Here is a 55547-nt window from a genome sequence, read left to right on the forward strand (position 1 = left end):
CCTCGTTGGCGATCAGCCGGATCGAGTCGTTCAGCGGCAGGCCGGATTTGATCGAGCGCACGATGACATCGAGCGCGTTGGGGAATTCGTCGAGGAACTTGTTCTGGCGACGCTTGATCAGGAAGCCGAGGATCCAGCGCGGCAGCCCGAGCCCGGCCACAACAGGCACCCCGAGCACCACCATGGTAGGGGCGCCGGCCAGAAACGCGACGGACATCAGCACAAAGCCGAAAATGGCGCTGAACATGTAGAAACGGCCGGGCGTGATCGAGAGGCCGGCCTGCGTCAGTCGCGATTTCAGCGTCAGTTTCTTCTTGGCGTTTTCCTGCTGCCGCTTCTCGAGATCCTTCAGGTTGTCCTGCATCGACTTGCGACGCTTCGACATTTCCTGGACGCGGTCGCGTGCGGCCTTGACGTTCTGCTTGTCGAGTTCGGCCGATGCCACCCGGCTAACGCGGCTTGCCGCCTTCTTCTCGGTTTCCATCCGTGAGAAGAGCAGGCCGTAACACACCGCGCCGGCCGAAATGGCCACGAGCAGCACGATACCCAGCACGATCGGATCGAAACCGAACATAATCTTAATCCTTCGACTTCTCTTCCATCTCGTCGAGCGCCGCGGCGAGCCGCTTTTCTTCGTTGTAGTAGCGGGCGCGGTCCCAGAAATTCGGCTTGCCGATACCGGTCGATTTATGTCGGCCGATGATCTTCCCGGCCGCGTCTTCGCCCTCGATCTCGTAGCGCATCAGATCCTGGGTGATGATCACGTCGCCTTCCATGCCCATCACTTCGGTGATGTGCGTGATGCGGCGCGAGCCGTCGCGAAGGCGCGCGGCCTGCACGACGATGTCGATCGAGCCGGAAATGATTTCTCGCACCGTCTTCGCCGGCAGGCTGAAGCCGCCCATGGCGATCATCGATTCGATACGGCTCAGGCATTCGCGCGGCGAGTTGGAGTGGATCGTGCCCATCGAGCCGTCGTGGCCGGTGTTCATCGCCTGCAGAAGGTCGAAGACCTCGGGTCCGCGCACTTCGCCAACGATGATGCGTTCGGGGCGCATACGCAGGCAGTTCTTGACGAGATCGCGCATGGTGATCTCGCCTTCGCCTTCGATGTTCGGCGGGCGGGTTTCCAGACGCACCACGTGCGGCTGCTGCAGCTGCAGTTCGGCCGTGTCCTCGCAGGTGATGACGCGCTCATCGCGGTCGATGTAGTTGGTGAGGCAGTTGAGCAACGTCGTCTTGCCCGAGCCGGTGCCGCCGGAGATGACGATGTTGCAGCGGACACGGCCGATGATCTGCAGCAGCGTCGCGCCCTCGGGCGTGATCGCCCCGAAGCGCACCAGCTGGTCGAGCGTCAGCTTGTCCTTCTTGAACTTACGAATGGTGAGCGCCGGACCGTCGATGGCAAGCGGCGGCGCGATGACGTTGACGCGCGAGCCGTCGGGCAGGCGGGCGTCGCAGATCGGGCTCGATTCGTCGACGCGTCGGCCGACCTGGCTGACGATGCGCTGGCAGATCGAGAGCAGCTGCGCGTTGTCGCGGAAGCGCACTTCCGATTCCAGCGTCTTGCCGCCGACTTCGATGAAGGTCTTGCCGGAGCCGTTGACCATGATGTCGGCGATGTCGTCGCGCGCCAGAAGCGGTTCCAGCGGGCCGTAGCCGAGAACGTCGTTGCAGATGTCGTCGAGCAGCTCTTCCTGCTCGGAGATCGACATCGCGAAGTTCTTGATCGTGATGATATCGTTGACGATATCACGAATTTCCTCGCGCGCGCTCTCGCCATCGAGCTTGGCGAGCTGCGACAGGTCGATCGTGTCGATCAGCGCCGAGAAGACCTGCGCCTTGGTATCGTAATATTCGTCGGTGCGGGCAGGGCGCTTGCGCTGCGGCGTCTGCATCGGCGGCGGCGCCACCTGCTGGCGCGTCTGCTCGCGCTGCGGCTCGACGAAGACGGCCGGCGCCGTCGACGGGGAAGGCGCAGCAACAGGCGGCGGTGGCGCGATCGTGCCGCCCGCCTTGCCAGATCCTTCGTTTCCGCGTTTTCCGAACATGCCTTATTCCACTCCTGGTGGGCTACTTGCGCTTCAGCAGGCTGAGAAGACTGCTCTTCTTCGCCTTCTTGACGGCGATGCGCCCGGTAACGATGTGCGACAGCTGCGAGAAGGTCTCGGCCGTGGGCGATTTCGGGTCCATCTCCGAGATCATCCGGCCGCTATTGGCGGCCGTTCCGAACAGGTTGCTGTCGAACGGGATGATGGCGACCGGTTCGCATTCCAGCGGCTCGCAGAAATCCGACGGGCTGATCTCGGGACGCTTCGGCATGCCCACCTGGTTGAGAACGAGGTGCGGCGCCTTGTCGTTCGGCCGCATCTTGCGCAGCGCGTCGATCAGGTTCTTCGTGTTGCGCAGATTGGCGAGATCGGGAGACGCGCAGATGACGACTTCGTCGGCGGCTGACAGCACCGAGCGCGTCCACTCGGACCATGCATGCGGCACGTCGAGAACGGTCACCGGCGCGCTGCGCTGCAGCACGTCCATAACAGGCTGGAAGGCGTGTCCGTCGAAATCATAGGCGCGATCGAGGATTGACGGCGCCGCCAGCAGCGAAAGATGCTCGGAGCACTTCGTCAGCAGGCGGTCGAGGAACATCTCGTCCAGGCGCTCCGGCGCATAGACCGCTTCGGCGATCCCTTGCGTCGGATCCTGATCGAAATCGATGTTCGCGGTTCCGTAGGGCAGGTCGAGATCGGCGAGAATGGTTTCGGTCGAAAACAGCCGCGAAATACCGAAGGCGCAATTATGCGCGATGGTCGAGGCGCCGACGCCACCCTTGGCGCCGATGAAGGCAATGCTGCGCCCCAGCGGCTCGGCATCGGGATCGACGAAGATCGTCGCCATCGCTGTCATGATGTCGGGCATTGCCACCGGCTGCACGATATATTCGGAAATGCCGTTGCGGATGAGGTCGCGGTAGAGCGCGATGTCGTTGTGATAGCCGACGATGATGACCTTGGTCGACGGGTCGCAGACGGCCGCAAGCGGTGCCAGCTCGTTGAGGAGGTTGGCGCTGCTGGCGCGCGTCTCGAGAATGATCAGGTTCGGCGTCGGCGCGCTTGCAAACATGTTGGCCGCGGCCGCGATGCCGCCGCTGGTGATGCGCAGGCTCACTTTCGACAGGCGGCGATCGTTACCGCAGCGCTCCATCACCCGCTGCAGTTCCTCGCTCTCGCAGAAGGCGTGCACCGAGATGCGCGGCAGCGGGCGCATGTTTTCCAGCTCGCCCATGCGCATGGCATCTTCGGCCTGCTGGAGGTCGGCGGCGTTCGTGATGTCGTATTCAACCGTGCTCATCGTCAATCCTGGTCTGATCAGAAGCCGCCGGCGGAGCTGCCGCCGACTTCTTCGATCGTGGATGTGCGTTCGCGATATTCCTTGATGGCGGCGTTGCGGCGCGTTGCGTCGATCGGCGTCATGCCACGTGGCGCGACGAGATCTTCTGGATTGGCGATCTGTGCCGCGAGGTTGTTTTGCGTCGCGCAGCCGAAATTGTAGTAATTCTGGTTGCTGAAGTCGTTGATCATGTCCTTCGGCCACTGGCCGCACTGCGAGGTCATCGCCGTGGTGCCGACGAAGGTGAGGCGGATCGGCGCCGCGTCCTTGGCGTCGAGCGTCACATAGGAGCTGTTGACGATCTTCGAGCTCGCGATGCCGCGTGCGGAGAGTTCGGCGCGCACCTGGCCGCGCAGCTGGCGTGCGGCGTTAGAGTTCGGCGATCCCTCTGGGGTCAAGAGGTAGACCGGGCCGGTGGCGCGCGAGCCGTAGTTCTGCGCAAAGCCGCGGATCATGTCGCGCTGTGCGGTGTTGAGCCGACGGTCGGTCGAGGCAACCGGAATATCGACCGATTGCTCGGCTTCCGTCACCACGATCGGATGACGCTGGCGGTAATCGTCAGGGATACCGCCCGTCGTCAGGTCGTCGCGCGAGGCGCAGCCCGAAAGCAGGGCGGTGGCGATCGCGGCGGCCGCGATGAGCGGTGTCGAAAAGCCGCGGTGGCGGGCGCTGGTCTTGATCTTGGCCATCGGCGTTTCTCTGTATTGTGCCATTGCTGATCCCGCTTCGCTCATTTGTAGATGAACCCGATTGAACCGTGGAACTGGGCGTCTGCGACCGGCGCCTTGCCGCCGTAGACCTTGTTGACGCGGTTCATGAAGAATGCCGCGCCGTCGTTCTCCGGGCTGAAATTGTCGTCGGGACGGTTCAGCTGATTGCGGGCGACGGGACGCACGAGATAGGGCGTCGCGATGATGACGAGCTCGGTCTCTTCGCGCTGAACCGTGCGCTGGCGAAACAGCGTGCCCAGCAACGGGATCTTGTTGGCGCCTGGCGTTCCGTTCGATGTCTGTGCGACGTTGTCGCGGATGAGGCCCGCCAGCGCGATCGAGCCGCCGGACGGAAGTTCGACGGATGTCTCGGCCGAACGGCGCTGGTAGGTCGGCGCCGAACCGCTGACTGAAGGTGCCGGTTCCGACACGTTGGTCTTGATCTCCAGGCTGATGCGGCCCGAAGAAAGCACAACAGGCTTGAAGGCAAGACTGATACCGTAATTGTAGGGGGTGACGGTGACGTTGCCGTCGTTGTCGGTCGTCGAATAGAGAACCTGGCCGCCGGAGTTGAACGTTGCCGCCTGGCCGGAAATGGCCGTCAGCGTCGGCTCGGCGAGCGTCTTCACGACCTTTGCCTGTTCCAGCGCGCTCAGATAGGTCGAGATGTCGTATTTGCCGATCGAGCTCTTGAACAATGCAGCCAGGCCACCACCGAGCGTCGCGGTTGCGGCGCTGGAATTGGGCGCTCCAAGCTGAGCGACGCTAAGGCCACCGGAATTGGAAACCAGATTGTCGAAACCGATCTGCTTCAGGATCTCGCGGCGAACTTCGGCGATGGTCACCTTCAGCGTGACCTGGTCCTCACCTTCGATCTGCAGCAGGTTGATCACCTGCGACTGCTGGCGGTTTTCCGCGAAAAGCGCCACCGAGCCGTCGCCGCCACCCTGGCTGCTGGCCGTTTCCGTGCGCGTCGTCGCCTCGCCGCCCTTGAGGAAGACGCCGGCCAGATCGGCCGCCTGGGCTGCGTCCTGCGGCGTGCGAACCGTGCCCGTCAGCACGATGTTGTCGGAGACGATCTCGACGTTGATGTTGGAATCGGGAATGAAGCGGCGCAGGTTGTTCTGCAATCCGCTGACGTCGCGTTCGATGGCGATGTCGAGGCTGACGATCTGCTGACCATCAGCGCCGAAGATGAAGATGTTGGTCTGCCCGACCGTCTTGCCGAACAGGTAGATGCGCCGCGAGGAGCGCGTCACCGCGTCGGCCATGCTGGGATCGGAAACGAGGATGTCGTGCGCATCGACGGGAAGGTCGATGACGATAGCCTTTTTCAGGCCGAGCTTGAGGGCGCGATGAGCGCCCGGGCCCGTCTGAGTGATGTTCACCATGCCGTCGGCGGCGGCCTCAGCCGCGCTGACGCCGACGATCGGATCGAGGAAGCCAGGCGCAATGCCGGTAAAGCCGACCGTCAGCGACAGGCAGCCTGCCATCAGATGTTTCATGTGCCGTGTTGAGTTGCCCATATCCGTTTCCTCTACTCGGCTTTCGAAGGCGCACTGTCTGTGACGATGGCGCCTGACTTGATGACCTGAACGATGGAGCTGCCGTTGTCGCCGCTGAGCAGGTAGTCGGCGGCCTTGGTGTCCGGCTCGCGGGCATCGGCAACCGAGCGCAGCGCCAGCGACAGGCGGTCGGCCATCTGCTGGGCAACCGCCAGAACCTTGGTCTGGTCAGGCGTCAGCTCCAGCGTCGCGGTCGTGCCGACCACAGCCTTCGAACCATCGTCCTTTTCCTGAACCTGCTGGTCGATCGCCAGCACGCGCACGTTGTTGAGCACGGTCTCGGTCAGATACTTGTCGCCGCTCTTTTCCTTGCGCACCATGATGAGGTCGACGCGATCGTTCGGCAGGATGAAGCCGCCGGCGCCGGTTGCGACCGAGATTTCGGTGGCGACCGCGCGTTTGCCCGAAGGCAGCAGGGACGACATGATGCGACTGTTGGAATCGGCGATTTTTTCGGCCCGGATCGGCTCGCCCTCGAAGATCGGCATTCGCACGACGGCGCCCTGCAGGTCCTTGATTGCGTCGGGCTTGTCGGTTTCGGTGATGAAGCCCTGAACGACCCCGCCTGTCGGCCACGCCATCCAGTGCGCAGACTTGTCATCGAGCCGCGCGCCGACGGGCAGATTGGCGCCCGATACCAGCACGTTGACGGTCGGTTCCTTCTCGACCACCTGCTGCACCTGGGTCACGACCGATCCGCGGCCGGCAAGGCTCATCGCCAGAACGCCGGCCAGACCGGCGGCGACGACAGCCACTCCAAGGATCAATATGCGGGCGGGTTTCATCAGGCGTTCCCCAAGGAATCGAAATATTCGTTCCGGAGAATTGGCTCCAATTGGTGTAATTATAGTTAACGAAAGACTTCGATCTTAGGTTAACGAGCGCTTAAGCGCCTTTATTTCAGGCCCTGCAGCGCGGTCATGAACAGCGGCGAAGACGGAAATGCCAGAAAACCGCCGATCGCGATGGCGATACCGTAAGGGATCTTCTTGGCCATAAGGATCGAGTTCGGAACCGGAAGGCCGATCGCCAGGATGGTGTCTGCCTGCGTGCGGATCATCATAATGACCAACGTCAGGAGGCCGCCAAAAATACCGACATAGCCAAGAAACTCGACGATAGCAGGGTTAAGGCCGAACCAGAGTGCTGTAGCCGTCAGAAGCTTGGCGTCGCCGCCACCCATAGTGTTGGTGGCGAAAAGGATGAAGCAGACGACAAACACGGCAAGCGCGCCGGCGGCATGATTGCCGACCTGGGCAAGGGGCATGCCTGTCAAAAGCGCGATGACGAAGAAAGACGCGATGAGGATGACGGAGACCCTGTTCGGGATCGTCATCGTGAACAGATCGGAAAATGCCGCGATTGCGAGGCACAGCGGGAATATCACAAAGACGGAAGCTGCGATCATTCTGCTATCGATCCTTAAGACAAAAGGCTCACCGCGTTTTCGCGTGAGCCTATGTTTAGCGCCAGACCCGTTAAGGTCTGGCGTATATCGTGTCGCCGACTGCGATATCAGGTCGGGGTCTTGGACGAGATCGTGTTCGACAGGTTGTTGAACATGATGTTCAGTTTGCTGCCCAGCGCGGTCGCGCCGGTGATGAGCGCTACGGAAATGAGCGCTGCGATCAGGCCGTATTCAATTGCGGTCGCGCCGGATTCGTCCTTCAGAAAACGGCTTACAAGCTTGGTCATGATAACTCCTAACTCCAGTTGATGTTCAGCACGTCCGCCAACTGTTCGCCGTTGATCGGATGAGCACAACCTAACGTACCGCTCTTTCGATCGGCTTAAAAAAATGGGTTACCAATGTGTAAAGAAGAAGCAGTCGGCGGCTATGGTAAGTAACTGCCTCAGTAGATCTATAGAAATTTAAATATCATGTGGAAGCTACTGCTGAATAAGGGATTTCTGATGCGGCAGGGTGCGATGCCGTTACCTCATCCGCCATCGTGAGAGCCGCCTGTCTCATTACGCTACTGCTCCTGGCGCGTTAACGTCTCATTATGAACGGGCCGGTTGCGATATTAAGGTTTCGTGCACCATTTTTTTCTATGCTCCCGGTAAGTTAGCGTCGTGATCGTGAGAGAATCCAGATGTCATCGAGCGGCATAAGGCTAGTCCTTGCCAGTGTTCTTGCGGCCGCCGCGGCTTGCACAACTGTCTGCGCCCCGGCCTTCGCCCAACAGCAGCAGATGCTCAGGGTCTATATGGACCAGGCGCGCGTATTGAAGCTCGATCGTCCCGTCAGCAAGGTCATCGTCGGCAATGCCAAGGTGGCGGATGCGACGGTTGCCGACGCCAAGACCATCGTGCTGACAGGCCGCAGCTTCGGCAGCACCAATCTCGTCCTGCTCGATGCCGACGGCAATGCCATCCTCGATCAGAGCATTCTCGTATCCATCGACGAAGCAAACACGGTGCGCGTCTTCCGCCAGACGGAGCGCACGGTTTTATCCTGCACGCCGAACTGCGAGCAGCACAGCGACACGACGGCCGCCGCGGGTGCAGCCGCTGGCGCGACAGGCCCATAATCGAGCCCCTTTTACTTGTTGTTAAATTTCTGAACCGGCTTGAAACGGAAAATCAACGTTCGGCACCTTAAAATGCATGATCGAAGCTGTGTCGGATACAGGCCATGACGGAATTGGATCAAACAGCGGAACGGACGGATCGGCGCCAATGCAGGCGACGGTGGTCCATTGCCGCTTTCAGGCGCTCGCGTGATGGAGCCGCCGCGATCGAATTCGCCCTTCTTGCCATTCCTTATTTCATGGTTGTCTTCGCGATCATCGAGACATTCATCGCCTTTGCCGGCGAGGAGCTCGTCTCCAACGCAGTCGATACGCTGGGCCGCAAGATCCGCACGGGCCAGATCACCGCAACCAATACCGACCGCACCGCCTTCCGCACTGCCTTCTGCAAGGAAATCTCGATCCTGATCACCTGCTCGGCGACGGAGGCGGCGACTCCAAGCAAGCTGTTCGTCGATGTCCAGAAGTTTGCGACCTTCGCGGCCATCCCGACGACCATCCCGAAGAAATCGACCGCCAACTTTTCTGATCTCGACACCTCGGCGCTGCAATACGCGCCAGGCGGCGCTGGCACCATCAACATGGTCCGGGCCTATTACAAGTGGCAGGTCATCGGCGACCTCATCCGCCCCTACATCTCTAACGTCCGGCCATCCGACGGCTCCTCGGCCTACTTCCTGATTGTCGCGACCGCCGCGTTCCAGAACGAGCAGTACCCGTGATGAGGATCCGCAGCGCAATCGCCAAGCTACAGGCCCTCTCCCGCCGCCTTGCCGGTGACCGCGACGGTATGGGTGCGATCGAGTTCGCCATCCTCTTTCCGATCCTCGTCATGCTCTATGTCGGCGCCTTCGAGATCACCATCGGCCTCAGCGTCAGCAAGCGCGCCTCGCGCGCAGCCGCGACCGTGGCGGATGTCGTCACCCAGCAGCAGACGGTCACGAAATCCTGGCTCGCGGACATGCCCAATGCCGCAGCCGCAATCTTCGTGCCGTACAATGCCGGAACCACGCTGAGCCTGAAGATAACGGGCATCCAGATCGACGCCGCCGCCAACCCGACCGTCAAGTGGTCCTGGGCGCAGGACAATAGCCGCCCCTACGCGGTCAATGCCGCCGTGACCGTGCCGACCGATCTCAAGAAGGCCAACAGCTTCCTCGTCCGCTCGGAACTCTCCATACCCTACAAGCTGTTCCTCTTCGCGCCCAACCTCATGCCGAACAACAGCACTATCACCATCAGCCGCACCTATTACTACCGGCAGCGCCAGGGCGACAACGTGCTTTGCAGCGACTGCTGAGCGGCACGCGCCGCTCCCGCATTTGCCATCCTCCCGTCTCCGTTATAAGGCTTGTGACCCGGCGGCCGGCAATCCGGCGCGCCAGCTTTTCAGTGTCGGGTGATACATGCCGCGTGCCTTTCTATTCGTGATGGATTCCTTCGGCGTTGGTGGCGCGCCTGATGCGGCCGCCTATGGCGACGAGGGGGCGGATACGCTCGGCCATATTGCCGAATTCTGTGCCGCCGGCTTGGGCGACCGCGAGGGTTTGCGGTCGGGACCGCTGAAGCTGCCGAACCTCTCTGCGCTCGGCCTCCTGCACCTCGCCAAGGCCGCATCCGGCAAGATTCCCGTGGGCATGCCGATGGCCGAGAAGGTCTATGCCAGCTTCGGCTCGGCCAACGAAGTCTCGCGCGGCAAGGACACGCCATCAGGCCATTGGGAGATCGCTGGCACGCCCGTCAATTTCGACTGGGGCTATTTCCCGACCGAGGGCGACGCCTTCGCACCCGAATTCGTGGAAGCCTTGTGCCGCGCCGCCGAGGTGCCTGGTATCCTCGGCAATTGCCACGCGTCCGGCACCGACATCATCGCCCGCTATGGCGAGGAACACATCCGCACCGGCAAGCCGATCTGCTACACCTCGACGGACTCAGTCTTCCAGGTCGCCGCCCACGAGAAGCATTTCGGCCTCGAGCGGCTGATGACCTTCTGCGCCATCGCCCGCGCCCTTCTCGACCGTGAAAACATCGGCCGCGTCATCGCCCGCCCCTTCGTAGGCGAAACCAAGGCGAGCTTCGAGCGCACCGGCAATCGCCGAGATTTCTCCGTGCCGCCGCCCGAGCCGACGCTGCTCGACAGGTTGGTGAAGGAAGGCCGCACCGTCCATGCCGTCGGCAAGGTCGGCGATATCTTCGCCCACCAGGGCGTCTCGCGGGTCGTCAAGGCCAACGGAAACGCGGCGCTGATGGATGCGACGCTGGACGCCATGGATGTGGCCGAGGATGGCGATCTCGTTTTCACCAATTTCGTCGATTTCGACATGCTCTACGGCCACCGCCGCGACGTGCCGGGCTATGCCGCGGCGCTTGAGGCCTTCGACGCGCGCCTGTCGGAAGTCGGCGGCAAGCTGAAGCCCGGCGATCTCGTCATCATCACCGCTGATCACGGCTGCGACCCGACCTGGCGCGGCACCGACCATACCCGCGAGCGGGTTCCCATCATCGCCTACGGCCCCGGCCATCGCCCGCGCAATCTCGGCATCCGTTCGAGCTACGCCGATATCGGCGAGACCATCGCCCAACATCTGCGCATCCCCGCCGGCCCGCACGGGAGGAGTTTTCTGTGACGTCACATCTGAAGAAGGTCGAGCTGCACTGTCATCTGGAGGGTGCCGCGCCCCCGGCGCTCACTTTGGCGCAGGCCCGCAAGTACAACATCGACATCAGCGCCTATCTGAAGGACAGCGCGTATGTCTGGCATGATTTCGCAAGCTTCCTCGAGTGCTACGACAAGATCTCCGAGGTCTACAAGACCGACGAGGACTACGCACTGCTCACCGAAACCTATCTGGCCGAACTTGCCGCGATCGGCACGATCTACAGCGAGCTCATCGTCTCGCCCGATCACGGCAAGCGCATCGGCCTCGGCGCCGACGCCTATATCGCAGGCGTGTGCGAGGGCATCCGCCGCGCCAAGGCGGCATCGGGTATTGAAGCGAGGCTGATCGTCACCGGCGAGCGCCACTTCGGCCCCGAGAGCGTCATCGGCGCCGCCGAATACGCCGTAAGTGCCCGTAACCAGCTCATCACGGGCTTCAACCTCGCGGGCGAGGAGCGCATGGGCCGCGTGGCGGATTATGCGCGCGCCTTCGATATCGCCCGCGACGCCGGCCTCGGCCTCACCATCCACGCCGGCGAAGTCTGCGGCGCCTTCAGCGTCACCGATGCGCTGGATGCGGTTCGCCCGGCCCGCATCGGCCATGGCGTGCGCGCCATCGAAGACGCGGATCTCGTCAAGCGGCTGGCCGATCTGGGCACCGTGCTGGAGGTCTGCCCGGGCTCGAACATCGCGCTCAAGGTCTTCCCGGATTTCCAGTCGCACCCGCTGCGAGCGCTGAAGGATGAAGGCGTGCGCGTCACCATCAGCTCCGACGATCCGCCCTTCTTCCACACCTCGCTCGAGCGGGAATACGAGCTCGCTTCCTCGGTCTTCGGCTTCAGCGACGCCGAGATCGACGCGATCACCCGCACCGGCATCGAGGCCGCCTTCGTCGACGAGGCCACGCGTAGAGAGCTTCTGGCCAGGCTCTGATCCGTCCCGATCCGGGCCAGATTGGGGATCATAGGGGCAATTTGCCGTCCGCTCTTGCGGCGGAGGCAAAATCCGTGGAAGAAACATGCTATAAGAACAGCCAAAGAAAGGGCTCGGCCATGAACGGCGTAACGGTCATCGATCATCCGCTCGTGCAGCACAAACTCACCATCATGCGGCGCAAGGAGACGTCGACGGGCAGCTTCCGCCGCCTGTTGCGCGAAATCTCCACGCTCCTGTGTTACGAGGTGACGCGCGATCTCGAGCTGACGATGGCAACCATCGAAACGCCGATGCAGGAGATGCAGTCGCCGATCCTCGAAGGCAAGAAGCTGGTCTTCGTGTCGATCCTGCGCGCCGGCAACGGCCTGCTCGAAGGCATGCTGGAGCTGGTGCCCTCCGCGCGCGTCTCGCATATCGGCATGTATCGCGATCACGACACGCTGCAGCCGGTTGAATACTACTTCAAGGCGCCCGAAGCGCTCGACGAACGCCTGATGATCGTGGTCGATCCAATGCTCGCGACCGGCAACTCCTCGATCGCCGCCATTCACAAGCTGAAGGAACGCGGCGCGACCAACATCCGCTTCCTCTGCCTGCTTGCCGCTCCCGAGGGCATCAAGAACTTCCAGGAAGCTCATCCCGACGTGAAGATCTACACGGCGTCGATCGACAGCCATCTCAACGAGAAGGGCTATATCATGCCCGGTCTCGGCGATGCCGGCGACCGCATGTACGGCACGAAGTAATTAACGAGCCGTTTACCATTTGAAATGTTACATGGGGCCTGGACTATGTTTCCAGGCCTTATCTCCTTCCGCCGTTAGCAACTTTTCAGCAATTGTGGCTTAGCTGCTAAAGATACGGCCGCGCATGATGCACGGTTTATACAGGAAGGATTTCTGTTTCCATGCTCTTGCGTACAGTCATATTCGCAAGCATCGCCGCGGTGCTTGCCACACAGGTTCCTTCCTTCATCGGAAGCACGCCTACGCGCCCGGAAGGCCCGATCTCCGCCAATTTCGTCTCCGGCGCGATCGATCCCACCCCCACGACCGCAATCTCAGGCAATGGCACCAGCATGCGCCTGCAGGCCGATCAACAGGGCCACTACACCGGCGATTTCCGCATCAACGGCAAGTCGGTCTCCGGCCTGATCGACACCGGCGCCACCTATGTCGCGCTGAACGAGACAATGGCCCGCCGCCTCGGCTATACCGCCAACCAGCTCGATTTCCGCTATTCGGTCAATACCGCCAACGGCCAGACCAAGGCCGCGCATGTCATGCTCGACCGCGTCGAGATCGGCGGCATCCGCGTGCGCGATGTCGAGGCTTTCGTCTTGAAGGACGAAGCCCTGTCCTCGACGCTCGTCGGCATGAGCTTCCTGAAGAAGCTCGCCTCCTATGCGGTGGCCGACGGCTCGCTCAGCATGAAGCAGTAGTCAGAAGCGCGATGAAATGACCGGTGGCAGCGCGGGCGCGCTGTCGCTGATCGTGTAGTTCGCCTGAAACGCCGCAGCCGCTATTTCCGCCGCGTCATCGTTCGCCGCGTGCACAAAGGCGATCGGTTCGCCGCGCTCGACGCGCGTGCCGAGCGGCAGGATATCGCTGAACCCCACCCGATGGTCGATCCTGTCATCGGGGTGTCGCCGCCCGCCGCCGAGATCGATCAGGCTCATCCCGATATCCCTGCTGTTGCAGGCCGCAAGCCAGCCGCTTTGCGTGGACACGACAGGGCGAATGGCTGGGGCAGCCGGCAGATAGCTGTCGGGCTTCTCCAGAAGGTCCGACGGCCCGCCCAGCATATGCGCCATGCGCGCGAATATCTCCGCCGCCTTACCAGATGACAGCGCTTCGGCCGCCCGCGCCTCGCCATCCTCCCGCGAGGATGCGACACCTGACTGGACGAGCATCTCGGCCGCGAAGGCGAGAACCACGGTCTCCAGCCTCGTGCCGCTCTTCGCGCCCGCGAGGAACGCGATCGCGTTGCGGATCTCCAGCGCGTTGCCCACCGCATCCGCCAGCGGCTGGTTCATGTCGGTGATGACGGCCGATGTCTTCAGCCCGGCGCCATTCGCAACCTCGACCAGCGACCGCGCCAGCTGCTCGGCCTCCTCGGACGAGGCCATGAAGGCGCCGTTGCCGACCTTCACGTCGAGCACCAGCGTCTGCAGCCCGGCGGCCAGCTTCTTGGACAGGATAGAGGCGGTGATCAGCGGAATGGAATCGACGGTCGCCGTCACGTCGCGCACCGCGTAGAGCTTGCCGTCTGCCGGTGCCAGCGCCGCCGTCTGGCCGATGATGGCGCAGCCCGCCTCGCGCACCACCTTGCGAAACAGCGCGGCGTCGGGCGTAACCGTATAGCCTGGTATGGATTCCAGCTTGTCGAGCGTCCCACCGGTATGGCCGAGCCCGCGCCCCGAGATCATCGGCACTGCCAGCCCACAGGCCGCGGCGATCGGCGCCAGCATCAGCGAGACATTGTCGCCAACGCCGCCGGTCGAATGCTTGTCGGCGATCGGCCGGTCGAGATCGCTCCAGTCGAGCATGTCGCCGGAGCGCGCCATCGCCATGGTCAGCGAAACGGTCTCCTCGCGACGCATTCCCTTGAACCATACGGCCATGGCAAAGGCGCCGATCTGCCCCTCGGAGAGCTTGCCCGCCGCAAGCGATGCGATGAACGCCTGGATATCGTCATCGGACAGCACCGCGCCGTCGCGCTTGCGGCGAATGATCTCCTGCGGGATCATCTCAATAGCTCGCGGCGGTCGCCGGTGCCGATTGCGTGCCTGAGAGAACCGCGAGGATATCATCGAGCACGCCCGAAGCGCCGAAGCGGAAGGTCGATGGCATCGGCCAGTCGGGCGCCATGATCGTCTCGGCGAGGCTCAGATAGAGTGCCGCATCGGCCACCGAGGCAATGCCGCCCGCCGGCTTGAAGCCGACCTTGCGACCGCTCTGGCGAATGGCCCGCAGCATGATGTCGGCGGCCTCTAGCGTCGCGTTGACGGAAACCTTGCCGGTCGAGGTCTTGATGAAGTCGGCGCCCGCCTCGATCGCCAGTTCCGAGGCACGGCGGATCATTGCCGCATCCTTGATCTCGCCGGTCTCGAGGATGACTTTCAGCAGCACCGCGTCACCGCATTCGGCGCGCACGGCGGCCACCATGTCGGTGACGGCCCGGCCGCTACCGGCGATGAACTTGCGATAGGGAATGACGAGATCGATCTCGTCGGCGCCGTCGGCGATTGCCTCGCGCGTTTCAGCCGCCACGTCAGCGACCTCCATATCGCCGGAGGGGAAGTTGACGACGGTGGCGATCTTGATCGGATGCCCGCTGCCGAGGATCGAGCGCGCATGCGACACGAAGCGCGGCCAGATGCAGATCGCGGCGCTATTGCCGTAGGGCGTCTGCGCGCGTGCGCACAGGGCCTCGATCTGCGCTTCCGTGCAGTCGTCCTTGAGGTTGGTGAGATCAAGCAACGACAGCGCCACGGCCGCCGTTTCCTTCAGCGAGTGATTGCTCATGCGTCATTTCCTCCAGCCGCGATCATCTCTTTCAGGATGGCGGCAAGACGGGCACCGCCGATGGGCGCCATCTCCTTGGTTTCGTCGTGGCTCAGTTCCGAACCGGTCATTCCGGCCCCATAGTTGGTGATAACGGAAGCAGCCGCAACCCTCATGTCGAGCATTCGGGCAATGATGACTTCAGGCACGGTCGACATGCCCACGGCATCCGCGCCGAGAATACGGGCCATGCGGATCTCCGCCGGCGTCTCGAAGCTCGGGCCCGAGAACCACATGTAGACGCCCTCAGAAAGCGCTGTCCCGGTCTTCTCCGCCGCCCGCCGCATCGCGTCGGCAAGCTTGGTATCATAGGCATTGGTCATGCCCACGAAGCGGCGGTCGCTTTCCTCGCCGATCAGCGGATTGATGCCGGAATAGTTGATGTGGTCGGTGATCTGCATCACCGATCCCGGCGCCAGATCCTCGCGCAGCGATCCCGCCGAATTCGTCAGGATCAGCGCCTCGACGCCGAGCGCCTTCAACACCTCGATCGGCCGCCGCATGGCGTTGGCGTCGCCCTTCTCGTAGAAATGCACGCGCCCCGACAGCATGATGACGGGCACACCGCCAAGCGTGCCGGCCACCACCTCGCCGGCATGGCCGGAAACCGCGCTGACGGGAAAGCCCGGGACATCCTGATAGGCTATCCGTACCGCATCCTTGAGCTCCGCCACCAGCGAGCCGAGCCCGGAGCCGAGGATCACGCCGTAGCGCGGCGAAGGCCCGCCGAGCCGCGCCTTCAGGAGGTCGAGCGCCGCCTGCATCAGAGTTCGGTCTCGAAGCTGAAGGGCAGCAGCTCGTCCATGGTCATGGTCTTCTGCACGCCGGTTTCGTCGCAGAGATAGATCCGCGTTTCCTTGGAGGCGAATTCCGAGATCTTCTGTCTGCAGCCGCCGCAGGGCGGGCAGAGCGGCAGTTTTTCGGCGATCACGGCCATCTCAACGATCTTCTTCGCCCCGCCCATGATCATGGCGCTGATCGCCGTCGGCTCCGCGCACCAGCCCTGGGGAAAGGAGAGGTTCTCGATATTGGCGCCGGTATAGACCTTGCCGTCCTCGGCGCGGATCGCAGCACCTACGGGGAACTTGGAGTAGGGCGCGTGGGCGAATGCCATGGCGCCGCGGGCGGCTTCGAAGAGGTCGTGGGACATGGTCTTAGCGCTCCTTGACATAGGGTGTGCCGCCGGCCTTCGGCGGGATGGCTTTGCCGATGAAGCCCGCGAGCAGCACGCAGGTGAGGATATAGGGCAGGGCCTGGAAGATCTGCACCGGAACCTCGCCAATCCCCGGGATCGGCTTGCCCTGCATGAAATTCCCAAGCGCATCGAGGAAGCCGAACAGCAGGCAGGCGAACATGACAGGCACCGGCTTCCACTTGGCGAAGACGAGGGCTGCCAGCGCGATATAGCCCTTGCCGGCCGACATGTCCTTGATGAAGGCGGCAGATTGCGCGATCGCCAGATAGGTGCCGGAGAAGCCGCAGAGAATACCGGCGCAGATGACGGCGCGGTAGCGCAGCCAGCTGACCGAGATGCCGGCGGTATCGACCGCACCCGGATTTTCACCGACGGCGCGCAGACGAAGACCGAAGCGCGTGCGGTAGAGGATCCACCAGGAAAGCGGCACCGCCAGGAAAGCGAGGTAGGTGAGCACGTTGTTGCCGGAGATGACGTTGGCATAGAGCGGCCCAAGGATCGGCACCTCGCGCACCGCATCAGCGCCCGGAAGCGTGATTGGCGTAAAGCGCGCGTCGCCGGCCAGCTGCGGCGTGCGCCCGCCCTGGCCGAACCAGGCCTGGCCGAGCACGATGGTGATACCGGCCACGAAGAAGTTGATCGCGACGCCCGAGATAATCTGGTTGCCGCGATTGGTGATCGAGGCAAAGCCGTGCACGAAGCTCAGCGCCACCGAGCATATGATACCGGCGCAAAGCCCCGCCCAGGCGGAATCGGTGAGGTAGGCGACGCAGGCGGCGGCAAAGGCCGAGCCCAGCATCTTGCCCTCGAGCCCGATGTCGAAGACGCCGGCCCGTTCGGAAAACAGGCCAGCCAGCGCCGTGAAGATCAGCGGGATCGACAGGCGGATGGTGGAGCTCAGAACGCTGATGAAGATGTCGTAATATTCCATCGTCGCGCTCCTTACGCCCGCTTAAACTGTTGGTAGAGACGCACCATCGCCGGCCGGTACATATACTCAAGCGCGCCGGCAAACAGGATCACCAGACCCTGGATCACGAGGATCATCTCGCGGGTGATGTTGGGCATCTCGAACGAGATCCAGTCGCCGCCCTGATAGAGGATGCCGAACAGGATGGCCGACAGCACGATGCCGACGGGATGGTTGCGCCCCATCAGCGACACCGCGATGCCGACGAAGCCGGCGCCGCCGACGAACTCGACCTGCAGGCGGGCCGACGAGCCCATCACGGGGTTGAGCGCCATCATCCCCGCAAGCGCGCCCGAAAGCAGCATGGCGATGATGACGATGCGCGCATAGGGAATGCCGGCGTAAGCGGCCGCACTCGGGCTGACGCCGAGCGTGCGCATTTCGAAGCCGAGCTTGGTGCGCCAGATCAGCAGCCAGACGAAGTAAGCCGCCACCAGCGCGATGATGAAGGAGACGTTGAACGGAGCCGCCCCCAGCTTGGCGCCGAAAATGTCCATGATCCAGCCAAGCTTCGGCAGCTGGCCGCCTTCGAGGAAGGTGCGGGTCTCAGGCGCCATCTTGCCCGGCACGATCAGTACGTGCACCAAGAGGTACACCATCAGCGCCGCGCCGATATAGTTGAACATGATCGTGGTGATGACGATATGGCTGCCGCGCTTGGCCTGCAGCCAGGCCGGAATGAAGGCCCAGGCCGCGCCGAACAGACCGGCGCCGATGACGGCCACAGGCATGGTCACATACCACGGCACGAACTTGTCGAGCGCCAGCGCCACCAGCGCACAGCCGAGACCGCCGAGATAGGCCTGGCCCTCGGAGCCGATGTTGAACAGCCCGGCATGGATGGCGACCGCCACCGAAAGGCCGGTGAAGATGAAGCTGGTGGCGTAGTACAGCGTAAAGCCGATGCCTTCGCCGCTCCCGAGCGCGCCTTCGATCAGAAGCTGCAGCGCGCCGATCGGGCTTTCGCCGATCAGCCAGACGACGAAGCCTGATATCAGGAAGGCGGTGAGAAGGTTCAGGATCGGGATGAGGCCGTAGTTGATCCAGCGGGGTAGGGGAGTGGAAGCAGTGCTCATCAAGGCCTCACGCGGCAATGCCGGCCATCATCAGGCCGAGGGTCTGTTCACCGGCATCGGGCGTCTTCTCGCCGACGACATGGCCGGCGAACATGACAAGGATACGGTCTGAAAGGGCGCGGATTTCGTCGAGCTCGACGGAGACGAGCAGGATCGCCTTGCCCGCGTCGCGCATCTCGATGATCCGGCGGTGAATGAATTCGATGGCGCCGATATCGACGCCGCGCGTCGGCTGACCGATGATCAGCGCCGTCGGGTCGCGCTCGATCTCGCGGGCGACGACGATCTTCTGCTGGTTGCCGCCGGAGAAGTTGGCGGTCTTCAGCCGTGGGTTCGGCGGCCGGATGTCGTATTTCTCGATCTTCTCCATCGCGTCCTTGCGGATCGCTTCGAGATCGAGCAGCGGGCCCTTGCTGTATTCAGGCTTGCGGTGATAGCCGAGCACCGAGTTCTCGTATTCCTCGAACTTCAGCACGAGGCCCATATGGTGGCGGTCCTCGGGGATGTGCGCGAGCCCAAGCTCGCGCAGCCGCGCCGGATCGGCCTTGTCGATCGGCTGGCCATCGAGCAGGATCTCACCCGAATGCGGCTTGCGGATGCCCGCGATCGCTTCCAAGAGCTCCGACTGCCCGTTGCCGGCCACACCTGCCACGCCGACGATCTCGCCGCCGCGTACGTCGAACGACACGTTGTCGACCATGACGACACCGCGGTCGTCCTTCACTGTCAGATTGCGCACCGACAGGATGACCTTGCTGGGATTGGCCTCGCCCTTCTGCACGCGAAGCAGCACGCGACGGCCAACCATCAGCTCGGCCAGTTCCTCGACCGTCGTCTCGGCCGTCTTGCGGGTCGCCACCATCTCGCCGCGGCGCATGACCGACACCGTATCGGTGATCGCCATGATCTCGCGCAGCTTGTGGGTGATGAGAATGACCGTCTTGCCCTGGTCGCGCAGCACTTTCAGGATGCGGAACAGATGGTCGGCTTCAGCCGGCGTCAGAACGCCGGTGGGCTCGTCGAGGATCAGGATCTCGGCGCCGCGATACATGGCTTTGAGGATTTCGACGCGCTGCTGCAGGCCGACGGGGAGCTGCTCGATCAGCGCATCCGGGTTGACCTCAAGGCCGTATTCCTTTTCCAGCCGCTTCAGCTCGGCGCGGGCCGATGCCACGCCTCTGGCGAGCAGCGCTCCGCCTTCGGCGCCGAGCATGATGTTCTCGAGCACCGTGAAATTGTCGACCAGCATGAAGTGCTGGTGCACCATGCCGATACCGGTTGCGATCGCCGTCTGGCTGTCCTTGATCGTCACGGCCTGGCCGTTGACCCGGATCTCGCCCTGATCGGCGTGGTAGAAGCCGTAGATGATCGACATCAGCGTCGATTTTCCGGCTCCGTTTTCCCCGATGATGCCGTGGATGGATCCCTTGGCGACAGTGAGGTTGATGTCTTTGTTGGCGTGGACGGCACCGAATTTCTTGTCGATGCCCACAAGTTCGATAGCGGGCGTGTCAGTCACAGCAGGCTCCAGATACGAAAAGGGCGTATGGCGAAAATCAATTCCGCCATACGCCCAATTTCAGGCGCGGATCACTTCGGGCAGGCGTTGTCCGAGGTGTAATCGTGAACCTTGACGGTGCCCGCGATGATGTCTGCCTTGGCCTTTTCGACGGCGGCCAGCATTTCAGGCGTGATCAGCGCCTTGTTGTTGTCGTCGATGGCAGCAGCAACGCCGTCTTCCTTGACGCCGAGCGACTGCACGCCGCCGGTGAACTTGTCGGCCTTGGTGTCGGTGTAGGCGTTGTAGACGGCGAGATCGACGCGCTTGACCATCGAGGTCAGGACCGAACCTGGATGCAGATGGTTCTGGTTCGAATCGACGCCGATCGAGAACTTCTTGTTGTCGGCGGCGGTCTGTAGAACGCCGAGACCGGTTGCACCGGCTGCCGCGTAGATCACGTCGGCGCCCTGGTCGATCTGGTTCTTGGTGAGCTCACCGCCGCGAACCGGGTCGTTCCATGCTGCACCCGTCGTGCCGGTCATGTTCTGGAACACTTCCATCTTGGCGTTGGCGGCGCGCGCGCCCTGCTCGTAGCCGCACTCGAACTTGCGGATCAGCGGGATATCCATGCCGCCGACGAAGCCGACCTTGCCGGTCTTCGATGCCATGCCGGCGAGAACGCCGACGAGGTAGGAACCTTCTTCTTCCTTGTAGACGACCGAACGGACGTTCGGCTTGTCGACAACGGCGTCAACGATGATGAACTTGGTGTCCGGGAATTCTGCGGCAACCTTCTCGATCGCCGAGGTCCAGGCGAAGGATACGGCAACAACCGGGTTGAAGCCGCGGCTGGCGAAGTTGCGGATGGCCTGTTCGCCCTGGGTGTCGCCGGTCGGCTCGAAGTCGCGGTAGGCGATACCGGTTTCCTTCTTGAACTTCTCGGCGCCATTGTAGGCGGCTTCGTTGAACGACTTGTCGAACTTTCCGCCGGTGCCGTAGACCAGTGCCGGCTTGACGTCGGCAGCGAGCGCCGTCGTGGACATGGCAGCCACGGCAAGGACGGTCAGAAGGGATTTTTTCATTGTGCAGCCCTGTTGTTGCTATTTGTTAGGGGTCCTCCCGCAAGCCCGTTTTCAGGCATGTCTGCGGAACACCGACCTCCCCCCGGAGGCCTGGCTTGCCGCATCCTTGCATGGCTCCAATGAAAATTCACGAGAAATTTTTCGGCTGGTAAAAAATCACCGACTTTGCGTAAAAACCTGCCAGCGCAATCGTTTTTTACGCAAAAGCACCGCCAAAATGCGTTTTTTCTAGCCATTTGGTATGCTGCATACGCGTATGGCCGCGCTGGGATTCGTGTCCGCGCTATCCCGCCATGGCCGCTTCACGCTGATTACAGCTACGCCAAGTAGCAGTAAGGCGAACAATGGAAGCCCAAGAACGGAGTGTTCTCTAAGCCGCGAAACGACCGGCCACCGGCGGCTTCTTGTACCCCGCCATCCACAGGAGGAGCGAAAGCACGAGAAACACCGCGAAAGCCGGCTGCATCATCAGCCACTGGAAGGCGATCGTGTAGAAGCGGGGATGGATATAATAGGCGATGGTCGATTGCAGCGCCTCGAAGGAGGATGCGCTCATGTCCTGCCAGGCATCGCCCATCGGCGTGATGACGACGGAGGATGCCGCCACGGACTGGATGCTGTCGATCGTTCCGGCAATCACCGCAACCGCCAGCGCGATCAGGCTCGCCAAACGCAAAAGGAAACGCATTACACTCTCCGCCACCGATCCGCCGGATTTGACACGGCCAGTTGCGCCCATTCTCCAAGACTTAAAGACACTAGTGCCCTGCCGCCGGAACCGCAATGGACCGCATTCCGGCACTTTTGCTGGAAGAAGTCAAAAAACTGTTAGATTTAGGTTGATCCCTGAAAATTCCTCGGTATATATCGCGCCGTTCCAACGATTTGCATCAAGCGATGCGGATCGGCAATCAAGGACAGGTGGCCGAGTGGTTTAAGGCGCACGCCTGGAACGCGTGTGTACGTGAAAGCGTACCGTGGGTTCGAATCCCACCTTGTCCGCCATTTCCTCGGAAATCGATGCTGCTATCTCCGTCTTCCCAACGACGTGTGATCCGTTAGTCAACGCTGGCTTTTTGCGCCTACGCCCAGCACTTCACGCCTCGTGTTGCATTCCGTCAACATGCCCGCGTCGAAGCTCTCAAGCTCTTCTGTATTTCCTTCCGCGAACACAATTTGGTCACCGATGCCCGGCCAGGGAGAGGGATCACAGCTTACCTCTCGCATTGGATACCCTGAAATTGCATAGCCTCTCCATTCTTCGGCCGCTTGTCGCGGCGGCCGGCGTTTCGCTGCTTGCGGCCTGCACGCAGCTTCCCTCCCAACCGGTCGACGTCGCCATGCCCAAGCCGCCGGCCGTCGAGGCCCCGGCACCCGCCGCGGAGGCCGCCGTGTCGCAGCCGGAGCGGCCGGTCGACAAGCCGGATTATCCGCTGATCTATGCAGATCTCGATGACAGCAACTATCGCCTGCCGGCCATCAGCTATGCCGAGGTCGATCCGCGCTACCTGCGCCAGGAGGTCGATTATCATAGCGACGAGCCACCGGGCTCCATCGTCGTCGATACCGAAACCAAGTTCCTCTATTTCATCCTGAAGAACGACCGGGCGGTCCGCTATGGCGTCAGCCTGGGCGCACAGGGCCGCGCCTGGAAGGGGCGGGCGGTGATCCAGTGGAAGCGCAAATGGCCGACCTGGACGCCGACGCCGGCGATGATCGGCCGCAATCCGAAGCTCAGCGAGTGGAAAGAGGGCATGCCGCCGGGGCTCAGCAATCCGCTCGGCGCCCGCGCGCTCTATATATTCCAGGATGGCCAGGACACGCTCTATCGCATCCATGGCTCGCCGGAATGGCGCTCGATCGGCAAGAACGCCTCTTCCGGCTGCGTGCGCATGTTCAACCAGGATATCATCGATCTCTACGACAGGGTCCGCGGCAAGGCGATCCTCGTCGTCAAGTAAGCGGGCGACGGGCGCCCGAACGCGAGGCGCCCGTCTCGCCTGATTGATGGAGATGACGATGCAAGCATGCCATGCCGCCTTGCATCCCCACCAATATGCTGTAAACGCAGCGTCGGAACGCGACTGCCGTTAACTTAAGAACGGGGTCGGGCGGCAGATTGACGTCACGTCGCTGTCACGAGATCACGTGGCCGTTCCCTCATTCCAAACATGACCGTTGCATAACCTGCCTCAGACCAGAACGGCCTGATCGACCAGATCCTCGGTGCCGAAGAACTTCAGATAGCGCTGCACTTCCTCGGGCTCGCCCGTCGCCTTCTGCGGGTTGTCGGAGAGCTTGACGGCCGGGCGGCCGTTGGCGTCGCTGACCTTGCAGACGATCGAGATCGGGTTGAGGCCGGAAATCTCGGTCGGCGCGCAGCCGGCGAAGTCGTTGGTGAGGTTGGTGCCCCAGCCGAAGCTCATGCGCACGCGGCCCTCGAAGTGCTTGTAGGTGTCGATGATCGCATCGACATCCATCCCGTCCGAGAAGATCAGCATCTTCTGCCGGGGATCGCGCCCCATCTTCTTCCACCATTCGATGATCTTCTCGCCGCCTTCGATCGGCGGCGCGCTGTCGGGGCGGAAACCGGTCCAGTCCGCCACCCATTCCGGCGCGTCGCGCAGGAAGGCCGCGGTGCCGAAGGCATCGGGCAGCACGATCAAGAGGTTGCCGCCGTAAAGCTTGTTCCAGTCGCGCAGCACCTTGTAGGGCGCATTGCGCAGTTCGTCGTCGCTCTCGGCAAGGGCGGCCGCCACCATCGGCAGCTCATGGGCGTTGGTGCCGACGGCTTCGAGGTCGTTGTCCATGGCGAGCAGCACGTTGCTGGTGCCGGTAAAGCCGGCGCCGATGCCTTCCTTCAGGGCCTCGACGCACCAGCGCTGCCACAGGAAGCTATGGCGCCGCCGCGTGCCAAAGTCGGAGATGCGCAGGCCCGGCAGTTCGCGCAGCCGCTCGACCTTCTCCCACATGCGCGCCTTGGCGCGGGCATAGAGCACATCGAGCGTGAACGGCCCGAGCGCGCGTAGCGCTGAGCGCGAGCGCAGCTCGTTGATAATAGCGAGTGCCGGAATTTCCCACATCGTGGTCTCTTTCCACGAGCCGTGGAAATCCAGCCTGTACTGTCCGTCGCGCTTCGAAAGCTCGTATTCCGGCAGCTGGAAATGCGACAGCCAGGCCAGGAATTCGGGCTCGAAGATCTGCGCGCGGCCATAGAAGCTGTTACCCGCCAGCCAGATCATCTCTTTCTTGGAGAGCCGGAGCGTGCGCGCATGGTCGAGCTGCGCGCGCAGTTCCCCCTCGTCGATCTCCTCGGCAAGCAGCACGCGCTTGGTGCGGTTGATGACGGTGAAGGTGGCGTTGACGTCGGGATAGAGCTTCCAGATCATCTGCAGCATCAACAGCTTGTAGAAGTCCGTGTCGATCAGGCTGCGGACGATCGGGTCGAGTTTCCAAGCGTGGTTGTAAACGCGCCGTGCAATATCTGTCTTCGCCATCGATTCCACCCTATCCAATCCGGGTGCAGGCGCCGAAAGAGGCGCACGACAACCGGCCTGTGCGCTTTCTTATCGAAAACTGTGCCGGTAATGTCCAGAACAAATAAGACCCCGCCATTTGCCCGAAAGCCGGGGTAAGCGTCGCGCCCGCCTACTGCGTGCTTGTCTGCGGCGCATTTGCCCGCCCGGCGGGCGTGGGCGCCTCGGTGCCGGACTGTCCGCCACCGCCCTGCGCTGGGGTGGGCTCCGCGTGAGTGGACTCGTCAGGCTGCGGCAGGTGATAGCGGCTCCAAATTTCCACGGGAATCCAGACGGCGAACGCCAGAAGCAGTGCCGCGATCAGCATGCGTAAGATGCGGACGCTGGTGGGCGACTTCCGCTTGGTCCGCCCGGCCATCGGTTCTTGTGACGCCTGAGCGCCTTCGTTCCACGGTCTCTCGATCCGCTCGACCATGCCTGCCCCTTCCCAAACCGGGCGGCATCGGCCGCCCTTGAAACATCAGGGAAAGAAACGGCCACCGGCAACGATGGTTCCCGCCTCAGTAACCGCGGTTGCGGTCGACCACATATTGCAGCGGCTGGCCTTGCTCGAAGCGGGCGATCTGCCGCTCCACATGGCGAAACAGCGCATTCTCCTCCGAACTCGCTGCATCATGCGGCGTGATGAAGACACCAGGCAGGTCCCAGAGCGGGCTGTCCGAAGGCAGAGGCTCGACCTCGAAGACATCGAGCGAGGCGCCGCCAAGCACGCCGGTTTCGATCGCCGCGACGATATCGGCCTCGACCTGGCTCTTGCCGCGCCCGGCATTGATGAACACCGGCTTTCCAAGCGCCCCGCCTTGGCGGAGCTTGGAAAACAGTGCTGCGTTATAGAATTTCGTCGTCTCCGGCGTCAGCGGCAGCAGGCCCACAAGGATGTCGGTCTTCGAAAGAAAGGCGTCGAGCCCGCTCGCGTCGAATGTCTCGATGCCATCGATCTGTTTCGCCGTGCGCGACCAGCCGATGACGTTAAAGCCCATCACCGTCAGCTTCCTGACGGCATCCTGGCCGAGCACGCCGAGACCCATGACGCCGACGGTGAGCTCCGATGCCTCCGGCGCCACGTCGTGGCCCCATTCGCGCCGGCGCTGCAATCGGTCGTGCTCCGCCTGTCCGCGCTGATGCATCAGGCACTGCATCACCACCCACTCACTCATTCGCGTCGTCAGGCTGTGGTCGACGAAGCGCACGATCGGCACGTTGGGAAGACCAGGCAGGTTCATGAAGCTGTCGACGCCAGCACCGCCCGAAAAGATCACTTTCAGATTCGGTGCCCGTTCGAACAAGTCCACATCCGGCTTCCACAGCAGCGCGTAGTCGAGATCGGAGAGGTCCCGGCCCTTCGTCTCGGGATCGGCGATATTGATGCTGCGGCGATCGAGAAAAGCGGTTTTCAGGATACGCGCGACGGTATCGGGATTGAACTTGAGATCGACGAGAATGGGGGCTGGCATATTGTCTGGGCTCTGCTGTCGTTAGTGTTGCACTGCGGGCGTCGGCCGCGCCTCGATGTTGAAGGCCGCCGCCATCAGCGCCTTGGTATAGTCGTCCTTCGGCGCGCGGAAAATATCGGCCGATGGCCCCTGTTCCACCACCTTGCCGAAGCGCATCACGATCACCTCGTTGGCGAGCGCCTTCACAACCTTGAGATCGTGGCTGATGAAGAGATAGGCGAGGTCGTGCTTCTGCTGCAGGTCGCGCAGAAGATCGACCACCTGCGCCTGAACGCTCATGTCGAGCGCCGATGTCGGCTCATCGAGCATCACGAAGCGCGGCTTCAGCACCATGGCGCGGGCAATCGCGATACGCTGCCGCTGGCCGCCGGAAAATTCATGCGGATAGCGCCAGCGGGTGGTCGGATCGAGCCCCACTTCCTCAAGCGCCCAGCAGACGCGCCGGTCGCGCTCCTCGTAGGAAAGACTACCCTCATGCACCTTCAGCCCCTCGGCGATGATATCGCCCACCGACATGCGCGGGCTGAGCGAGCCGTAAGGGTCCTGGAACACCACCTGCAGCTGGTTGCGCAGCGGCCGCATCTCGGTGAATGAATAGCTGGCTATATCCTTGCCGACAAAGCTGATCCGCCCCTGCGAGGAGATCAGCCGGGTGAGCGCCAGCCCTAGCGTCGTCTTGCCCGATCCGGATTCGCCGACCACGCCCAGCGTCTGCCCGGCGCGCAGCGAAAGATCGATCCCGTCCACGGCCTTCACATGATCCACCACCTTGCGCATCAGCCCCGCCTTGATCGGGAACCAGACCTTGATGTCCGATCCCTGCATCACGATCGGCTTGGAGCTGTCGGCAAGCGGCGGCTCGCCGCGCGGCTCGGAGGCCAAAAGGTGGCGGGTATATTGATGCTGCGGATTGGTGAAGACTTCCTCGACCGTCCCGGTCTCGACGATCTTGCCCTTGGTCATCACGCAGACCCGGTCGGCGAACTTGCGCACGATGCCGAGGTCGTGGGTGATGAACAGCATCGACATGCCGTGCTGGCCCTTCAATTGTCGCAAGAGCTCAAGGATCTGCGCCTGCACGGTAACGTCGAGCGCCGTCGTCGGCTCGTCGGCGATCAGCAGTTCCGGGCGGTTGGCGAGCGCCATGGCGATCATCACACGCTGCCGCTGCCCGCCCGAGAGCTCGTGCGGATAGGCTTTCAGCCGCTTCTCCGGCTCGCGGATTCCCACCTGGTTGAGCAGCTCTAGCACCCGCGTGCGCGCCGCCTGTCCCTTGATCCCCTGGTGCAGCTCCAGAATCTCCGCGATCTGCTTCTCGATATTGTGCAGCGGGTTGAGCGAGGTCATCGGCTCCTGGAAGATCATCGTGATGTCGTTGCCGCGGACCTCGCGCAGCACCTTGTCTGACGCTTTCAGGAGATCCTTGCCCTTGAACAGGATTTCACCGGAGGGATGACTGGCCGAGGGGTAGGGCAGCAGCCGCAGGATCGAATTGGCCGATACCGATTTCCCCGAGCCGGACTCTCCCACCAGCGCCACCACCTCGCCCTTGTTGACGTCGAAGGAAATGCCATCGACAGCCACTGAAGTCGCGCCCCCCTGGTGAAAGGCGACGGAAAGATTGCGGACGGACAGCAAGGGTTCAGACATCAGGACAGGCTCTCGATCAGGGAGGTCAGGGTGGCGTCGTCGGGGCGGAGAGTGGTGAGAGGTGAACGCTTTGGTGCCGCGTCCGCACCCTTGATTTCGTAGTCATGCTTCAAGCCGGTGTCGCTTGTCAGTATATGCGTGCATTCCGTTGCCAAGGCCGTCGAAACATGAATGGCATCGGGCAACTTCAAGCTTGGGTAGTTCGCCCTCAATAGTGCGGCATATCGAAGAACCGGTTTTCCGACTGGGATGACGTCAAGCCAGGGACTTGAGACGATCGTTCTATCATATGCATCGACCAGTCTGCTGTTGGCGTCACGAAAGGGCCTGACCAGCAGCTCCGAGAGGGTCAGTTCGCTTGTAGCAAAGAGCGGCCTTTTGCTTTTGGTCGCGAAAAGCTTTCTCAGCAGTTGCGTGGCTATGCCAGCATTTTCGAACGCCAGGATAAAGATATTGGTGTCGATGTAGACCTTCTTTATCGCGGGCATCAGTAGTCCCACTCGTCACGCAATTCGCGTATGCGAGCGACGGCTTCTTCCTCGCTGACGGGGGGGTGGCCAAGCGCCTGATAATCCTCGATCAGCTTAATAAGTTCGGCACCGGTGAGTGGCTTCTTGGGCTCAGTCTGGAAATCGCGCAGACCCGGGTAGACGTCGTGCTCAGAGGAGGCTTTATCCTCGACCTCAAGCACGACACGCACTGTTGCATCGTCGGCAAAACCCTCCCTCAAGTCCTCGGGAAGGTTGGCGACGGGATAATGATCACGCACAATCTTGTTCATGACGGCCACGCTCCAAAAGCTGCAACGCCAGCAACTCTACCCGCAAAGCCCTGCCATGACGAGGCCGCCCTCATCCGAAGGTCTTCCTTGGATCGAACGCATCGCGCACCGCCTCGCCGATGAAGATCAAAAGCGACAGCATGATCGACATCGCGAAGAAGGCCGTCAGCCCCAGCCATGGCGCCTGCAGGTTGGCCTTGCCCTGGGCGATCATCTCGCCGAGCGATGGTGAGCCGGGCGGCATGCCGAAGCCGAGGAAGTCGAGCGAGGTCAGCGTGGTGATCGAGCCGGAAAGGATGAAGGGCAGGAAGGTCAGCGTCGCCACCATCGCGTTCGGCAAAAGGTGCCGCCACATGATCGTGCGGTTGCCGACGCCGAGCGCGCGCGCTGCCCGGACATATTCGAAATTGCGGGCTCTCAGAAACTCCGCGCGCACCACGCCCACGAAGCCGACCCATGAGAACAGCAGCATGATCCCGAGCAGCACGAAGAAGCCCGGCGGCAGGATCGCGGCGATGATCAGCAGGATGTAAAGCACCGGCATCGACGACCAGATCTCGATGAAGCGCTGCAGCAGAAGATCGGTCCAGCCACCGAAATAGCCCTGGATCGCGCCGGCGCTGACGCCGACGACAGCCGAGCAGATGGTCAGCACCAGCCCAAACAGCACCGAGATGCGGAAACCGTAGATCACGCGGGCGAGCACGTCGCGCGCCTGGTCGTCCGTGCCCAGCCAGTTGAGGTTGCTCCAGGTGCAGTTCGGGTCGTTCACCCCTTGCGGATAGCCCGAGCAGCGCTCCTCCTGGCTTATCATCCAAAAGGGCGCGGTCGGCGCCGAGTGCGGGATGTTTGAGTTCACCGAGCGGTAGGAATAGCGGATCGGCGGCCAGATCATCCAGCCATTGGCCTTGATCTCGTCGGCGATCACGTCCGAACGATAATCGGTCTCGGCCAGGAAGCCGCCGAACTTCTCCTCGGGATAATTGACGAGCACGGGAAACAGGATCTCGCCCTTGTAAGAGGCGATGATCGGCCGGTCGTTGGCGATGAATTCGGCAAACAGGCTGAGCCCGAAGATGAGAAGGAACAGCCAGAGCGACCAGTAGCCGCGCCGGTTGGCCTTGAAGTTCTTCCAGCGTCGGATGTTGGTGGGCGAAAGCAGCCCCTTGCGCGGCGGCTGGACGGGCGTGGCGGTCGCGGGCTTTGCGGCGGTATCCATCACACGTCCCTCCGCTCGAAGTCGATGCGCGGATCGATCCAGGTGTAGATCAGGTCGGAGATCAGGCTGACGAACAGGCCGAGCAGCGAGAAGATGTAGAGCGTCGCGAACACGATCGGGTAGTCGCGGTTGACCACCGAGAGATAGCCGAGCCGTCCCAGCCCATCGAGAGAGAATATGTTCTCGATCAGCAGCGATCCGGTGAAGAAGGCGGAGATGAAGGCGCCGGGAAATCCGGCGATGATGATCAGCATGGCGTTGCGGAAGACGTGGCCGTAGAGCACCTTGCGCTCGTTCAGCCCCTTGGCGCGCGCCGTCACCACATACTGCTTCTTGATCTCCTCGATGAAGGAATTCTTGGTGAGCAGCGTCGTGGTGGCAAACGCCGCCAGCGACAGCGAGATCAGCGGCAGCGCCAGGTGCCAGAAATAGTCGAGCGGCTTCTGCCACCACGAAAGCTGGTCGAAATTGTCGGAGACGAGGCCGCGCAGCGGGAACCAGTCGTAGAACGACCCGCCGGCGAAAAGCACGATCAGCAGGATGCCGAACAGGAAGCTCGGAACCGCATAGCCGATGATGATTACGCCCGAGGTCCACACGTCGAAGGTCGAGCCGTCCTTCACCGCCTTGCGGATGCCGAGCGGAATGGAGATGCCGTAGGAGAAGATCATGATCCAGATGCCAAGCGAGGCCGAGACCGGAAGCTTGTCCTTGATCAGGTCGAGAACGGAGGTGTTGCGGAAGAAGCTCTCGCCGAAATCGAAGCGGATATAGTTCCACATCATCTCGCCGAAGCGCGTCAGCGGCGGCTTGTCGAAGCCGAACTGCTTCTCGAGCTTCTTGATCAGCTCCGGATCGAGCCCCTGCGCGCCGCGATATTTCGAGCCGCCTTCATCCATGCCCGATCCCATCAGGTCGCCGCCGCCGCCCGAAAGGCGGGCGTCCGCCCCTTGAGCGTCGCCGGTCAGCTGCGCGATCACCTGCTCGACAGGCCCGCCGGGTGCGAACTGGATGACGGTGAACGAGATGGCCATGATGCCGATAATGGTCGGGATCATCAAAAGCAGGCGGCGAAGGATATAGGCTCCCATCAGCGAGCGGCCTCCGGGGAGTTCTGTCGTAGGCTGTCCAGTCTATCGCCGCTCAATCGTCAAGCCTTCCTCTGCCAGTCAATACCGGCGCTGATCATGGTCCGAAGTGATTCGGTGGGCCCATTTGGAGCCCAGCCGTCAGGCCAATGCAAGTCCGCTCATTTCGTGGCGGAAGACGACCACCAGACGTCGGGGAAACCGGTCGCGTAGGTCGGATATTCTGCCGGCCGGCTGATCGTGTTCCAGTAGGCGATCGACTGCGTGCCGCGATAAAACAGCGGGATCACATAGTGCCCTGCCATCAGCACGCGGTCGAGCGCCTTGATCGACGCCACCTGCTCGTCGCGGTTGGGCGCAAAGATCACCATGCGGATCAGCGCGTCGACCGCCGGGTCGGAAACGCCGGCATAGTTGCGCGAGCCCTGCTGGTTGGCGGAACCCGAGCCCCAGTAGTCGGCCTGCTCGTTGCCGGGGTTCATCGTTTGCGCCCAGACGTTCCAGATCACGTCGTAGTCGAAGCTGCGCACGCGGTTGGTATATTGCGAAGCATCGACCGTGCGCACCCGCGCATCGATGCCGATCTTCTTGAGATTGTTGGTGTAGGGTACCGCCCAGCGCTCCAGCATCGGGCTGGAAAGCAGAATCTCGAAGCTCATCGGCTTGCCGGTCACGGTGTTGACCATGCGGTTGCCCTTGATCTCCCAGCCCGCTTCCTTGAGCAGCTTGATCGCCGTGCGCAGGTTGTCGCGGCTCTTCTGCGGGTCGCCGCCGACGGGGTTCGAATAGGCAGTAGTGAAGACCGAAGGCGAAAGCTTGTCCTTGAGACCGTTCAGGATCTCCAGCTCTCGCCCCCCAGGCAGGCCGGAGGAGGCGAGCTCGGTGTTCCAGAAATAGCTGTCGATGCGCATGTAGCTGTTGAAGGCGACGGTGCGGTTCAGCTCCTCGAAGTCGAAGGCGTAGTTCAGCGCCTCACGCACCTTCTCGTCCTTGAAGATGTCTCGGCGCGTGTTCGGCACCAGCGCCTGCATGATGCCGGTGGCACGCAGCGCATTCGGCACATCCTCCTTCTTCACGCGGCCTTCCTTGACTGCGGGGAAATCGTAGCCGGTCGCCCAGCGTGCCGCCTGCGTCTCCTGCCAGTAGTCGCTGTTGCCGGCGCGGAACGCCTCGAACTCCACATCCCGGTCGCCGTAATAGGTGTAGTTGATCGAGCCGAAATTGTTCTGCCCGACATTCACGTTGAGATCCTTGCCCCAATAGTCGTCGCGCAGCTCGTAGCGGATCGTGGCGCCAGCCGTGAAGGCGGCGATCTTGTAGGGTCCGGAGCCCATCACAGGTTCCAGCGTGGTCTTGGCGATATCGCGCGGTTTGCCGTCGGGCCCGGTGCCCTCCCACCAGTGCTTCGGCACGACCACGAGCTGGCCGAGGATGTTCGGCAGTTCCTTGTTGTTCTTCTCGTCGAAAGTGAAAGTCACGTCGCGATCGCCCGTCTTCTCGGCTTTCACCACGTGCTTGTAATAGTTGGAGGCGAGCGGGTTCAGCTCCTTCACCTTGTCGAAGCTGAAGATCACGTCCTCCGGCGTGACGGGCTTGCCATCCGCCCACTTCGCCTCGGCACGCAGCCTGAAGGTCGCGCTCGACACGTCATCGGGAAAGGAAAGCCCTTCGGCCAGCAGCCCGTAGGAAGCGAGCAACTCGTCATCCGCCGATTTCATCAGCGTCTCGAACGGCAGCGTCAGGCCGACGGCGGCCTGGCCCTTGGAAAGCAGCGGATTGAACGTATCGTAGGTGCCGGATGCCGAAAGTCTCAGATTGCCGCCCTTCGGCGCATCCGGGTTGACGTAGTCGAAATGCTTGAAGCCCGGCTTGTATTTCAGTTCGCCGATGGTGGAGGTTCCGATCCGGAAGACCGGCTCCTGGGCGACGGCCTGCAAGGGCAGGGCGGCAGCGCCCAACAGAGAAAACACCAAACCAAGTCTCGACCACGCACGCGCCATTCGCCAGCCCCAATTGTTTCGCTTTTTTCGAGGATAGGCGAAATGCTGGCGAAAAACAGGTGACGCAACCTTTTTTGTCCGGCTTCGCGCAAATGTGAGCGCAAGCCCGGCTGCTCAGGCCGTCGCTTCCTCCAGCCTTTTGCGCAGCATCCCCCGCAACTCCGCCACCATGCGCGGATCGCCGCCGATGTCGGGATCGTGCGCCGCCGTCACGATGATCCTCAGCAGCTCAAGCACCAGCGCCGACAGAAGGTCGAGATCGTCGCCAACAGAAGGGCTCGCCTTCTGCAATAGCGCCTTGATATTGCCACGCAGCTCCGCCCGCGATTTCACCTTGCGGTCCTTGGGAATGTCGCGCCGCGCCGCCAGCACCGGAAATTCGCGGTACTCCTCCAGAAAGCTGCCAAGCCGCGCGAAGATCGCGTCGCCAATCTCGGACGCCCGCTTGCCGTCCACTTCGCCTTGTAGTTCGATCAGCGCGGCGTTCAGCTGCCGCATCCGCTCGACATGCAGCGCTTCGGCCAGCACCGGCTTGGTCGGGAAAAACTGGTAGAGCGAGCCGATCGAGGATTTCGCCTCGGCGGCGATCTCCGTCATCGTCGCGGCCTCATAGCCCTTCTCAAGAAAAACCTTGGCGGCCGCCTCGGTCAGAATGGCAACGCGCTCGTGCCCGCGCTTCTGCTTCGGCGAACGATCGATCGAATCGGCACTTGATTTTTGTGAGGGCATCCTCATATTTCCAATTGCGAGGATATCCTCATGTTTATTCCGGAGCCTTCCATGTCCCTCTACGATCCCAAGACCACCGCCCTGATCTCCATCGATCTGCAGGGCTTTATCATTTCCCGGCCCGTCGCGCCTCATTCCGCTCAGCAGGTGATCGAAAATACCGCCGCGATCGCCAAGTCGCTGAAAGCGGCCGGCGGCACGACCGTCTTCGTCACCGTCGGATTTTCCGCGGACTATGCCGATGCTGTCAACCAGCCGACCGACGAACCGATCGCCTTCCCACAGGGTGGCTTGCCGGCCGAAGCGCTGCGCGAACCGCCGGAGATCGCTGACCTGACGCCGGATGTGCGCATCACCAAGCATCAATGGAGCGCATTCTACGGCAGCGAGCTCGATCTCCAGCTGCGCCGTCGCGGCATCCGGACGGTCATTCTCACCGGCATCGCCACCAATTTCGGCGTCGAGGCCACGATCCGCGATGCCTTCGCCCATAATTACGCGGTCATCGCCGCCGAGGATGCGATGACGACGTTCACCGCCGAGATGCACGCCTTCGCCTGCGAGCGCATCTTCCCGCGCCTGTCGCGCATCCGCAAAACCGCCGACATCCTCGCCAACGCCTGAGTGCGGCGCTGCCGGCCGACGCGATGTCTCGCAATCGCCCGTGAAAAACATCGATTCACCAGAATCGCATTTCACGGTAAAACGAGTGCAAATCACTCGACCTTGGTCGGCAGCAGTTCAGGATACGGCATGGCTTTCCGCATCGCGCAGGCGCTCTCTTCAATCGGTAAACTGGCGTTGGCCACTGCGATCGGCGCCAGCCTTATCGCCGGCGATGTCGCCGCCCAGCAGAAACAGCCGAGCCCCGGCAGCGCCAAGGCGATCTTCGGCGGCGTTCAGCTTCCGACGCAAGGTGCTCCGCAACCCTTCGGCTTCTATGCCAAGGGCTGCATGGCCGGCGCCGAGGCGCTTCCGACCGATGGTCCGAACTGGCAGTCCATGCGCCTGTCGCGCAATCGCCGCTGGGGCAATCCGGCGATGCTCTCCACCATCGAGCAGCTGTCGCGCGATGCCGCCAAATACGATGGCTGGCCGGGCCTGCTGGTCGGGGATATCGCCCAGCCGCGCGGCGGCCCGATGTTCAACGGCCACGCCTCGCACCAGATCGGCCTCGACGCCGATATCTGGCTGACGCCGATGCCCAACTTCCGCATGACGGCGGAACAGCGCGAGGCGCTGCCCTTCACGACCATGCTGCAGAAGAACGCCTTCCTGACGATCAACCCGAATGTCTGGACGCCGGCCCACGCCCGTCTCCTGATGCGCGCCGCAAGCTATCCGCAGGTCGAGCGCATCTTCGTCAATCCGGCGATCAAGAAGAAGATGTGCGACACCTGGACGGGCGATCGCACCAATCTCGGCAAGCTGCGCCCGGAATACGGCCACGATTCCCACTTCCACATCCGCATCAAGTGCCCGCCGGGCGCCGTCAATTGCAAGCCGCAGGCACCTGTCGTCGCCGGCGACGGCTGCGACAAGTCGCTCGCCTGGTGGTTCAGCCCTGCACCATGGGCCAAGCCCAAGCCGCCGAAGCCGGATGCCAAGCCGGTCAAGCCGCGCGAGGTTATGGTGTCGGATCTGCCCAAGGCCTGCCAGGCGGTTCTCGATGCCCCCTCGGTCTCCTCCGTGCGCGCCGCGACCTATGGCGGCCCTTCGGCTGCCGAAGTGCTCCGCGCTCAGCCCATCGACGCGCCGCCCGCCGCAAATGACGACGAGCTGCCCGATCTCGGCCCGATCCCGGATGACAAGCCAGCAGCGCAATGATCCCGGTTGAACACCGCGACGCCGCTCTTTAAAACCCTGATCGCTTCGTATAGAAGCGGTCAAATCGATTGAATTATGCCAGTGAATTTAGAGGGGGAGCTTCTGATGGCCGGCCGCAAGTGCCTTGCGCTCATCGCGCATGACCAGAAGAAGGACGACATGGCGGAATTCGCCCGCCGCAACGAGGAGACGCTCAAGGCGAACTGGACGATCTTCGCGACCGGTACGACCGGCGGCCGCGTTCTCGACGCCGCTCCCTCGCTCGATGTCACCCGGTTGAAAAGCGGCCCGCTCGGCGGCGACCAGCAGATTGGCGCGCTGATTGCCACCGGCGAGGTCGATGCCCTGATCTTCTTCGTCGACCCGCTGACCCCCATGCCCCACGACGTCGACGTCAAGGCCTTGATGCGCCTTGCGATCGTCTATGATATCCCAATGGCACTCAACGAGGCCACGGCCGACAGGCTGATCGCCAATCTTCACGCATAAGCGGCGCGCGAACGCGCAACAACGGAACCTGCCATGCACCAGCTCGATACCAGCGACGCCTCCATGCCCTTCCCGATCCTGATCGGCGATATCGGCGGAACCAACGCCCGTTTCGCCATCATCGAGACGGCCGACGCCGAACAGGTCAATTTCCCGAACGTGCGCACCGCCGATTTCAAGACCATCGACGACGCCATCCGCGCCACCATCCTGGAAAAGAGCGCGATCAAGCCGCGTTCCGCCATCCTCGCGGTCGCCGGCCCGATCAGCGACGACGAGATCCCGCTGACCAATTGCGATTGGGTCGTCCGCCCGAAGTCGATGATCGAAAATCTGGGCATCGAGGATGTCCTGGTTGTCAACGATTTCGAAGCCCAGGCGCTCGCCATCTCCGATCTGGCGCCGGAACACCGTGAACGCCTCGGTAATGCCGACGCCCATGAGGACATGGTCGCCTCCCGCGTCGTGCTCGGTCCGGGCACCGGCCTCGGCGTCGGCGGCCTCGTGCATGCGCGCGGCGTCTGGATCCCGGTTCCGGGCGAGGGCGGTCACGTCGATCTCGGGCCGCGCAGCAAGCGCGATCTCGAAATCTTCCCCTATGTCGAAACCATCGAGGGCCGCGTGTCGGCCGAGCAGATCCTCTCCGGTCGCGGCATCGTCAATCTCTACCGCGCCATCTGCACCGCCGATGGCATCGCGCCCAAATACAGCGACCCGGCCGACATCACCTCGCACGCCCTGGCCGAAAGCGATCCGGTCGCCGTCGAGACCATCTCGCTGTTTTCGACCTATCTCGGCCGCGTTGCCGGCGACATGGCGATGATCTTCATGGCCCGTGGCGGCGTGTTCCTCTCCGGCGGCATCAGCCAGAAGATCCTGGCCGCTCTGCGCAAGCCCGAGTTTCGCGCCGGTTTCGAGGACAAGGCGCCGCACACGGCACTGCTCTCGACCATCCCGACCTATGTCGTCACCCACCCGCTGGCCGCACTCTCCGGCCTCTCGTCCTACGCCCGCCGGCCCGACACCTTCGGCGTGTCGACCGATGGCCGCCGCTGGGGCCGATAGCCCCCCAGCGTCCGGCGCCCGGACAGACCTAGCCAAACGGGCGCCAACTCTTTATAGAGCCGCTCGAGCGCGGGCCGCAGCAGCGGCTCGCATGGTCACGAGACAGGAAGTCTTTATTGCGTTCATCCGATCCCCAGCAGCGCCCCGTCGACAGCGGCACGGTCACCGCCGTCTTGAAGCGCATCATCGCTGAAAACGGCCGCGAGCACATCTGGGGCTACGTCGTCGCCATCAGCTGTCTTGTCCTCGTCGCGCTATCGACGGCCTTCACGGCCTGGATCATGCGCTCGATCATCGACGAGGCCTTCGCCAACCGGCGCGCCGATGTCGTCTGGGTCATCTGCCTCTCCATCTTCATCGCCTTCGTCATTCGCGGTTTTGCGAGCTACGGCCAGGCGGTGGCGCTGTCGAAGATCGGCAACAATATCGTCGCCCGCTACCAGAGCCGTCTCTACGTGCATCTGATGACGCTGTCGGTCGGCTATTTCAACGAGGCGCGTTCGGCCCGTATCGCCGCCCAGGTCAGCCAGAATGTCGGTGGCATCCGCGATGTCCTCAACCTGACGATCACCTCGACCGCCCGCGACCTGCTGACCTTCGTGTCGCTGCTCGGCGTCATGGTCTATCAGGACCCGCTGCTCAGCGTCGCCGTCCTCATCCTCGCGCCGCCGCTGCTCTTGGCGCTGCGCTATCTCTCCAAGCGCCTGCGACAGGCCACCAAGGAAGCGATCGATCTTAACAGCCACGTGCTCGGCGCCATGCAGGAGACCATTCAGGGCATCTCCATCGTCAAGGCGTTCACGATGGAACGGCAGCTCGAGCAGAAGATCAACAAGATCATCGTTGCCGCCGAAGAGCGTGGCAACAAGATCGCCAAGCTGTCCGAGCGCAACGCGCCGATGACCGAAAGCTTCGCCGGTTTCGCCGTCGCCAGCGTTCTTGCCTACGCCGCCTACCGCTCGATCTATCAGAACGTGCCGCCCGGCGCCTTCTTCTCCTTCGTCACAGCGCTGCTGCTCGCCTATGATCCGGCCCGCCGCCTTGCCAAGCTGCAGGTGCAGATGGAGCGCGCCGCCGTCAATGCGCGCATGATCTACGAGCTGCTCGACATGGAGCCGCGCCAGCGCGATCTGCCGGATGCCAAGCCCCTCGTGGTCACCGAAGCCCGCATCGAGCTCAAGGATGTCGCCTTCGCCTATGGCAACGACAACGTGCTCGATGGCGTCAACATGGTCGCCGAGGGCGGCAAGACCACCGCGCTCGTCGGCCCCTCCGGCGCCGGCAAGTCGACGATCATCAATCTCATCCCGCGCTTCTACGATCCGAAGGCCGGCGAGATCCTGATCGATGGCCAGGACATCGCCCACGTGACGAAGAAGTCGCTGCGCGAGCAACTGGCCTATGTCTCGCAGCAGCCCTATCTGTTCGAAGGCTCGATCCGCGACAACATCCGTTACGGTCGTCCCGACGCCAGCGATGCCGAGGTCGAGGAAGCAGCGCGTTTGGCTTACGCCCACGACTTCATTCTCGCCCAGCCGGAAGGCTACGACACGCCGGTCGGCGAAAACGGCGTGACGCTTTCGGGCGGCCAGCGCCAGCGCCTGTCGATCGCACGCGCGCTGGTGCGCAATGCCCCGATCCTGCTTCTCGACGAAGCGACCTCCGCGCTCGACACGGAATCGGAAGCAGCCGTGCAGAAGGCGCTCGACGAAGCCATGACCGGCCGCACCGTCGTCGTCATCGCCCACCGTCTCTCGACGGTCGTGCGCGCCGACAAGATCGTCGTCATGCAGCAGGGCAGAGTGGTCGAAGAGGGCAATCACGAGACGCTTGCGAAGCGCAGCGACGGTCTTTACGCTCGCCTCAACAACCTTCAGAGGCCCGCGGCCTCCGAGACTTTCTGATACGTTAATGATGGACGCCTGACATGAGCGATGCTGCGATGAAACTGGTGGTGGTTGGTGCAGCGGGCCGCATGGGACAGGCGCTCATCCGCATGGTGCATGAGATCGACGGCGTCGTGTTGCACGCAGCCGTCGGCCGCCCGGGCTCGCCCTTCATCGGCAAGGATGCCGGCGAGATCGCGGGCCTCGGCCCCAACGGTATCGCGATAACCGACGATCCGCTGGCCGCCTTCCTGCATGTCGATGGCGTGCTCGATTTCACCACGCCGTCGACCACCAATGAATTCGCAGCACTCGCCGCCCAGGCCCGCATCGTCCACATCATCGGCACGACAGGTTGCTCGGTCGAGGACGAACAGAAGATCTCAGCCGCCAGCCGCCACGCCCGCATTGTCAAGTCTGGCAATATGGGCCTCGGCGTCAATCTCTTGAGCGTGCTTGTCGAACAGGCGGCGCGCGCGCTCGATCCCGCTGATTGGGACATCGAAGTGCTCGAAATGCACCACAAGCGCAAGGTCGATGCCCCCTCGGGCACCGCGCTGCTGCTGGGTGAAGCCGCCGCCAAGGGCCGCGGCATCGATCTCGCAACGCACTCCGTCCGCGTCCGCGATGGCCACACTGGCGCGCGCGAAGCGGGCACGATCGGCTTTGCCACGCTTCGCGGTGGCTCCGTCATCGGCGAACATTCCGTCATCTTCGCCGGCGAGGGCGAGCGCGTCTCCATGGCCCACAGCGCCGGCGACCGCTCCATCTTCGCGCGCGGCGCCGTCAAGGCAGCCCTTTGGGCGCGCGACAAGAAGCCGGGTCTCTATTCCATGCTCGATGTTCTCGGGCTCTCCCAACACTGATCTCATCAGGAGGAATTTATAATGAGCGGTACCCTCGTCCTCGTTCGCCACGGCCAGAGCGACTGGAACCTGAAGAACCTTTTCACCGGCTGGAAGAACCCGGAGCTCACGGAGCTCGGCGTTCAGGAAGCCAATACCGGCGGCAAGGCGCTTGCCGAAACCGGCATCAAGTTCGACATCGCCTTCACCTCCGATCTGAAGCGCGCCCAGGACACGCTGAAGATCATCCTTGAAAACGTCGGCCAGACCGGCCTCGAGACGATCAAGGATCAGGCGTTGAACGAGCGCGATTACGGCGATCTCTCCGGCCTCAACAAGGACGACGCCCGCGCCAAGTGGGGCGAAGAGCAGGTCCACATCTGGCGCCGCTCCTACGACGTTCCCCCTCCCGGTGGCGAAAGCCTGCGCGACACCGGCGCCCGCGTCTGGCCGTATTATCTGACGGAAATCCTGCCCCGCGTGCTGCGCGGCGAAACCGTACTCGTCGCCGCTCACGGCAACTCGCTGCGCTCGCTGGTCATGGTGCTCGACAAGCTCACCAAGGAACAGATCCTCGGCGTCAACCTCGCGACCGGCGTTCCCATGGTCTACAAGCTCAACGCCGACTCGACCGTCGCTTCCAAGGAAGTCCTCGGCGACATGTCCGGCGCCCACTAAATATTATCGCGCCGCGCGTCTCTGTGATGCGCGGCGCCTCTCCGGACAGACCGGACAAATTCATTAGTTTTTGGGTCCGTTTTCCGTCTGACCCTTCGGCTTCCGCGCCGCCTCGAAATCCGGCAGCCGGTTGGCGATCCATTGCCAGAGCCCCACCACTTCCACCAGAAGCTCCCCGCCCAGCGGCGTCAGCTCGTATTCCACGCGCGGCGGCACCTGCGGGTAGAGCGTGCGCGTCACCAGCCCGTCGGCCTCCAGCGTCCGCAGTGTCTGCGTCAGCACCTTCTGGCTGATGCCTTCCACCCGTTCCAGAACCCGTGAAAAGCGCAGCGGCCCCTTCGCCTCTGCCAGGATATGCATGACGCGCAGCGGCCACTTGGCGCTGGCGCGCTCCAGCATCTCGCGGGCAAGCGCATCCTCTGCATCCGTCAGCGTCTCGCAGAAGTCGAATGTACCATCGTTCAGTTCAGTTACCATAAGGTATGTATAGATCCATCCGGTACCTTCTTTCAAGAAGATACCGTCAGGTCTATATGGTCTTTCGACGGATCAAGGAGATTTCGGATGTCACAGGTTTGGTTGATTACAGGCAGTTCGCGCGGTCTCGGCAGGGCGCTTGCGGAAGCGGTTTTGGCTGAGGGGCACAATCTGGTCGCCACCGCACGCAATCCCGCCCAGCTCGATAATATCAAGCAGCGCTATCCCTCAAGTGTCTTGACGATTTCGCTTGATGTGACCGACGAGCAATCGGCCGAGCAGGCGGTGAAGGCCACGGTCGAGCGCTTCGGCCGGCTCGACGTCCTCGTCAACAATGCCGGCTATGGTGACGTCGGATCGATCGAGGATACCAGCCTTAGCGATTTCCGCGCCCAGATCGAAACCAACCTCTTCGGCACCATCATCGTCACCAAGGCGGCACTGCCTCTGATGCGCGAGCAGGGTGCCGGCCATATCATCCAGGTTTCCTCCGTCGGCGGCCGCATCGGCCCGGCCGGCCGCGCGCCCTATGCTGCGGCGAAGTGGGGCGTCGAGGGCTTCTCCGAGGCCTTGAGCCGCGAAGTCGGCCCGCTCGGCGTCAAGGTCAGCATCGTCGAGCCCGGCGGCTTCCGCACCGATTTCGCCGGCGCCTCCACCACGTTGCGCGAAGGCCGCCCCGAATACGACGAAACCGTCGGCAAGATGGCCCGCTATCAGCGCGATTATGACGGCAGGCAGCCCGGCGACCCGGCAAAAGCCGCCGCCGCCATCATCCATCTCGCCAGCCTCGAAAACCCGCCGCTGCGCCTTCCGCTCGGCAGCGACGCCATCCGCGCCATCGAGCAGAACGACGCGCAAAGAGCCACCGAACACGCCACCTGGCGCGACCTCAGCCTCTCCACCGACTTCGACGCCGGCAACGGGGCAGGGCACTTTCCCTGGGAGGCGAGGTGAGCCTAAAATAGCGTCTAGCACGCCTGCTTGAGGGCGATAGGAGTGGATGCTAGGTTGCGGGTCGAGCAGGGAGATACACCATGACGACCCGGCGTAAGTTCAAGTCGGATGCGTTCGAAGCCATCCATTCGTCCGCGCAGGCGCTGTTCAAGGTCGGCGGCATCGATGAGTCGATGCTGCGCGATTTCGATTACGCATGTCTGACGGTGCCCCCGGCGATCAAGACGCCGAAGGCCTAGGATAACCCTCAATTCTCGATCGTGAACTGCACCCTGTCGGCCGCAAAGCGCGTCACCGAATATTGCACCGGCACGCCGTCGAGATCGGTATTCATCGCCTTGGTGATCAGCACGATCGCCCCCGGCGTCAGTTCCAGTGCCGAGAGGTCGGCGGCTTCGGCGTGGGCGGCGGTGATTTCGGTGGTGGCGCGGATATAGTCGGATAGGCCTAGTGCGGCGAAGGCGCGGGTGATCGATTCCGTCGTCTCGTAGGCATCACGCATGCCCGCGAAGCGCGCCGCCGGAAACCAAGAGGTCGCGCTCGAGACCGGCCGCCCATCCGCCTTGCGCACCGTCTCCAGCCGGATCAAGTTTGTCCCCGGCACAAGCTTCAGCCAGCGCGCCACCTCGTCGCTGGCCGCTTCCTCGCCATGGCCGAGCAGCAGCCCGCGTGTCTCGCGCGCCTGCTCGCCGATGCCGCTGTTGAAGCGGGTCCGCTTGCTGATCGGAAAGTTCAGCCGCTCCTTGCGCTCGATCAGCGTGCCGCGACCCTGCACGGCGCGCACGATCCCTTCCTGCGCCAGAGCCGCCAGCGCGCTGCGCACCGTGTGGCGGTTGACGCCGAACTGCGTGGCGAGCGTCATCTCCGGCGGCACCATGCCCGTTTCGTCGTAGGCGCCGGCGCTGATCGCCTGGCGAATCCGGTCGGCGATCTGCCGCCACAGCGCCACGCCCGTCTGTCTCTGAACCTGCCCAGCCATTTTAGCCCTTTATCTTATGCGCCCCCGAAATGTCACACGCTTGTCACCTCGGCGATTTAGGTCTAGGTATAGCTTGTATGGTTGTCTATATCAATAGACATTTAAAGGATGTGGCGATGACCTTAGCGGAAAAGAAGGTAGGCAAGACCGAGCTGAGTGAGGGCGACCGGGCGCGCAAGCGCACCGTCGATCTGCTCGCCCGCGCCGAGCGGCAGGAGCTGGAAGCAGCCTGGCAGGCATTGACGGAAAAGCCGGTGGCGCAAGCCGTGCGCGGCCCCGAAACCGGCCTCGTCATGGTGCGCGGCCGCATGGGCGGCGGCGGTGCCGCCTTCAATCTCGGCGAGGTCACCGTCACCCGTGCCACCATCCGCCTCGCTTCCGGCACCATCGGCCATGCCCAGGCGCTCGGCACTGATCGCGAAAAGGCACGTCTCTCGGCGATCTTCGATGCGCTCTGGCAGGAGCCGGCCACCCGCGACACAATCGAAACCACCCTGCTTGCGCCGATCGCGGCCCGCGTCGCCGATGCCGATAACAAGAAGGCCGACGAGACCGCGGCCACCCGCGTCGATTTCTTCACTATGGTTCGCGGAGACGACTGATGCCCCTCAAGACCGAAACACATAACGCCGATGCTCTCTCCGGCGGCTTCGCCGAGCCGGTGTTCCACGCCCAGAGCGTCTTCAAGCTGATGATGGATGCCATGGCCCGCCCCGGCACCATCCAGACCGTGTCGCCCGATGCCGAGCCGCCGGCGCCGCTCGGTATCGCTGCCGGCGCCATCGCGCTAACGCTCTGCGATCACGACACCCCCGTCTGGCTCTCGCCCGCCTTGGCAAAGTCCGCCACGCCGCAATGGCTCGGCTTCCACACCGGTGCGCCGGTCACGCCCGAAAAGGCCGAAGCCCGCTTCGCCTTTGTCGATGAAGGAGCCACGCTCTCCTCCTTCGGCCTGTTTGCATCCGGCACCCAGGAATATCCGGATCGTTCGACCACGCTCGTCATCGAGCTGCCCGATCTCGAAGGCGGTCGCCGCCTCGCTTTGATGGGCCCCGGCATCAAGACCGTCACCGACGTCGCGCCGCTTGGGCTCCCCGAGCGCTTCCTGCATCTGTGGACGGAAAATCGCGCGCTTTTCCCGCGCGGCGTCGACATCGTGCTCACCTCGGGCAGCCGTTTCCTCTGCCTGCCGCGCACCACCAAGATAACCGCAACGGAGATGTGACCCATGTATGTTGCCGTCAAAGGTGGCGAGGCCGCCATTTCGAATGCCCACCGCCTGCTCGCCGATCGCCGCCGCGGTGATCGCGCGCTCCCCGCCATCGGCATCGAGCAGATCGTCGCGCAGCTGACGCTCGCCGTCGACCGCGTCATGGCCGAAGCCTCGCTCTACGACCGCACGCTGGCGGCACTCGCCGTGCGCCAGTCGCGCGGTGACATGATCGAGGCGATCTTCCTGCTGCGCGCCTACCGCACGACATTGCCTCGCTTTGGCTACTCGCAGCCAATCGATACGGCGCAAATGAAGATCGAGCGCCGCGTCTCCGCCACCTATAAAGACCTGCCGGGCGGCCAGCTGCTCGGCCCGACCTTCGATTACACCCACCGCCTGCTCGACCCGTCGCTGCTTGAGGATGGCGCGGTCGAGGAGCCGGTGCTGCGCGAGGCCGAGACCGGCCGCGTCATGCGTGTCTCCGAGATCCTCGCCCATGAAGGCCTGATCGAGGGTGATGGCGAAATGCCGGAGGATCACGAGATCGGCGATCTGACCCGCGAGCCGATGGAATTCCCGATGAGTCGCGACCTGCGCCTGCAGGCGCTTGCCCGTGGCGACGAGGGTTTCCTCTTGGCGCTCGGCTATTCCACCCAGCGCGGCTATGGCCGCAACCACCCCTTCACCGGCGAAATCCGCATCGGCGAGGTCGAGGTGGAGTTCGATGTGCCCGAGCTCGGCTTCGCGGTCTCGCTCGGTTCCATCCAGGTCACAGAGTGCCAGATGGTCAACCAGTTCAAGGGCTCCTCCAAGGCGCCGCCGCAGTTCACCCGCGGTTACGGCCTGGTCTTCGGCCAGAGCGAGCGCAAGGCCATGTCCATGTCGCTGGTCGATCGTGCGCTGCGCGCCGGCGAGCTAGGCGAGGATGTCACCGCGCCCGCGCAGGACGAGGAATTCGTCATCTCTCATGCCGATAACGTCCAGTCGACCGGCTTCGTCGAGCATCTGAAGCTGCCGCATTACGTCGATTTCCAGGCCGAGCTCGATCTCGTCCGCCGCATGCGAAACGACTTCGACGCCGCCCGCAACGGTGGCGATGACGATCTCAAGGAGGCAGCCGAATGAGCGATCTCGCCACATACAACTTCGCCTATCTCGACGAACAGACCAAGCGGATGATCCGCCGCGCCATCCTGAAGGCGATCGCCATCCCCGGCTATCAGGTGCCCTTCGCCTCCCGCGAAATGCCGATGCCCTATGGCTGGGGCACCGGCGGCGTGCAGGTCACGGCCTCGATCATCGGCCCCGATGATGTGCTGAAGGTCATCGACCAGGGCGCCGACGACACCACCAACGCCGTCTCCATCCGCGCCTTCTTCCAGAAGGTCGCCAATGTCGCGGTCACCACGCACACCAAGGATGCCACCATCATCCAGACCCGCCACCGCATCCCGGAAGAAAAGCTCGGGGCGGGCCAGGTTCTGGTCTACCAGGTGCCGATCCCCGAGCCGCTGCGCTTCCTCGAGCCGCGCGAGACCGAGACCCGCAAGATGCACGCGCTCGAGGAATACGGCCTCATGCACGTCAAGCTCTACGAGGACATCGCCCATAACGGCCGCATCTCCAAGACCTACGCCTACCCGGTCAAGGTCGCCGGCCGCTACGTCATGGACCCGTCGCCGACGCCGAAGTTCGACAATCCGAAAATGCACATGTCGGACGCCTTGCAGCTCTTCGGCGCCGGCCGCGAAAAACGCATCTACGCCGTCCCGCCCTACACCGAAGTCGTCAGCCTCGATTTCGAGGATCACCCCTTCGAGATCCAGCGCTTCGGCAAGCCCTGCGCCCTCTGCGGCGCGGAAGACGTCTATCTCGACGAGGTGATCCTGGACGACAAGGGCGGCCGCATGTTCGTCTGCTCGGATACGGATCATTGCGAGGACCGGCGGGAGCATGGCCATGTCGGCGAGATGCTGGCGCAGGGTCGGGAGGCTGCGGAATGAGGGCGCTTTCAAGCTGGCGTTCTGCCGCGGATACCCCCCTCTGCCCTGCCGGGCATCTCCCCCACAAGGGGGGAGATTGGCTGGGCGCAACCGCTCGTTCCGCATCCATTGGCTGGCGTAAACATCGCAACGAGTCGATCTCCCCCCATGTGGGGGAGATGTCCGGCAGGACAGAGGGGGGTAACCCGCCCTCGACATTCCATGCCCTCACACACACATTCGCGGAGGCATAGCCATGACCGACACCCCCCTTCTCAAAGTCAACGACGTCTCGAAGTTCTACGGCAACCGCATCGGCTGCAAGAACGTCTCCTTCGAGCTCTGGCCCGGCGAAGTGCTGGCGATCGTCGGTGAATCCGGCTCCGGCAAGACGACGCTCTTGAACTGCATCTCCACCCGCCTGATGCCGACCACGGGCAGCGTCGAGTATCACATGCGCGATGGCCAGTACCGCGATCTCTACCACATGAGCGAGGCCGAGCGCCGTTTCCTGATGCGCACCGACTGGGGCTTCGTGCATCAGAATCCGGCTGACGGGCTGCGCATGACGGTGTCGGCCGGCGCCAATGTCGGCGAGCGGTTGATGGCGATCGGCGATCGGCACTATGGCAATATCCGCGCCACTGCGGTTGATTGGCTGAGCCGCGTCGAGATAGACGAGAGCCGTATCGACGATCAGCCGCGCGCCTTCTCCGGCGGCATGCGCCAGCGCCTGCAGATCGCCCGCAATCTCGTCACCGGCCCGCGCCTCGTCTTCATGGACGAACCGACCGGCGGTCTCGACGTCTCGGTTCAGGCCCGCCTGCTCGATCTCGTTCGCGGCCTCGTCAACGATCTCGGCCTTGCCGCCATCATCGTCACCCACGACCTCGCCGTCGCCCGCCTGCTGTCGCACCGGATGATGGTGATGAAGGACGGCCACGTCATCGAGCATGGCCTGACCGACCGGGTGCTCGACGATCCCCGCGAGCCCTACACCCAGCTCCTCGTCTCCTCGATCCTGCAGGTATAGTTGAGAGCGCAATCCGTAAGCCGGCTAAGCTCACGGATTGTCGCCAGAAACCAGGGAAGTCAATCATGGCAACGCCACTCGTTGTTTCGGAAGTCTCCAAGAGCTTCACCATGCATCTGCGCGACGGCATCAAGCTACCCGTCGTTTCGGATGTCTCCTTCTCCGTCGCCTCGGGCGAATGCGTCGTGCTCGGCGGCCCCTCGGGCATCGGCAAGAGTTCGCTGTTGAAGATGATCTACGGCAATTACGCGGTCGATAGCGGCCAGATCCTGGTCAAGCACCAGGATCGCATCGTCGATCTCGCCACCACCGATCCGCGCACCATCATCGAGGTGCGCCGCCGCACACTCGGTTACGTCAGCCAGTTTCTGCGCACCGTGCCGCGCGTCGCGGCCATCGATGTCGTCGCCGAGCCGCTGGTCGCCCGTGGCACGAAGGCGGATGTCGCGCGCGAAAAGGCAGCCGAGCTGCTTGCCAAGCTCAACCTGCCGGAAGCGCTCTGGCAGCTCCCCCCCGCCACCTTCTCCGGCGGCGAGCAGCAGCGCGTCAACATCGCCCGCGGCTTCATCACCGATCACACCATCCTCCTGCTCGACGAGCCGACCGCTTCGCTCGACGCAAAGAACCGCGCTGTCGTCGTCGAAATGATCGCCGAGAAGAAACAGAAGGGCGTCGGCCTGCTCGGCATCTTCCATGACGAGGAAGTGCGCGAGGCCGTCGCCGACCGCATTCTCGACGTGCAGAAGTTCTCGCCACGGAGGCCGATCGCAGCATGAGCCGCAAGATTGGCCTTGAGCCCTATATCCACGAGACCGCCTCGGTGAACAATTCGACGCTCGGCCGCTACACCGAGCTGTCGGAGCGCTGCCGCATCGATGAGGTCGGGCTTGGCGATTACTCCTACGTCATGCAGGACGGCGCCATCTGGTGCGCCACGATCGGCAAGTTCGTCAACATCGCCGCCTCCGTGCGCATCAACGCCACCAACCATCCGACCTGGCGCGCCACGCTGCACCACTTCACCTACCGCGCCGCCGATTACTGGCCGGACGCGGACATGGAGACGGAGTTCTTCGAGTGGCGCCGCTCCAACCGCGTCACGATCGGCCATGACGTCTGGATCGGCCACGGCGCCACGCTGCTGCCGGGCGTCAACGTCGGCAACGGCGCCGTCATCGGCGCCGGCGCGGTGGTCTCCAAGGATGTCGCACCCTACACCATCGTCGGCGGCGTACCCGCCAAGCTGATCCGGGAGCGCTTTCCGAAAGAGATCGGCGAGCGCATGGACAGGCTCGCATGGTGGGATTGGGAGCATGACCGGCTGCGCGTGGCGCTCGCCGACTTCCGCGCGCTCAACGCCGAGGATTTCTTGGCGCGATACGAGGCCTGAGCCGCCTATCCCTTTGCATCAAACCTCTCCGGCGCGAATGGATCACCATTCGCGCCGGGGGCTTAGCCGAGGCTGATCAGCGCCGTGCCCGCGATGGCAAGTGCGGCCCCGCCCCAGGCATGCGCACGCGGCATCTGTCCGCTGCGCAGCCACACCATCGGCAGAATGACGACAGGCGTCATCGAAGACAGCGTCGAAACGATCCCGACATTTCCGGTCTTCAGGGCCGCCATCAGAAGCGACATTCCGAGCGCCGTACCGAAGAAGGCCGCGGTGGCCGCAAGGCCGAAATCCCGCGCTCGAAAACCGATCGCCTGGGCCCGCACCCGAGGGAGCGCCAGAAGCGCCCAGAAGCAGATCACCGCCAGCCCGGAACGCACCGCCATCGCCGTGAAAGGCTCGACACCGGCAGCCATCGCCGGCCGCGCCGTCAGGCTCCCCAGCGCCTGCCCGAGCGCGGTGATGACGCCGAGCGTTATCCCGACCATGGACACCGGCGGCGTAGAAGGTGCCGGCTCCGCGATCGGCTCGCCATCGGCAAGCGGGATCATCGGCGCCGGCCGACGCCGGCGAAAGCCGATGGCAATCACGATGCCGCAAAGAATGAGCACGACCCCGAGCCCCTGTCGCAGATCGATCGTCTCGCCCAGCGCGACATAGCCGAGCACCAGCGCGAATGGCGAGGCCAGCGAGAACAGCAGCGCCGTCACGCGCGGCCCGGCCGTATAGATCGCCGCGAAATAGGTGGTGCTGGCAATCACGATCCCGAACACGCTGGAGGCTAAGAGCGACCCGAGCTGCCAAGCCCCAAGCGTCGCCCACCCGCCGGCAACAGTCGCCGCCAGCGCCGTCATCACGAAGGCCGCGGTCAGCTGCCAGCGCGCAAGCTGCATCAACGGCACCCGCCCGTTGAGCTCGTTGATGAACATCGAGCTGAGCGCGATGCAGGTGGCCGAACCGATTGCGAAGGCTTCCGAGACGAACATGGAGATTTCCTTGAGGGGCAACGCAGCTTTCAGGAAAGTCTCGCGGGAAATCAAGACGCTATGAGGCGCGAACGGCACCAATCTCTGCCGGTGACTTGGCTGTCCAATAACAACAGGGATCGGCCGTCGTTTCCCGCCCAGATGTATCGCTGTAGCAAACCCCATATCTTCCCGCCGAAGCTTCCGCTAATGTCCGCGCCACGACACGTCCCATCACGGAGCCAGCCTTGACCCATACGCCGCAGTCCCCGGTGAACCTTTGACGACCGATCACGAAGCGACATTCCTGGCCTCGCTCGGCTGGTCCGAATTCTTTTCCGATCAGCTGACGGATGACGATCATGGTCTCATCCCCCGTCGCATCGCCGAAGTGCATCGCAGCCGCCTGAGCGTCACCTCGCTAGACGGCTTGATCCGGCTCAAGATTTCGCATCAGCTGAATACGTCCGAATTCGCCGTCGGCGACTGGGTGATGGTGGATCCCGAGGACGACAGGCTGGTGCGCCGGCTGGAGCGCCGCACGCTGTTGCAGCGTCGCGTCGAGGGACGTCAGGGCCAACAGCTCGGCGCCGCCAATGTCGATACGCTCCTGATCGTCACCTCCTGCAACGCCGATTTCAACGTCGCCCGCCTCGAGCGCTACATGGCGCTCGCCAACCAGGCCGAGACAACGCCCGTCATCGTGCTGACCAAGGCCGACCTCGCCCCTGATGTCGCGGAATACGAAGCCCAGGCGAAAGCGCTGCAGCGCGATCTCGCGGTGGTCGTGCTCAACGCCAAGAGCGACGATGCCGCTGCAGCGCTTGGTCCATGGAGCGGCTTCGGCCAGACGCTCGCGCTGATCGGCTCCTCCGGCGTCGGCAAGTCGACGCTGGTCAATGCGCTGGCCGGGCTGAGCGGCGAGGGCTCGCAGGCAACCGGCGGCATCCGCGAACGCGACGCCAAGGGCCGCCACACCACGACCGCCCGCTCGCTGCACGCCATGGAAGGCGGCGGCTGGGTCATCGACACGCCGGGCATGCGCACGCTCCACGTCAGCGATGTGCAGGAAGGGATCGAGCAGGTCTTTTCCGAGATCACCGAGCTTGCCGAACACTGCCGCTTTCGCGATTGCACCCACGACCACGAACCCGGCTGCGCCGTCCAGGCCGCCGTCAAATCCGGCACGCTTGCGCCCGAGCGTCTCGCCCGCTGGCGAGTGCTGCGCGACGAGAACGACAAGAATACCCCGAAGATGACCGGGCCGAAGGGCAACAAGGTGCTGCAGAAGCGGCGGTGAGGGGTGAGGCGTGGGCGCGGGAACCGTGCGCCAAGCCATGGCGTCACTAGCCATGACTATGGAAATCTAATGTTTTTCACTAGACTTCGCCATGCATGGCTAGACTTCGCTTGAACTTCGGGAAAATGCCGTAGAAGTGCACCGCATTCACCACACCCCACGCCTGTCACAGAATTGTGACCCCACTGTCACGTTTCAATCCACAGTAGCCCCGTTTGTGACAGCACTTACACAAAACTGACATTGGAGCTTCACGGACCGGGCCTAATGCACTCCCTCATATCGCGTTTGGGCTATGAGGAAGAGCATGATGTTCGAGCTGAAGAATGTCACCCGTCAATTCGGCAAGAAGATCGCCGTCGATAGTGTGACGCTTGACATCCCTCAGGGCCAGATGGTCGGCATTATCGGCCGTTCGGGCGCCGGCAAGTCCACGCTTCTGCGCATGATCAACCGCCTGCAGGAGCCGAGCTCCGGCTCGATCCATTTCAACGGCACCGAGGTGTCGGGCCTGCGCGGCAAGTCGCTGCGCAACTGGCAGCGCGATTGCGCCATGATCTTCCAGCAGTTCAATCTCGTGCCGCGCCTCGACGTGATGACCAATGTCATCCTCGGCCGTCTCAACCATCGCTCCACCGTGCTTAGCCTGCTCGGCGTCTTCACCCGCGAAGAGCGGGTGCAGGCGATCGCGGCGCTTGAGCGTATGGGCATCGAGCAGACGGCGCTGCAGATGGCCGGCACGCTCTCGGGCGGCCAGCAGCAGCGCGTGGCGATTGCCCGCGCTCTCATGCAGGCGCCGAAGATGCTGCTTGCCGACGAGCCGATCGCCTCGCTCGACCCGCTGAACGCCAAGATCGTCATGGACGCGCTGCGCGATATCAACGAGCGCGAAGGCATCACCGTCATCACCAACCTGCACACGCTCGACACCGCGCGCAGCTATTGCGAGCGCATCGTCGGCATGGCCGGCGGACGGGTCGTCTTCGACGGCAAGCCGTCCGAACTGACGGCCGACGCCGTCAACGAAATCTACGGCACCGACAAGAACGGCGCCGGCATCGACGAGACCATGACGTCCACCAGCCTTGATAACATCAAGGGCAAGCAGCAGGACGCCGTATCCCGCGTGATGGCCGCCTCCGCCGTCATGCGCTGACAAGTTTCCGGCCGGGGGAAAAAGCCGGAAAAGCACAGCTCCCCAGTAACTCAAAGTCACTGACAAACGTCACCAAAGGAGACTACCATGTCTGCGTTCCGCAAGATCCTGATGGCAACGATCGCCATCGCCACCGTTGCAGGCCAGGCCTACGCTCAGGACGTCAAGGTCCTGCGTATCGGCCTCGACGGCGGTGAAAACGAAGCCGACCAGGTTCGCCGCACCGAGTGCGTCAAGCCGGGCCTCGTTGCCGCCACCGGCGTTTCGGAAGTCCAGATCTTCCCGTCGCCGAACTATAACGGCGTCATCCAGGGCCTGCTGGGCGGCACCATCGACCTCGCTGTCATGGGCGCTTCCTCCTACGCCTCGATCTACCTCAAGGATCCGAACGCCGTTACGCCGGTTCTGACCACCAAGCAGGAAGACGGCTCGACCGGCTACTACTCGATCATGGTCGCCCGCAAGGATTCGGGCATCAAGACGCTCGCCGACGCCAAGGGCAAGAAGCTCGGCTTCGCCGATCCGGATTCGACCTCGGGCTACCTCGTCCCGAACGTCTCGCTGCCGAAGGATGTCGGCATGCCGGTCAAGCAGTACTTCTCTGAAACCGGCTTCGGCGGCGGCCATGAGAACCTCGTTCTCGGCGTTCTCGACAAGAAGTTCGACGTCGGCACCACCTTCGGCTCCGCCACCGGCGATTGGGCCCAGGGCTACACCTCTGGCAACCTGCACATCATGGTCACCAAGGGCCTGCTCGACATGGACGATATCGTCCAGGTCTGGAAGTCCCCGCTGATCCCGAACGGCCCGCTGATGGTTTCCAACAAGCTGCCGTCCGACATCCAGAAGAAGGTCACCGCCTACTTCGCCGAACTGCCGAAGACCGACAAGGGCTGCTTCGACAGCTTCACCGGCGGTGGTTACGTCGATTGGTCGCCGGTCGACCAGTCCTTCTACCAGACGATCATCGACGCTCGTAAGTCGGTTATCGGCGGTTGATCCGAACCTCTGAATAAACTCGCGGCGGCATCATCATGGTGCCGCCGTTCGTTCAACAAGGATGCTCAACATGGCGCACGTGGCCGAACCCGACCACATGGGCGGACTGCAGCAAGGCTCCCGCACAATTCTCGATCACTACCAGCAGCAGGTCCGGACACGGCGTATCTACACCGTGATCTCGATCGTTGTGTTCCTGATCGTCCTCGGTGCCTCGCTCGATTTCGCCAACAGCGCCAATTCGGGCAAGTTCTTCGAACGTCTGCCCTATCTCTTCGATTTCATGAAGCATTTCGTGCCGGACAGCCCGCTGGAGATTTTCAGGGCCATGTTCGACCTGCCGTCGCCCTATGCCGATGGCTCGATCAAGTATGATTACGTCAGCGACCGCGTCTACATCACCGACAGCTTCTATATCCCGAATTTCTTCTACCAGCTGGCGATCACCATCAACGTCGCCATCGTCTCGACCATCCTCGGCGCATCCGGCGCCTTCGTGCTCTGCTTCTTCGCCTCGACCAATCTGGTCGGCGCCGGCGCCACCCGCTGGGTCGTGCGCCGCATCATGGAAATCCTGCGCGCCTTCCCGGAGATCGTCATCGCCGGCCTGCTCGCCGCCATCCTGTCGATCGGCCCGATCTCGGCCATCATCGCGGTGTCGATCCACACCATCGGCGCGCTCGGCAAGCTGTTCTTCGAAGTGGTCGAGAATGCCGACATGAAGCCGGACGAGGGCCTGCGCGCATCCGGCGCCAGCTGGCTCGAGCGCGTCCGCTTCGCCATCCTGCCGCAGGTCATGCCCAATTTCGTCTCCTACACGCTGCTGCGCCTTGAGATCAACGTGCGCGCCTCCACCATCATCGGCGCCGTCGGCGGCGGCGGTATCGGCGAGGTCTTCAGCCTGGCGATCGGCCGCGATCACGCCGCCAAGACCTATGCCATCATCATCCTGCTTCTGATCACCGTCGTCTGCGTCGACCAGTTCTCCGCCTGGCTCCGCCGCCGCATGATCGGCAAGCAGTCCTTCGAATTCGGCCGAGGAGCAGCCTGATGTCGTCGCTCACAGTCAACGCCGCCGATCGCCAGCGCCTGCTGGACAATTATCCCGAAGTCTTCCACCGCAGCTTCATGCAGCGCTGGGGCCTCGCCCTCATCGCCGGCCTCGTCATCATCTACCTCGCGCTCGCATTCAATTTCTTCAAGGTCATCCCGACCTTCGTCAACGGCAATTGGGATCGCGCCTCGATCTATGTCCAGGACTGGTATTCCTGGCGCGCCCAGCCGCGCCTGCGCTTCGTCGATGGCAAGGTCGTGCCGCAGTGGACCAGCCGCGGCCAGTATCCGAAGGACGCCATCATCGCATGGATGCTGCCGACCGCAGCCGGCGGCTACACCGTCACCTACGGCAGCGATGCCGACCGCATGGAAGTGACGCCTGAACGTGTCGACGTCTATCTCGGCGGCAAGCTCTATCCTGTCGAGATCACCAAGGATCGCGCCATCCTGCCGCCGGGCGCCCCCGCCGTCATGAAACAGGACGACAGCAAGGTCACCGTCTCCTTCGGCTTCGAGGGCCAGGCGGAAATCCGCTCGACGCAGGTCTATGTGCAACGCCGCTTCCTCGGCTGGGCCAATTTCTTCTTCGACACGCAGTCGCCCTTCTGGGGCAAGAGCCTCGTCGATGTCGCCGGCCTCATGCTGTCGGGTGATCGTATCGATCCCGCGCAGTCCAACGCCTCGCTGGTGCTTGACAATTTCCTCAACAATGCCAGCTGGCAGCACGGCGATATCCTGTCGAAGCTGATGCAGACGCTGGTCATGGCCTTCGTCGGTACGCTGCTCGGCTCGCTCTTCGCCTTCCCGCTGGCCTTCATCGCCGCGCGCAACATCACGCTCAACCGTTCGGCCAACTGGGCGACGAAGCGCCTCTTCGATTTCCTGCGCTCCATCGACATGCTGATCTGGGCGCTGTTCTTCACCCGCGCCTTCGGCCCCGGGCCGATCCCCGGCATCGCCGCCATCTTCTTCACCGACACCGGCGCGCTGGGCAAGGTCTATGCCGAGGCGCTGGAAAATGTCGATGACAAGCAGCGCGAGGGCGTCAAGTCGGTGGGTGCATCGCCGGTCGTCGTCCAGCGCTTCGGCGTGGTGCCGCAGGTGCTGCCGATCTTCATCTCGCAGTCGCTCTATTTCTGGGAATCCAACACCCGCTCGGCCACCGTCATCGGCGCCGTCGGCGCAGGTGGTATCGGCCTGAAACTCTTGGAATCGATGAAGACCAACTCCGATTGGGACAAGGTCGCCTACATGGTGCTCCTCATCCTCATCGTCGTCTTCGTCTTCGACAATATCTCCAATGCGCTGCGTTCGCGGGTGATGGGCAAAAAGACCCATTGATGGGTCTTGATCATCATCATTCTGTCACGGAAATCTTTTAGCCGGAAACAAGCTTGCGGCGGGCGGTCAAATCACGGCAGACTGCCTCCCGCATCCACATAGATTTCCGGGATACTGGCCTTGCGATACGCACTCTATTTCACGCCGCCGAAGGGTGATCCTTTGAACGTGGCGGCAGCCCATTGGCTCGGTCGCGATGCCTTCACCGGCGAAACTTATCCGGCTCCCGATTATCCTGACCTGCCGGCCGCCGAGCAGTTCGAGCTCACCG

Annotated in this window: 60 protein-coding genes and 1 tRNA gene (2 of these 61 running past the window's edge); 31 read left to right on the forward strand and 30 right to left on the reverse strand. The window is 63.0% G+C overall.

Annotated features, from left to right (window positions below; all coding sequences use genetic code 11):
- The 8 genes from AC1DOG_RS13720 to AC1DOG_RS13755 all read right to left on the reverse strand — a co-directional run.
- Positions 1–574: the 5' portion of a type II secretion system F family protein gene (locus tag AC1DOG_RS13720; RefSeq protein WP_113009722.1), read on the reverse strand. Its footprint begins 434 nt before the window's first position; the window shows 574 of its 1008 coding nt (coding positions 1–574); it begins with the start codon at positions 572–574; the stop codon falls past the left edge of the window.
- Between the two features lie 4 nt (positions 575–578).
- Entirely contained in the window at positions 579–2051 is a 1473-nt protein-coding gene (locus AC1DOG_RS13725) for a TadA family conjugal transfer-associated ATPase (RefSeq protein WP_113197219.1), read from the reverse strand.
- A gap of 22 nt (positions 2052–2073) precedes the next feature.
- Positions 2074–3351 carry a CpaE/TadZ family protein gene (locus tag AC1DOG_RS13730; protein ID WP_477928710.1) on the reverse strand — a complete coding sequence of 426 codons (1278 nt, stop codon included), beginning with the start codon at positions 3349–3351 and terminating at the stop codon, positions 2074–2076.
- A gap of 17 nt (positions 3352–3368) precedes the next feature.
- Positions 3369–4079 (reverse strand): CpaD family pilus assembly protein, encoded by a 711-nt coding sequence (locus tag AC1DOG_RS13735; protein WP_477928972.1) that lies wholly within the window; start codon positions 4077–4079, stop codon positions 3369–3371.
- 41 nt (positions 4080–4120) lie between these two features.
- Complete coding sequence (locus AC1DOG_RS13740) at positions 4121–5626, reverse strand: type II and III secretion system protein family protein (protein ID WP_477928712.1); 1506 nt, start codon at positions 5624–5626, stop codon at positions 4121–4123.
- A gap of 11 nt (positions 5627–5637) precedes the next feature.
- Complete coding sequence (gene cpaB, locus AC1DOG_RS13745; RefSeq protein WP_112945152.1) at positions 5638–6450, reverse strand: Flp pilus assembly protein CpaB; 813 nt, start codon at positions 6448–6450, stop codon at positions 5638–5640.
- 110 nt (positions 6451–6560) lie between these two features.
- Positions 6561–7073: an A24 family peptidase gene (locus AC1DOG_RS13750; protein ID WP_477928714.1), complete on the reverse strand. Its 513-nt coding sequence runs from the start codon at positions 7071–7073 to the stop codon at positions 6561–6563.
- Between the two features lie 107 nt (positions 7074–7180).
- Positions 7181–7360: a Flp family type IVb pilin gene (locus tag AC1DOG_RS13755; protein WP_088690971.1), complete on the reverse strand. Its 180-nt coding sequence runs from the start codon at positions 7358–7360 to the stop codon at positions 7181–7183.
- Positions 7361–7761: 401 nt separating this feature from the next.
- On the opposite strand from AC1DOG_RS13755, the gene AC1DOG_RS13760 reads away from it, so the two are divergent.
- The 7 genes from AC1DOG_RS13760 to AC1DOG_RS13790 all read left to right on the forward strand — a co-directional run bounded on the left by AC1DOG_RS13760 (position 7762) and on the right by AC1DOG_RS13790 (position 13235).
- Positions 7762–8199, forward strand: coding sequence for a pilus assembly protein N-terminal domain-containing protein (locus tag AC1DOG_RS13760; RefSeq protein WP_289728394.1), 438 nt, complete (start codon positions 7762–7764; stop codon positions 8197–8199).
- Between the two features lie 104 nt (positions 8200–8303).
- Positions 8304–8921, forward strand: coding sequence for a TadE/TadG family type IV pilus assembly protein (locus AC1DOG_RS13765; protein ID WP_289728395.1), 618 nt, complete (start codon positions 8304–8306; stop codon positions 8919–8921).
- Complete coding sequence (locus AC1DOG_RS13770; protein WP_477928717.1) at positions 8921–9499, forward strand: TadE/TadG family type IV pilus assembly protein; 579 nt, start codon at positions 8921–8923, stop codon at positions 9497–9499. Before AC1DOG_RS13765 ends, AC1DOG_RS13770 begins: the two co-directional genes overlap by 1 nt.
- 106 nt (positions 9500–9605) lie before the next feature.
- Entirely contained in the window at positions 9606–10826 is a 1221-nt protein-coding gene (locus AC1DOG_RS13775) for a phosphopentomutase (protein ID WP_477928719.1), read from the forward strand.
- Complete coding sequence (locus AC1DOG_RS13780) at positions 10823–11791, forward strand: adenosine deaminase (RefSeq protein WP_477928721.1); 969 nt, start codon at positions 10823–10825, stop codon at positions 11789–11791. The genes AC1DOG_RS13775 and AC1DOG_RS13780 overlap by 4 nt, the downstream gene beginning before the upstream one ends.
- Positions 11792–11910: 119 nt before the next feature.
- Entirely contained in the window at positions 11911–12540 is a 630-nt protein-coding gene (upp, locus tag AC1DOG_RS13785; protein ID WP_477928723.1) for a uracil phosphoribosyltransferase, read from the forward strand.
- A 161-nt stretch (positions 12541–12701) separates the two neighbouring features.
- Positions 12702–13235 (forward strand): TIGR02281 family clan AA aspartic protease, encoded by a 534-nt coding sequence (locus tag AC1DOG_RS13790; RefSeq protein ID WP_477928725.1) that lies wholly within the window; start codon positions 12702–12704, stop codon positions 13233–13235.
- Here AC1DOG_RS13790 and deoA read toward each other — a convergent pair whose 3' ends face one another.
- From deoA to AC1DOG_RS13835, 9 genes are all read right to left on the reverse strand, one after another.
- Entirely contained in the window at positions 13236–14543 is a 1308-nt protein-coding gene (gene deoA / locus AC1DOG_RS13795; RefSeq protein WP_477928727.1) for a thymidine phosphorylase, read from the reverse strand.
- A 1-nt stretch (position 14544) separates the two neighbouring features.
- The gene (deoC, locus tag AC1DOG_RS13800) at positions 14545–15321 is read right to left on the reverse strand and encodes a deoxyribose-phosphate aldolase (protein ID WP_477928729.1); all 777 of its coding nucleotides are present in this window, start codon (positions 15319–15321) and stop codon (positions 14545–14547) included.
- The gene (locus AC1DOG_RS13805) at positions 15318–16124 is read right to left on the reverse strand and encodes a purine-nucleoside phosphorylase (protein ID WP_477928731.1); all 807 of its coding nucleotides are present in this window, start codon (positions 16122–16124) and stop codon (positions 15318–15320) included. Before AC1DOG_RS13805 ends, deoC begins: the two co-directional genes overlap by 4 nt.
- The gene (locus tag AC1DOG_RS13810) at positions 16124–16510 is read right to left on the reverse strand and encodes a cytidine deaminase (RefSeq protein ID WP_112945163.1); all 387 of its coding nucleotides are present in this window, start codon (positions 16508–16510) and stop codon (positions 16124–16126) included. Before AC1DOG_RS13810 ends, AC1DOG_RS13805 begins: the two co-directional genes overlap by 1 nt.
- A gap of 4 nt (positions 16511–16514) precedes the next feature.
- Positions 16515–17486 carry an ABC transporter permease gene (locus AC1DOG_RS13815; protein WP_111563110.1) on the reverse strand — a complete coding sequence of 324 codons (972 nt, stop codon included), beginning with the start codon at positions 17484–17486 and terminating at the stop codon, positions 16515–16517.
- An 11-nt stretch (positions 17487–17497) separates the two neighbouring features.
- Positions 17498–18601, reverse strand: coding sequence for an ABC transporter permease (locus AC1DOG_RS13820; RefSeq protein ID WP_477928734.1), 1104 nt, complete (start codon positions 18599–18601; stop codon positions 17498–17500).
- 7 nt (positions 18602–18608) lie between these two features.
- The gene (locus tag AC1DOG_RS13825) at positions 18609–20120 is read right to left on the reverse strand and encodes an ABC transporter ATP-binding protein (protein WP_477928736.1); all 1512 of its coding nucleotides are present in this window, start codon (positions 20118–20120) and stop codon (positions 18609–18611) included.
- A gap of 71 nt (positions 20121–20191) precedes the next feature.
- Positions 20192–21184, reverse strand: a complete 993-nt coding sequence (locus tag AC1DOG_RS13830) for a BMP family lipoprotein (RefSeq protein ID WP_018899202.1) — start codon at positions 21182–21184, stop codon at positions 20192–20194.
- Between the two features lie 370 nt (positions 21185–21554).
- Positions 21555–21872, reverse strand: a complete 318-nt coding sequence (locus AC1DOG_RS13835) for a hypothetical protein (protein ID WP_018899203.1) — start codon at positions 21870–21872, stop codon at positions 21555–21557.
- Positions 21873–22099: 227 nt separating this feature from the next.
- On the opposite strand from AC1DOG_RS13835, the gene AC1DOG_RS13840 reads away from it, so the two are divergent.
- Both AC1DOG_RS13840 and AC1DOG_RS13845 read left to right on the forward strand, forming a co-directional pair.
- Positions 22100–22189: transfer RNA gene (locus AC1DOG_RS13840), tRNA-Ser, on the forward strand.
- Between the two features lie 236 nt (positions 22190–22425).
- Positions 22426–23145, forward strand: a complete 720-nt coding sequence (locus AC1DOG_RS13845; protein WP_477928739.1) for a L,D-transpeptidase — start codon at positions 22426–22428, stop codon at positions 23143–23145.
- Between the two features lie 231 nt (positions 23146–23376).
- Here the strand turns inward: AC1DOG_RS13845 and pncB are convergent, their stop codons facing one another.
- The 10 genes from pncB to AC1DOG_RS13895 all read right to left on the reverse strand — a co-directional run bounded on the left by pncB (position 23377) and on the right by AC1DOG_RS13895 (position 33641).
- Positions 23377–24681: a nicotinate phosphoribosyltransferase gene (gene pncB, locus AC1DOG_RS13850; RefSeq protein ID WP_477928741.1), complete on the reverse strand. Its 1305-nt coding sequence runs from the start codon at positions 24679–24681 to the stop codon at positions 23377–23379.
- 151 nt (positions 24682–24832) lie between these two features.
- Positions 24833–25135: a hypothetical protein gene (locus AC1DOG_RS13855; RefSeq protein ID WP_477928743.1), complete on the reverse strand. Its 303-nt coding sequence runs from the start codon at positions 25133–25135 to the stop codon at positions 24833–24835.
- A gap of 85 nt (positions 25136–25220) precedes the next feature.
- Positions 25221–26174 carry a 2-hydroxyacid dehydrogenase gene (locus AC1DOG_RS13860; protein ID WP_477928745.1) on the reverse strand — a complete coding sequence of 318 codons (954 nt, stop codon included), beginning with the start codon at positions 26172–26174 and terminating at the stop codon, positions 25221–25223.
- Positions 26175–26195: 21 nt separating this feature from the next.
- The gene (locus tag AC1DOG_RS13865) at positions 26196–27824 is read right to left on the reverse strand and encodes an ABC transporter ATP-binding protein (protein WP_289728407.1); all 1629 of its coding nucleotides are present in this window, start codon (positions 27822–27824) and stop codon (positions 26196–26198) included.
- A complete protein-coding gene (locus AC1DOG_RS13870; RefSeq protein ID WP_477928748.1) occupies positions 27824–28312 on the reverse strand; it encodes a type II toxin-antitoxin system VapC family toxin in 489 nt (162 codons plus the stop codon). The genes AC1DOG_RS13865 and AC1DOG_RS13870 overlap by 1 nt, the downstream gene beginning before the upstream one ends.
- A complete protein-coding gene (locus AC1DOG_RS13875; protein ID WP_477928750.1) occupies positions 28312–28605 on the reverse strand; it encodes a hypothetical protein in 294 nt (97 codons plus the stop codon). Before AC1DOG_RS13875 ends, AC1DOG_RS13870 begins: the two co-directional genes overlap by 1 nt.
- Before the next feature lie 70 nt (positions 28606–28675).
- Entirely contained in the window at positions 28676–29824 is a 1149-nt protein-coding gene (locus AC1DOG_RS13880; protein ID WP_477928752.1) for an ABC transporter permease, read from the reverse strand.
- Positions 29824–30915, reverse strand: coding sequence for a microcin C ABC transporter permease YejB (locus AC1DOG_RS13885; RefSeq protein WP_018899212.1), 1092 nt, complete (start codon positions 30913–30915; stop codon positions 29824–29826). Before AC1DOG_RS13885 ends, AC1DOG_RS13880 begins: the two co-directional genes overlap by 1 nt.
- Positions 30916–31073: 158 nt before the next feature.
- Complete coding sequence (locus AC1DOG_RS13890) at positions 31074–32912, reverse strand: extracellular solute-binding protein (protein ID WP_477928754.1); 1839 nt, start codon at positions 32910–32912, stop codon at positions 31074–31076.
- A 114-nt stretch (positions 32913–33026) separates the two neighbouring features.
- Positions 33027–33641 (reverse strand): TetR/AcrR family transcriptional regulator, encoded by a 615-nt coding sequence (locus AC1DOG_RS13895; RefSeq protein WP_477928756.1) that lies wholly within the window; start codon positions 33639–33641, stop codon positions 33027–33029.
- Positions 33642–33692: 51 nt separating this feature from the next.
- Here AC1DOG_RS13895 and AC1DOG_RS13900 point away from each other — a divergent pair, with 51 nt between their 5' ends.
- The 7 genes from AC1DOG_RS13900 (at position 33693) to AC1DOG_RS13930 (ending at position 40431) form a co-directional block, all read left to right on the forward strand.
- Entirely contained in the window at positions 33693–34265 is a 573-nt protein-coding gene (locus tag AC1DOG_RS13900; protein ID WP_026283134.1) for a hydrolase, read from the forward strand.
- Positions 34266–34394: 129 nt separating this feature from the next.
- Positions 34395–35468: a penicillin-insensitive murein endopeptidase gene (gene mepA / locus AC1DOG_RS13905; protein WP_477928758.1), complete on the forward strand. Its 1074-nt coding sequence runs from the start codon at positions 34395–34397 to the stop codon at positions 35466–35468.
- A 105-nt stretch (positions 35469–35573) separates the two neighbouring features.
- Positions 35574–35957 carry a methylglyoxal synthase gene (locus AC1DOG_RS13910; protein ID WP_047506724.1) on the forward strand — a complete coding sequence of 128 codons (384 nt, stop codon included), beginning with the start codon at positions 35574–35576 and terminating at the stop codon, positions 35955–35957.
- Between the two features lie 33 nt (positions 35958–35990).
- Positions 35991–37022: a glucokinase gene (locus AC1DOG_RS13915; protein ID WP_018899218.1), complete on the forward strand. Its 1032-nt coding sequence runs from the start codon at positions 35991–35993 to the stop codon at positions 37020–37022.
- A gap of 116 nt (positions 37023–37138) precedes the next feature.
- Positions 37139–38926 carry an ABC transporter ATP-binding protein gene (locus AC1DOG_RS13920; protein WP_113197194.1) on the forward strand — a complete coding sequence of 596 codons (1788 nt, stop codon included), beginning with the start codon at positions 37139–37141 and terminating at the stop codon, positions 38924–38926.
- 23 nt (positions 38927–38949) lie between these two features.
- Positions 38950–39774: a 4-hydroxy-tetrahydrodipicolinate reductase gene (dapB, locus tag AC1DOG_RS13925; RefSeq protein ID WP_477928763.1), complete on the forward strand. Its 825-nt coding sequence runs from the start codon at positions 38950–38952 to the stop codon at positions 39772–39774.
- A gap of 21 nt (positions 39775–39795) precedes the next feature.
- Entirely contained in the window at positions 39796–40431 is a 636-nt protein-coding gene (locus AC1DOG_RS13930) for a 2,3-bisphosphoglycerate-dependent phosphoglycerate mutase (RefSeq protein WP_018899221.1), read from the forward strand.
- Between the two features lie 63 nt (positions 40432–40494).
- On the opposite strand, the gene AC1DOG_RS13935 is transcribed toward AC1DOG_RS13930, so the two are convergent.
- Positions 40495–40908 carry a winged helix-turn-helix transcriptional regulator gene (locus tag AC1DOG_RS13935; RefSeq protein ID WP_113197192.1) on the reverse strand — a complete coding sequence of 138 codons (414 nt, stop codon included), beginning with the start codon at positions 40906–40908 and terminating at the stop codon, positions 40495–40497.
- 87 nt (positions 40909–40995) lie between these two features.
- On the opposite strand from AC1DOG_RS13935, the gene AC1DOG_RS13940 reads away from it, so the two are divergent.
- Together AC1DOG_RS13940 and AC1DOG_RS13945 are read left to right on the forward strand one after the other, a co-directional pair.
- On the forward strand, positions 40996–41862 hold the full coding sequence (locus AC1DOG_RS13940) for an oxidoreductase (protein WP_477928766.1): 867 nt from the start codon (positions 40996–40998) through the stop codon (positions 41860–41862).
- Positions 41863–41942: 80 nt separating this feature from the next.
- Complete coding sequence (locus tag AC1DOG_RS13945) at positions 41943–42101, forward strand: hypothetical protein (protein ID WP_477928768.1); 159 nt, start codon at positions 41943–41945, stop codon at positions 42099–42101.
- Between the two features lie 8 nt (positions 42102–42109).
- On the opposite strand, the gene phnF is transcribed toward AC1DOG_RS13945, so the two are convergent.
- A complete protein-coding gene (gene phnF, locus AC1DOG_RS13950; protein ID WP_477928770.1) occupies positions 42110–42841 on the reverse strand; it encodes a phosphonate metabolism transcriptional regulator PhnF in 732 nt (243 codons plus the stop codon).
- A 116-nt stretch (positions 42842–42957) separates the two neighbouring features.
- Between phnF and phnG the strand changes: the two genes are divergently transcribed.
- The 7 genes from phnG to AC1DOG_RS13985 all read left to right on the forward strand — a co-directional run bounded on the left by phnG (position 42958) and on the right by AC1DOG_RS13985 (position 48459).
- On the forward strand, positions 42958–43443 hold the full coding sequence (gene phnG, locus AC1DOG_RS13955; RefSeq protein ID WP_477928772.1) for a phosphonate C-P lyase system protein PhnG: 486 nt from the start codon (positions 42958–42960) through the stop codon (positions 43441–43443).
- Positions 43443–44066: a phosphonate C-P lyase system protein PhnH gene (gene phnH, locus AC1DOG_RS13960; protein WP_018899229.1), complete on the forward strand. Its 624-nt coding sequence runs from the start codon at positions 43443–43445 to the stop codon at positions 44064–44066. Before phnG ends, phnH begins: the two co-directional genes overlap by 1 nt.
- A gap of 3 nt (positions 44067–44069) precedes the next feature.
- Positions 44070–45179 (forward strand): carbon-phosphorus lyase complex subunit, encoded by a 1110-nt coding sequence (locus AC1DOG_RS13965; protein ID WP_047506739.1) that lies wholly within the window; start codon positions 44070–44072, stop codon positions 45177–45179.
- Positions 45176–46057 (forward strand): alpha-D-ribose 1-methylphosphonate 5-phosphate C-P-lyase PhnJ, encoded by an 882-nt coding sequence (locus tag AC1DOG_RS13970; RefSeq protein ID WP_018899231.1) that lies wholly within the window; start codon positions 45176–45178, stop codon positions 46055–46057. Before AC1DOG_RS13965 ends, AC1DOG_RS13970 begins: the two co-directional genes overlap by 4 nt.
- Before the next feature lie 235 nt (positions 46058–46292).
- Positions 46293–47069: a phosphonate C-P lyase system protein PhnK gene (gene phnK, locus AC1DOG_RS13975; RefSeq protein WP_018899232.1), complete on the forward strand. Its 777-nt coding sequence runs from the start codon at positions 46293–46295 to the stop codon at positions 47067–47069.
- 65 nt (positions 47070–47134) lie between these two features.
- Complete coding sequence (gene phnL, locus AC1DOG_RS13980) at positions 47135–47845, forward strand: phosphonate C-P lyase system protein PhnL (RefSeq protein WP_037188349.1); 711 nt, start codon at positions 47135–47137, stop codon at positions 47843–47845.
- Entirely contained in the window at positions 47842–48459 is a 618-nt protein-coding gene (locus tag AC1DOG_RS13985) for a DapH/DapD/GlmU-related protein (RefSeq protein WP_477928776.1), read from the forward strand. The genes phnL and AC1DOG_RS13985 overlap by 4 nt, the downstream gene beginning before the upstream one ends.
- A 62-nt stretch (positions 48460–48521) precedes the next feature.
- Here the strand turns inward: AC1DOG_RS13985 and AC1DOG_RS13990 are convergent, their stop codons facing one another.
- The gene (locus AC1DOG_RS13990; protein ID WP_477928778.1) at positions 48522–49445 is read right to left on the reverse strand and encodes a DMT family transporter; all 924 of its coding nucleotides are present in this window, start codon (positions 49443–49445) and stop codon (positions 48522–48524) included.
- Positions 49446–49704: 259 nt separating this feature from the next.
- Here AC1DOG_RS13990 and rsgA point away from each other — a divergent pair, with 259 nt between their 5' ends.
- The 6 genes from rsgA to AC1DOG_RS14020 all read left to right on the forward strand — a co-directional run.
- Complete coding sequence (gene rsgA, locus AC1DOG_RS13995; protein ID WP_477928780.1) at positions 49705–50724, forward strand: ribosome small subunit-dependent GTPase A; 1020 nt, start codon at positions 49705–49707, stop codon at positions 50722–50724.
- 310 nt (positions 50725–51034) lie between these two features.
- Complete coding sequence (gene phnC / locus AC1DOG_RS14000; RefSeq protein WP_477928781.1) at positions 51035–51880, forward strand: phosphonate ABC transporter ATP-binding protein; 846 nt, start codon at positions 51035–51037, stop codon at positions 51878–51880.
- Between the two features lie 87 nt (positions 51881–51967).
- Positions 51968–52879, forward strand: coding sequence for a phosphonate ABC transporter substrate-binding protein (gene phnD, locus AC1DOG_RS14005; protein ID WP_047506750.1), 912 nt, complete (start codon positions 51968–51970; stop codon positions 52877–52879).
- Between the two features lie 70 nt (positions 52880–52949).
- Positions 52950–53930, forward strand: coding sequence for a phosphonate ABC transporter, permease protein PhnE (phnE, locus tag AC1DOG_RS14010; protein WP_018899240.1), 981 nt, complete (start codon positions 52950–52952; stop codon positions 53928–53930).
- Positions 53930–55276 (forward strand): phosphonate ABC transporter, permease protein PhnE, encoded by a 1347-nt coding sequence (phnE, locus tag AC1DOG_RS14015; protein ID WP_477928782.1) that lies wholly within the window; start codon positions 53930–53932, stop codon positions 55274–55276. The genes phnE (AC1DOG_RS14010) and phnE (AC1DOG_RS14015) overlap by 1 nt, the downstream gene beginning before the upstream one ends.
- Positions 55277–55396: 120 nt before the next feature.
- On the forward strand, positions 55397–55547 hold the 5' portion of the coding sequence (locus AC1DOG_RS14020) for a DUF1045 domain-containing protein (protein ID WP_477928784.1). It continues 545 nt past the right edge of the window; only the first 151 of its 696 coding nucleotides appear in the window; the start codon lies at positions 55397–55399; its stop codon lies beyond the right edge, outside the window.

The organism is Rhizobium sp. 01N48 (assembly GCF_056399145.1).

Coding starts and splice junctions, on each gene's coding strand:
- AC1DOG_RS13725 (WP_113197219.1), bottom strand. CDS start 2,051: ATGTTCGGAAAACGCGGAAACGAAGGATCTGGCAAGGCGGGCGGCACG.
- AC1DOG_RS13730 (WP_477928710.1), bottom strand. CDS start 3,351: ATGAGCACGGTTGAATACGACATCACGAACGCCGCCGACCTCCAGCAG.
- AC1DOG_RS13735 (WP_477928972.1), bottom strand. CDS start 4,079: ATGGCCAAGATCAAGACCAGCGCCCGCCACCGCGGCTTTTCGACACCG.
- AC1DOG_RS13740 (WP_477928712.1), bottom strand. CDS start 5,626: ATGGGCAACTCAACACGGCACATGAAACATCTGATGGCAGGCTGCCTG.
- cpaB (WP_112945152.1), bottom strand. CDS start 6,450: ATGAAACCCGCCCGCATATTGATCCTTGGAGTGGCTGTCGTCGCCGCC.
- AC1DOG_RS13750 (WP_477928714.1), bottom strand. CDS start 7,073: ATGATCGCAGCTTCCGTCTTTGTGATATTCCCGCTGTGCCTCGCAATC.
- AC1DOG_RS13755 (WP_088690971.1), bottom strand. CDS start 7,360: ATGACCAAGCTTGTAAGCCGTTTTCTGAAGGACGAATCCGGCGCGACC.
- AC1DOG_RS13760 (WP_289728394.1), top strand. CDS start 7,762: ATGTCATCGAGCGGCATAAGGCTAGTCCTTGCCAGTGTTCTTGCGGCC.
- AC1DOG_RS13765 (WP_289728395.1), top strand. CDS start 8,304: ATGACGGAATTGGATCAAACAGCGGAACGGACGGATCGGCGCCAATGC.
- AC1DOG_RS13770 (WP_477928717.1), top strand. CDS start 8,921: ATGAGGATCCGCAGCGCAATCGCCAAGCTACAGGCCCTCTCCCGCCGC.
- AC1DOG_RS13775 (WP_477928719.1), top strand. CDS start 9,606: ATGCCGCGTGCCTTTCTATTCGTGATGGATTCCTTCGGCGTTGGTGGC.
- upp (WP_477928723.1), top strand. CDS start 11,911: ATGAACGGCGTAACGGTCATCGATCATCCGCTCGTGCAGCACAAACTC.
- AC1DOG_RS13790 (WP_477928725.1), top strand. CDS start 12,702: ATGCTCTTGCGTACAGTCATATTCGCAAGCATCGCCGCGGTGCTTGCC.
- deoA (WP_477928727.1), bottom strand. CDS start 14,543: ATGATCCCGCAGGAGATCATTCGCCGCAAGCGCGACGGCGCGGTGCTG.
- deoC (WP_477928729.1), bottom strand. CDS start 15,321: ATGAGCAATCACTCGCTGAAGGAAACGGCGGCCGTGGCGCTGTCGTTG.
- AC1DOG_RS13805 (WP_477928731.1), bottom strand. CDS start 16,124: ATGCAGGCGGCGCTCGACCTCCTGAAGGCGCGGCTCGGCGGGCCTTCG.
- AC1DOG_RS13810 (WP_112945163.1), bottom strand. CDS start 16,510: ATGTCCCACGACCTCTTCGAAGCCGCCCGCGGCGCCATGGCATTCGCC.
- AC1DOG_RS13815 (WP_111563110.1), bottom strand. CDS start 17,486: ATGGAATATTACGACATCTTCATCAGCGTTCTGAGCTCCACCATCCGC.
- AC1DOG_RS13820 (WP_477928734.1), bottom strand. CDS start 18,601: ATGAGCACTGCTTCCACTCCCCTACCCCGCTGGATCAACTACGGCCTC.
- AC1DOG_RS13830 (WP_018899202.1), bottom strand. CDS start 21,184: ATGAAAAAATCCCTTCTGACCGTCCTTGCCGTGGCTGCCATGTCCACG.
- AC1DOG_RS13835 (WP_018899203.1), bottom strand. CDS start 21,872: ATGCGTTTCCTTTTGCGTTTGGCGAGCCTGATCGCGCTGGCGGTTGCG.
- pncB (WP_477928741.1), bottom strand. CDS start 24,681: ATGGCGAAGACAGATATTGCACGGCGCGTTTACAACCACGCTTGGAAA.
- AC1DOG_RS13855 (WP_477928743.1), bottom strand. CDS start 25,135: ATGGTCGAGCGGATCGAGAGACCGTGGAACGAAGGCGCTCAGGCGTCA.
- AC1DOG_RS13860 (WP_477928745.1), bottom strand. CDS start 26,174: ATGCCAGCCCCCATTCTCGTCGATCTCAAGTTCAATCCCGATACCGTC.
- AC1DOG_RS13865 (WP_289728407.1), bottom strand. CDS start 27,824: ATGTCTGAACCCTTGCTGTCCGTCCGCAATCTTTCCGTCGCCTTTCAC.
- AC1DOG_RS13870 (WP_477928748.1), bottom strand. CDS start 28,312: ATGCCCGCGATAAAGAAGGTCTACATCGACACCAATATCTTTATCCTG.
- AC1DOG_RS13875 (WP_477928750.1), bottom strand. CDS start 28,605: ATGAACAAGATTGTGCGTGATCATTATCCCGTCGCCAACCTTCCCGAG.
- AC1DOG_RS13880 (WP_477928752.1), bottom strand. CDS start 29,824: ATGGATACCGCCGCAAAGCCCGCGACCGCCACGCCCGTCCAGCCGCCG.
- AC1DOG_RS13885 (WP_018899212.1), bottom strand. CDS start 30,915: ATGGGAGCCTATATCCTTCGCCGCCTGCTTTTGATGATCCCGACCATT.
- AC1DOG_RS13890 (WP_477928754.1), bottom strand. CDS start 32,912: ATGGCGCGTGCGTGGTCGAGACTTGGTTTGGTGTTTTCTCTGTTGGGC.
- AC1DOG_RS13895 (WP_477928756.1), bottom strand. CDS start 33,641: ATGCCCTCACAAAAATCAAGTGCCGATTCGATCGATCGTTCGCCGAAG.
- AC1DOG_RS13900 (WP_026283134.1), top strand. CDS start 33,693: ATGTCCCTCTACGATCCCAAGACCACCGCCCTGATCTCCATCGATCTG.
- mepA (WP_477928758.1), top strand. CDS start 34,395: ATGGCTTTCCGCATCGCGCAGGCGCTCTCTTCAATCGGTAAACTGGCG.
- AC1DOG_RS13910 (WP_047506724.1), top strand. CDS start 35,574: ATGGCCGGCCGCAAGTGCCTTGCGCTCATCGCGCATGACCAGAAGAAG.
- AC1DOG_RS13915 (WP_018899218.1), top strand. CDS start 35,991: ATGCACCAGCTCGATACCAGCGACGCCTCCATGCCCTTCCCGATCCTG.
- dapB (WP_477928763.1), top strand. CDS start 38,950: ATGAGCGATGCTGCGATGAAACTGGTGGTGGTTGGTGCAGCGGGCCGC.
- AC1DOG_RS13930 (WP_018899221.1), top strand. CDS start 39,796: ATGAGCGGTACCCTCGTCCTCGTTCGCCACGGCCAGAGCGACTGGAAC.
- AC1DOG_RS13935 (WP_113197192.1), bottom strand. CDS start 40,908: ATGGTAACTGAACTGAACGATGGTACATTCGACTTCTGCGAGACGCTG.
- AC1DOG_RS13940 (WP_477928766.1), top strand. CDS start 40,996: ATGTCACAGGTTTGGTTGATTACAGGCAGTTCGCGCGGTCTCGGCAGG.
- AC1DOG_RS13945 (WP_477928768.1), top strand. CDS start 41,943: ATGACGACCCGGCGTAAGTTCAAGTCGGATGCGTTCGAAGCCATCCAT.
- phnF (WP_477928770.1), bottom strand. CDS start 42,841: ATGGCTGGGCAGGTTCAGAGACAGACGGGCGTGGCGCTGTGGCGGCAG.
- phnG (WP_477928772.1), top strand. CDS start 42,958: ATGACCTTAGCGGAAAAGAAGGTAGGCAAGACCGAGCTGAGTGAGGGC.
- phnH (WP_018899229.1), top strand. CDS start 43,443: ATGCCCCTCAAGACCGAAACACATAACGCCGATGCTCTCTCCGGCGGC.
- AC1DOG_RS13965 (WP_047506739.1), top strand. CDS start 44,070: ATGTATGTTGCCGTCAAAGGTGGCGAGGCCGCCATTTCGAATGCCCAC.
- AC1DOG_RS13970 (WP_018899231.1), top strand. CDS start 45,176: ATGAGCGATCTCGCCACATACAACTTCGCCTATCTCGACGAACAGACC.
- phnK (WP_018899232.1), top strand. CDS start 46,293: ATGACCGACACCCCCCTTCTCAAAGTCAACGACGTCTCGAAGTTCTAC.
- phnL (WP_037188349.1), top strand. CDS start 47,135: ATGGCAACGCCACTCGTTGTTTCGGAAGTCTCCAAGAGCTTCACCATG.
- AC1DOG_RS13985 (WP_477928776.1), top strand. CDS start 47,842: ATGAGCCGCAAGATTGGCCTTGAGCCCTATATCCACGAGACCGCCTCG.
- AC1DOG_RS13990 (WP_477928778.1), bottom strand. CDS start 49,445: ATGTTCGTCTCGGAAGCCTTCGCAATCGGTTCGGCCACCTGCATCGCG.
- phnC (WP_477928781.1), top strand. CDS start 51,035: ATGTTCGAGCTGAAGAATGTCACCCGTCAATTCGGCAAGAAGATCGCC.
- phnD (WP_047506750.1), top strand. CDS start 51,968: ATGTCTGCGTTCCGCAAGATCCTGATGGCAACGATCGCCATCGCCACC.
- phnE (WP_018899240.1), top strand. CDS start 52,950: ATGGCGCACGTGGCCGAACCCGACCACATGGGCGGACTGCAGCAAGGC.
- phnE (WP_477928782.1), top strand. CDS start 53,930: ATGTCGTCGCTCACAGTCAACGCCGCCGATCGCCAGCGCCTGCTGGAC.